Raw genomic sequence first — 56,545 nt, 5'->3', positions numbered from 1 at the left:
AGACGGCTTCCAGGCATTCCCAGGGGGCGAGCATGTCGAGGATGACGCGGTCGACGTCGGTGTCGGACAGGTTGTCCTGGAGGTCGCCGACGGTGAGCTGCCAGGCGGGGTGGGGGCCGCCGAAGTAGCGTTCCACGTTCGCCTGCGCGATCTCGGCGAAGTCCTCGCGGCGCTCGTAGGAGTGCAGCATGCCCTGGTCGCCGATGGCGCGCAGCAGGAAGCTGCTGAGCGAGCCTGAGCCGACGCCGGCTTCGACGACGCGGGCGCCGGGGAAGATGTCGGCGAAGGCGAGGATCTGCCCCGCGTCCTTGGGGTAGACGACGGCTGCCCCGCGGGGCATGGACAGGACGTAGTCGGGGAGCAGGGGGCGCAGCGCGAGGTAGGCGACGTTGCCGGTGGTGCGGACAACGCTGCCCTCGGGAGCGCCGATCAGTTCGTCGTGCGGGAAGGAACCCTTGTGGGTGTGGAAGTTCTTCCCGGCTTCGAGCGTGAACGTGTAGTGGCGACCCTTGGGGTCGGTCAGCTGTACCTGGTCCCCGACCTTGAAGGGCCCGCGCCTGCGGGCGGCACCGGTCGGTTCGGACATGTGAACAGACTACCGGTTCCGTGGCGGCGGCTCGGCCACGCGTGGTGCGGGGTGGGCGGTGGGTGCGGGCCGTGGTGTGGCCGGTGCGGTTCCCCGGGGTTCGGGGGTGCTCATACCGGCCGTGCCATCGCCTTGACGAAGGCGCGTTCGACGTCGGCCGCGGACAGGACGCCGTAGATCTCGCCGGTCTCCTCGACGACGAGGTATTCGGTGGCCGGGGTGGCCCGCAGGACGTCGAGGAGTTCTTCTCCGGCGAGTTCGGCGGAGACCCGCATGCCGTCGGTGAGGTCCTGGGCGAGGCCGCTGACGGCGACCCAGGGGCGGCGGTGTTCGGGTACGCCGACGATGGCGGCCTCGCGGACGAGTGAGAGCGGGTTGCCGTCGGCGTCGACCACGACGAGGGCGCGGGCTCCGGCGGCGTTGGCGCGGCGGAGGGCTTCGGAGAGGGGGGTGTCGTTCTCGACGGGGACGGCGCGCCGGGTGAGGGTGCGGGCGCGCAGTTCGGGGAGGTGTTCGCGCAGTCGGGCCATGCGCAGGCTGTTGCCGGCGCCGGTCCAGATGATTCCGGCGAGGATGGCGGCGAGCAGGGCGTCGGTGACGGTGTCCATGCCGCCCCTGTCCTCGCTGCCGCCGCCGAGGGCGCCGGAGGAGTTGAGCAGGGGGAGGCCGATCAGGACGGCGATGGCGAGGGCGCGGCCGACCCAGGCGGCGGCGACGGTGCCGCTCATCGGTTTGCCGGTCAGTTTCCAGACGACGGCGCGGAGCATGCGGCCGCCGTCGAGGGGGAGGCCGGGGAGGAGGTTGAAGATCGCCACGATGAGGTTGGAGACCATGAGGCCGGCGAGCAGGACTCCGGGCACGGTGCCGGGTTCGACGGGTTTCATGGCGAGGTAGAACAGGCCGGCCAGGACGAGGGAGAGCAGGGGGCCGACGAAGGCCAGGACGAATTCGCGGCCGGGGGTCTCGGCCTCTTTCTCGATCTCCGAGACGCCGCCGAAGAACTGCAGCTGGATGCGGCGGACGGGGAGCTTGAAGCGGATCGCGGCGACGGTGTGGGCCAGTTCGTGGACGAGTACGGAGGCGTAGAAGGCGACCGCGAAGAAGAGGGAGACCAGGTAGCGGGCGGCGCCCAGCTCGGGCAGCACGCGGTCGAGCTGTCCGCCGAAGACCCAGGTGATCAGGGCGGCGACGAGGAACCAGCTCGGTGCGACGTAGACGGGTACGCCGAAGGGGCGGCCCATGAGGATGCCGCCGCCGGGTTCCTTGGGCCGGGGCTCGGGCGGGCGGCCCTTGGCGATCCCGGAGTGTGCGAGGGTCCGGTGGTCGTGGGCGCTGCCGGGTGCCCGGTGGCCGGGTTCGCCGGGGCCGGGGACCGCGCCGGGGGCTTCGTGGTCCGGGTCGGCGGGGGTGGGGGGCGTGCCGGTGGCGGGGGCTGGGTCCGGGGCCGGGCGGGTCGCCGCCGGGGCCGGTCCCCCGGCCGGGCCCTCAGCCCTGCCCGCGGGCTCGTCCTCGGGCTTGTCCGTGGCCTTGTCCTCGGAGTCGGGCTCGGTTTCGTCTGCCGGCTTGTCCGCGGGCTCGTTCTCCGCTCGGGCCGTGGGAGGGGCGGGCTGTCGGGGGGCCGCGGGTTGGGGCTCGGGGCCGGAGCGGTCGGTGGGTCCGGTCGCCGGGGCCGTTGGGTCCGCGGGGTGCTCGGCCGGCTCGTCGTTGCCGGACCGCGGCTGCCCGCTCCCGCCGCTCACGTCCACGGTGTCCCCTCGTTCGAAGCGTCTTCCGCACCTGCCGGACGGAAGGGTCTCTGGTCGATGGTATGCGGCCGTGGTGGCACGTTTCGCCCCGGCACCCCTTGTGTTTGCCCCGATGACGCACGGGTGACGCGGGCGGCGACTGGGTCACTGTCAGTGGTGGGCCGTAAGGTCTGTGGACATGGACAGCAGCATCGACGAGGCGGCGGCCCTGCCGGACGGCGAAGACGGGGCGGCGGCCGGTCCGGCGAGCGGCGCCCTCGGCGGCGGCGACCCGGAGGCGGCGCCCCCGGTCCCGGGCGGCGGCCCCGTCCCGGACGCCGGCCCGGAGACTTCCGGAGCCACGGAGACGCCCGGTGCGGCGGAGACCAGTGGTGCCACGGAAACCAGTGGTGCAGAGGAGACCAGTGGTGCCGGGGTGACGAGTGGGGGCTCTGGGACAGGTGGTGCCGGCGGGGCCGCCGAGGTGCGGGGGGCGATCGCGCCGACCTCGCTGTCGCCGTCGCGGGCCAGTGACTTCATGCAGTGTCCGCTGCTGTACCGGTTCCGGGTGATCGACCGGCTGCCGGAGAAGCCGAGCGAGGCGGCGACGCGGGGCACTCTGGTGCACGCGGTGCTGGAGCGGCTGTTCGACGCGCCCGCCGGGGAGCGGACCGCGCCCCGGGCGAAGGCGCTGATCCCGGGGCAGTGGGACCGGCTGCGGGAGAGCCGTCCGGAGGTGACCGAGCTGTTCGCCGACGATCCGGACGGGGCGCGGCTGGCCGGGTGGCTCGCCGAGGCGGAGCGGCTCGTGGAGCGCTGGTTCACGCTGGAGGACCCGACGCGGCTGGAGCCGGCCGAGCGGGAGCTGTTCGTGGAGGCGGAGCTGGAGTCGGGGCTGCGGCTGCGCGGGATCATCGACCGGGTGGACGTGGCGCCGACCGGCGAGGTGCGGATCGTCGACTACAAGACGGGCAAGGCGCCGCGCCCGGAGTACGCCGAGGGCGCGCTGTTCCAGATGAAGTTCTACGCGCTGGTCGTGTGGCGGCTGAAGCGGGTGGTGCCGCGCCGGCTGCAGCTGGTGTATCTCGGCAGTGGGGATGTGCTGACGTACGACCCGGTCCTGGCCGATCTGGAGCGGGTGGAGCGCAAGCTGCACGCGCTGTGGGAGGCCATCCGGCAGGCCACGGAGAGCGGGAACTGGCGTCCCCGGCCGACCAAGCTGTGCGGCTGGTGCGACCATCAGGCGCACTGCCCGGAGTTCGGTGGTACTCCCCCGCCCTATCCGCTGCCGGTCGGTGGCCTCGGGTCCGGGACGGTGTGAAGCGTCGAACCCGCGCAGGGCAGAATGGGGCCGGACTAGCGAAGGAGTGTCACGTGGCCATCCGCGTCCTACTGGTCGACGACCAGCCCCTGCTGCGTACGGGTTTCCGGATGATCCTGGAGGCCGAGCAGGACATCGCTGTCGTGGGCGAGGCCGGTGACGGCCTGCAGGCCCTCGACCAGGTGCGAGCCCTGCAGCCGGATGTCGTGCTCATGGACATCCGGATGCCGAGGATGGACGGGGTGGAGGCCACCCGGCAGATCACCGGGCCCGGGCGGGACGGTCCGGCGAAGGTGCTGGTGCTGACCACGTTCGATCTGGACGAGTACGTGGTGGAGGCGCTGCGCGCCGGTGCCAGTGGTTTTCTGCTCAAGGACGCTCCCGCCAATGAGCTGGTGCAGGCGATCCGGGTGGTGGCGGCCGGCGAGGCGATGCTCGCGCCGAGCATCACGCGGCGGCTGCTGGACAAGTACGCCACGCATCTGCCGTCGGGTGAGGAGCCGGTGCCGGACACCCTGCACACCCTCACCGACCGTGAGGTGGAGGTGCTGAAGCTGGTGGCGCGCGGGCTGTCCAACGCGGAGATCGCGGCCGATCTGTTCGTCAGTGAGACGACGGTGAAGACGCATGTGGGGCATGTGCTCACCAAGCTGGGGCTCCGGGACCGGGTGCAGGCGGCCGTGTACGCGTACGAGAGCGGTCTGGTGCGTCCCGGCGCGCAGTAGCCGGCCGGGCGGCGCGAAGGCCGTACGACGGCGGAGGGCGCCCTTCCCTTGCGGGAAGGGCGCCCTCGTCACAGCCGGTGTCAGCTCTTGCTGAGTTCCCAGAACCGGAAGACCGTGGAGGCGTCCAGGCAGTACTCCAGGCCGTACACGCCGTCGCGGGCGACCGCGTACTGCTTGGCCTGCCACACCGGCAGGACGGGCAGCTCGTCGGCGACGATGTCCTGGAGCTTGCCGAACTCCCTGTCGGTCGCGGCGCGGTCGCTCTGCGCGGCGGTCTCGGGGATGAGGGTGCCGGTGATGGTGCGGTTGCTGTAGTTGTTGTCCAGCACGTTGCCCTTGCCGAAGAAGGGGGCCGTGAAGTTGTCGGCGTCCGGGTAGTCGGGGACCCAGCCCTTGACGTAGACGCCGTACTTGCCGGCGGCGATGTCCTTCTCGTACTGGTCGAAGGCGACGGACTTGACGTCGGCGTCGAACAGGCCGCTGGCGTTGAGCTGGCCGGCGATGGCCTTCAGTTCCTCGTCGGTGGCGGGGCCGTAGCGGGACGGCGTGGACCACAGGGTGAGCTTGACCTTGTCGGTGATGCCGTCGGCGTGGAGCGCGGCGGCGGCCTTGGCCTGGGAGGGCCGGGCGCCGTAGGTGTCGAAGAAGGCGGTGTTGTGGCCCGCGATGCCCGCCGGGATGATCGAGTACAGCGGGGTGGCGGTGCCCTCGTAGACGTCCTTCATGAGGGCGTCGCGGTCGATGAGGTACGCGATGGCCTTGCGGACGCCGAGCTTGCCGGCCACCGGGTCCTTCATGTTGAAGACCAGGTGCTGGACCTCGGCGCTGGTGCCCTCGGTGACGTCGACGCCCTTGCTGTCGTCCTGCTGGTCGAGTTGGGCGATGTCGGCGGCGGTCAGGCCTCGGTAGGCGATGTCGATGCCGCCGTCGAGGAGGGCCTGCTTCAGGGCGGTGCGGTCGCCGTGGAAGAACTTCAGGGTGACGCCGGAGTTCTTGGCCTTGACGGTGCCCGTGTAGTTGCCGTTGACGGAGAAGACCGCCTGGTCCTCGTCGAGGGAGTCCAGTTCGTAGGGGCCCGAGCCGACGGCCTGGTGGTCGGTGCGCAGGCCGTTCGCGTCGTACTGGCGGTGGTCCACGATGGAGCCGGCGCCGGAGGCGATCTTGCTGGGGAAGGTGGCGTCGGGCACCTTCAGGTGGAAGACGGCCGTCTTCGCGTCCGGGGTCTCGACCTTGTCGAGCATCGGGAACATGATCGCGGGGCCGGCGGGGTCGTCGATCTTCAGCATGCGGTCGAAGGAGAACTTCACGTCCTCGGAGGTGAGGGCGTCACCGTTGCTGAACTTCAGGCCGTCCTTCAGCCGGCACTTGTAGACCATGGCCCGGGTGTCGGTGAAGCCGCACTGCTTCGCCAGTTCGGGCTGGGGTTCGGTGGCGCCCTTGGGGAAGCTGAGCAGGGACTGGAAGACGTTGTTGAACAACAGCCAGGAGCCGGGATCGTAGCCGGATGCCGGGTCCGTGGCGAGGACGTCGTCGGACATCCCCATCACCACGGAGGAGCCGGTGCCCCCGGTGTCACCGGTCTCTGATCCGCAGCCGGTCAACAGGCCGGAGGCCAGTCCCACCACGATGGGCAGGACTGGCCACTGGTTGCGCATGTTCACTTGCAGTGCCTTGTCGTCGGTTCGTCACCCCGGGGCCGACGTTCCGGCCCCGGGATCCGGGGCAGCCGTCCCTGGCCCCCGGATGAGAGAGCCGTCAGCCGCTCACACCGCGGCCGAGCTCCCACAGCTGGAGCGTCGAGGAGGAGTTGAGGGCGTAGGCCACGCCCGTGATGTCGTCCCGTGCGGCGACGTACTGCTTGCCCTGCCACAGCGGCAGCACCGGGACGTCCTCTGCGACGGTGTCCTGGATCTCGGTCAGGCTCTTGTCCGCGCTGAGCCGGTCCGCCTCGCGGCGGGACTGCGGGATCAGCGTGTGCTGGATGGTGCCGTTGGTGTACGGCGAGCCGAGGAAGTTGTTCTTGTCGAGGAAGGGCGCGATGAAGTTGTCGGCGTCGGGGAAGTCGGGGAACCAGCCCATGCCGTAGACGTCGTACTGGCCCTTCCGCTCGGCGGGCCGGAAGGCGGACCAGGGGTGGCCCTGGATGGAGGCGTCGAACAGGCCGCTGTCGTTGAGCTGCCGCTGCAGGATCTCGAACTCCTGCTTGGTGGCCGAGCCGTAGTGGTCGGTGGTGTAGTGCAGGGTCAGCTTCACCGGGGTGGTGATGCCGGCCTTGGCGAGCAGGGACTTGGCCTTGTCGACGCTGGGGTTGCCGTACTTGTTGAAGAACGAGTTGGAGTGGCCGGTGATGGTGGCCGGGACCAGCGAGTACAGCGGCTCGGCCTGGGTGCCGTAGACCTTGGAGACCAGTTCGCCGCGGTTGATGAGCTGGGCCATGGCCTGGCGTACGGCCTTGGTCTTGACGGTGGGGGCGTCGGTGTTGAAGGCCAGGTAGCGGATTTCCAGGCCCGGCATGTCGACCAGGTCGACCTTGTCGCCGCTGCCGGCGTCCAGCTTCTGGATCTGGGCGGGCGACATGGTGCGCGTCATCACGTCGATGTCGCCCTTGTCGACCGCGTCGCCCATGGCGTCGGCGTCGGCGAAGGCGCGCAGCTCCACCTTGTCGTTGTTGATCGTCGCGCTGCCCTTGTAGGAAGGGTTCTTGGTGAAGGTGGCGCTGACGACGGCGTCGTTCTTGACCTCGGCCTTGAAGGTGTAGGGGCCGGAGCCGTCGACGTCGAAGCCGTCGCGGAGCTTGTCCTTCTGGTAGTCCTTGGGGTTGACGATGCCCGCGACCGGAGTGGACAGCTTGTACGGGAAGGTGGCGTCGGCCGTCTTGAGGTGGAAGACGATCTCGCGGTCGCCCTGCGTCTCGATGGTGTCGATGGTGTTCAGCAGGGCGGAGACACCGCTGTCCGCGTTGATGTGCAGGGCACGCTCGATGGAGTACTTGACGTCCGCGGCGGTCACCGCGTCGCCGCTGGCGAACGTGAGGCCCTCGCGCAGCTTGCAGGCGTAGCGCTCGCTGCCGCTGTCGGTGAAGGAGCAGCTCTCGGCGGCGTCCGGGACCGGGGCGCCCTCGCCCTTGGGCTGCGCCATCAGGGTCTGCACGGACTGGCGCAGGATGTTCCAGGTGCCGACGTCGTAGGCGTAGGCCGGGTCGAGGGGCGCCGGGGCGTCGCTGGTGGCCGTGAACTGGTCCGTCGTACCGACGACGATGGCGTCACCGCTCTTGCTCCCGCTGTCGGCTCCGCCGCACGCGGCGAGAACCGGGGTGAGCAGGCCGGCCACCGCCGGCAGCACCAAAGTCTTGCGGTTCATGCGGGAGTTTCTCCAGAGCTGTTCGGGTCCCTGTATCCGGCATGCATGGGTGGTGCGGCGGACCGTGGGGGTTCTCGGCGATGTTCTCGCGATGAGATTAGTCCGCGCCCGCAGGGGGTTTCACAGCCGCGTGAGTTGATCCTCCATCACGCAGGGGAACCGGTCGTGGACGCACCGAATACCCGACAGCGGCAGGATTAGTGCAGCATCCCACCAATCGGGACACAAGGTCTTACGGAGACTCCCCGATCAAGGTCGTTCAGCACACTTTGCCAACGTTGTCGAGGTCGGTCCGCGTGGGGAACGTCACACTGCCAACTGTGTGGCCGGTCAGTGGAATTCAGCCGCGCCGCTCACGTCGAATTCCACCGGGGTGTACTTCCCCGTAAATATGTCCAGGGCGGTCGGTGCACAGTGCATCCGGGCTCTTCCGGCCGGGGACACCGCCCGTGACCGGCTAGCGCATTTCCGTCATCAGGCCGCGCAGAAATGCCAGGTCGACCTCCTCCAGGGAGGAGACGACGGTGCGGCCCAGGGCGGGGCCGATGGGGGCGACGGAGGGGACGGCCACCACGCGGCAGCCCGCGGCCTCGGCGGCGGCCACCCCGGTCGCGGTGTCCTCGACGACGGCGCATCTGGCCGGATCCGCGCCGAGTCCCGCGGCGGCGAGCAGATAGGGGTCCGGGAAGGGCTTGGTGCGGGAGACCTCGTCGCCGGCGATGGACAGGGCGAAGTGGTGCGGGCCCAGCACGGTCAGGACGCGGTCGATGATGCGCCGGTGGGAGGCGGAGACCAGGGCGGTGGGGATCTCGTACTCGGACAGCTCGGCGAGGAGGCGGGCGGCGCCCGGCATCAGGGGCAGGGTGCGGCCGATGCGGTCCTCGAACCCCTCGTTGAGCAGCACGCTGAGTTCGGCGAGGGTGATGTCGGCGCCGGTCGCCTCGATGAGGAAGCCGGCGCTGCGGGTCATGGGGCCGCCGACCACGACATGGCGCCAGGTCTCGTCCAGGGTGTGTCCGAGGGAGGCGAAGACCTCCACCTCGACGTCCCACCAGAAGCCTTCGGTGTCCACCAGGGTGCCGTCCATGTCGAGGAGCACCGCCTGCAGGGCGGAGCCTTCGGCCGTGCGGGTTCCTAGCGCGGGGACCGTACTGGTCATCCGGGCGCACCTCCTCGGGGGACGACCAGGCCGGTTCCCGGGCTGGGAACCGGCCTGCAGTGGACCGACCAGTGTACGTCCTATCCGATCAGTGTGCTGGGTGAGACACGCGTCACCGTGCGTTGAAGTACTTCGCCTCGGGGTGGTGGATCACGATGGCGTCCGTGGACTGCTCGGGGTGGAGCTGGAACTCCTCGGACAGGTGGACCCCGATCCGCTCGGGCCGGAGCAGGTCGGCGATCTTGGCGCGGTCCTCCAGGTCGGGGCAGGCGCCGTAGCCGAGGGAGAAGCGGGCGCCCCGGTACTTGAGGGCGAACATGTCCTCGATGTCGGCCGGGTCCTCGCCGCCGAAGCCGAGTTCGGCGCGGACCCGGGCGTGCCAGTACTCGGCGAGTGCCTCGGCCAGCTGCACGGACAGGCCGTGCAGTTCGAGGTAGTCGCGGTAGGCGTTGGCCTCGAACAGCTTGGCGGTCTCCTCGCCGATGCGGGAGCCGACGGTGACGACCTGGAAGCCGACCACGTCCGTCTCGCCGGACTCCTCGGGCCGGAAGAAGTCGGCCAGGCACAGCCGCCGGCCGCGGCGCTGGCGCGGGAAGGTGAAGCGGGTGCGCTCGTTGCCCCGCTCGTCGAGGATGATCAGGTCGTCGTCCTTGGACACGCACGGGAAGTAGCCGTAGACCACGGCCGCCTCCAGCAGGTTCTCCGTCTGGAGCCGGTCCAGCAGGCCGCGCAGCCGGGGCCGGCCCTCGGTCTCGGCCAGCTCCTCGTAGGTCGGTCCCTCGCCGGTGCGGGCCTGCTTGAGTCCCCACTGCCCCTTGAACAGCGCGCCCTCGTCCAGCCAGCTCGCGTACTCCTTGAGCTGGATCCCCTTGATCACCCGGGTCTCCCAGAACGGCGGGGCGGGCACGGGGTTGTCGGTGGCGACGTCGGAGCGGACGTGGCCCTCCTGCGGGCGTTCGTCCGCCTCCGGGGTGGCGGTGGCGCGGACCCGGCGCTGGCGCAGTTCGGGCAGTGCGGCGCCGGGCACGCCCCGCTTGACGCCGATCAGGGCGTCCATCAGGCGCAGGCCCTCGAAGGCGTCGCGGGCGTAGCGGACCTCGCCGTCGTAGATCTCGTGCAGGTCCTGTTCGACGTAGGCGCGGGTCAGGGCGGCGCCGCCGAGGATGACGGGGAAGCGGGCGGCCAGGCCGCGCTGGTTGAGCTCCTCCAGGTTCTCCTTCATGATCACCGTGGACTTCACCAGGAGCCCGGACATGCCGATGACGTCGGCCCGGTTCTCCTCGGCGGCCTCCAGGATCGCCGAGACCGGCTGCTTGATGCCCAGGTTGACGACGTTGTAGCCGTTGTTGGACAGGATGATGTCGACCAGGTTCTTGCCGATGTCGTGCACGTCTCCGCGCACGGTGGCCAGCACGATGGTGCCCTTGCCCTCGGCGTCCGACTTCTCCATGTGGGGTTCGAGGTGGGCGACGGCGGCCTTCATCACCTCGGCGGACTGCAGCACGAACGGCAGCTGCATCTGGCCGGAACCGAACAGTTCGCCGACGACCTTCATGCCGTCGAGCAGCGTCTCGTTGACGATGTCCAGGGCCGGCCGGTCCTCCAGGGCCGTGTCCAGGTCGGCTTCCAGGCCGTTGCGCTCGCCGTCGATGATCCGCCGCTTGAGGCGCTCCTCCAGCGGCAGCGCGGCCAGTTCCTCGGCCTTGCCGGCCTTGAGCGACTTGGCGGTGGCGCCCTCGAAGAGCTGCATGAGCTTCTGCAGGGGGTCGTAGCCCTCGCTGCGCCGGTCGTGGATCAGGTCGAGGGCGGTGCGCACCTCTTCCTCGCTGAACCGGGCGATCGGCAGGATCTTGGAGGCGTGCACGATCGCCGAGTCCAGGCCCGCCTTGACGCACTCGTCGAGGAAGACGGAGTTGAGCAGGATCCGGGCGGCCGGGTTCAGGCCGAAGGAGATGTTGGACAGGCCCAGGGTGGTCTGCACGTCCGGGTGCCGCTTCTTCAGCTCACGGATCGCCTCGATGGTGGCGATGCCGTCCTTGCGGGACTCCTCCTGACCGGTGCAGATGGTGAAGGTCAGGGTGTCGATGAGGATGTCCTCCTCACGGATGCCCCAGTTCCCGCCCAGGTCGGCGATCAGCCGCTCGGCGATCTCCACCTTCTTCTCCGGGGTGCGGGCCTGGCCCTCCTCGTCGATGGTCAGCGCGATCAGCGCGGCACCGTGCTCCCGGGCCAGCCTGGTGACCTGCGCGAAGCGGGAGTCGGGGCCGTCGCCGTCCTCGTAGTTCACGGAGTTGATCACCGCACGGCCGCCGAGCTTCTCCAGGCCGGCCCTGATCACGTCGACCTCGGTGGAGTCGAGGACGATCGGCAGCGTGGAGGCGGTCGCGAACCGTCCGGCCAGCTCCTCCATGTCCGCGACGCCGTCCCGGCCGACGTAGTCGACGCACAGGTCGAGCATGTGCGCGCCCTCGCGGATCTGCTCGCGCGCCATCTCCACGCAGTCGTCCCAGCGGGCCGCCAGCATGGCCTCGCGGAACTTCTTGGAGCCGTTGGCGTTGGTGCGCTCGCCGATGGCCAGGTAGGAGGTGTCCTGCCGGAACGGCACGGACTGGTAGAGGGAGGCGGCGCCCGCCTCGGGGCGCGGGTCGCGCGGGGGCGGGGTGAGGCCCCGGACGCGTTCGACGACCTGGCGCAGGTGCTCGGGGGTGGTGCCGCAGCAGCCGCCGATGAGCGAGAGGCCGTACTCGCGGACGAAGGTCTCCTGCGCGTCGGCCAGCTCCGGCGCGGTCAGGGGGTAGTGGGCGCCGTCCTTGCCGAGGACGGGCAGGCCGGCGTTGGGCATGCAGGACAGCGGGATGCGGGCGTTGCGGGCGAGGTAGCGCAGGTGCTCGCTCATCTCGGCCGGGCCGGTGGCGCAGTTCAGGCCGATCATGTCGATGCCCAGGGGCTCCAGCGCGGTGAGCGCGGCGCCGATCTCGGAGCCGAGCAGCATGGTGCCGGTGGTCTCGACGGTCACGGACACGATGACCGGCACGTCCAGGCCGAGGGCCTCGAGGCCGCGCCGGGCGCCGAGCACGGCCGCCTTGGTCTGGAGCAGGTCCTGGGTGGTCTCCACGAGCAGGGCGTCGGCGCCGCCGGTGACCAGTCCCTCGGCGTTGCGCTGGTAGGCGTCGCGGAGGGTGGTGTAGGGGGCGTGGCCGAGGGTGGGGAGCTTGGTGCCGGGGCCGATGGAGCCGAGGACCCAGCGGGGCCGGCCGTCCTTCGCGGTGAACTCGTCGGCGACCTCGCGGGCCACCCGGGCACCCGCCTCGGACAGTTCGTGCACCCGGTCGGGGATGTCGTACTCGCCGAGGGCGGAGTGGTTGGCCCCGAAGGTGTTGGTCTCGACGCAGTCGACGCCCACGGCGAAGTACGCCTCGTGGACGGAGCGGACGATGTCGGGGCGGGTGAGGTTGAGGATCTCGTTGCAGCCCTCGAGCTGCTGGAAGTCGTCGAGGGTGGGCTCCTGGGCCTGGAGCATGGTGCCCATGGCTCCGTCGGCCACGACCACGCGGGTGGCGAGCGCGTCTCGGAGCGCGGACACACGGGTCCGGCTGTCGGCGGAAGGGGACGTTGGCAACGAGGCCATGAAGGGGCTCCCTGGGGTGCGACGGCTGTCGGCTATGCGGTTTCCCCGGCTGACGGGGTTGCCGCACGGCGCCAGAGTAGCCGGGAGTCGGCTTGGATGGGCACCGGCGTCCACGAGGCGGACGGGTGGCCGGGATGTCACGCTCCGGCCACGTGTGATGTAACAGGTGCCGACCGACCATTAGCGGGAGGTCGACATGGACCGGTAGTGTTCGACATTGCCGAACGGCAACTGCGTCGTGGGCAGTCGAAGGGGACGGAGGCAGGACGGCGATGGCACGGAACATCCAGTCGCTCGAACGGGCGGCGGCGATGCTGCGACTGCTCGCGGGCGGCGAACGGCGGCTGGGCCTCTCCGACATCGCCTCGTCATTGAGCCTCGCCAAGGGCACCGCCCACGGGATCCTGCGCACCCTGCAGCAGGAGGGGTTCGTGGAGCAGGACGACGCCTCCGGCCGCTACCAGCTGGGCGCGGAGCTGCTGCGCCTCGGCACCACCTATCTCGACGTGCACGAGCTGCGCGCGCGGGCCCTGGTGTGGGCCGACGACCTGGCGCGGTCGAGCGGGGAGAGCGTGTACCTGGGTGTCCTGCACCAGCAGGGTGTCCTGATCGTGCACCACGTCTTCCGGCCGGACGACAGCCGGCAGGTGCTGGAGATCGGGGCCATGCAGCCGCTGCACTCCACGGCCCTGGGCAAGGTGCTGTCCGCGTACGACCCGGTGGCGCACAGCGAGGTCCTGGAGGCCGACCGCAAGCCCTTCACCGACCGTACGGTGTGCGACTCCGCCGACTTCGAGCATCTCCTGGACCTCACGCGCGCCCGTGGCTACGCGGCCGACGTGGAGGAGACCTGGGAGGGCGTGGCCTCGGTCGCCGCGCCCATCCACGACCGGCGCCGGATGCCCGTGGGCGCGGTCGGCATCACCGGGGCCGTGGAGCGGCTGTGCCGGGAGGGCGAGCTGCGCCCCGAGCTGATCGCGGCGGTGCGGGACTGCGCCCGCGCGGTCTCCCGTGACCTCGGCGGCAGCCGGTTCTGAGCGGCGGCGGCCGCACAGCGCGACGAACGGAATGACCGGGACGCCAGGCGGCGTTCCGGCTGTCGATCTACCCTGAAATGGACAAAATGGGCTAGATCGTACGTCCGTACACGAAGGTCGATAACCCGCGGCGATCAATAACGATCCTGTTTTCGATAACAGAACTCTTGACGCACGCGTAACGCCGAAGCAAGACTCCCGTCCATCGGTCGGCATTGTCGAACACCTACCGGCAATACGCGCTAGAGTGTGACAACGCCAAGGGCCGGCATCGCTCTCATCCCCGAGGGCGCCAGAACCTCCGGCGGGACCGGGGTTCGGCTAACCCTGGACGAAGGACAAAGGAGTCGCGGGTGTCCAGCTCCGACATCTTCATCGGCGAGACCATCGGTACCGCCATACTCATCCTGCTCGGTGGCGGCGTCTGCGCCGCCGTCACACTCAAGGCCTCCAAGGCCCGTAACGCCGGTTGGCTCGCCATCGCCTTCGGGTGGGGCTTCGCCGTCATGACGGCCGTGTACATCTCCGGACCGCTGTCCGGTGCGCACCTCAACCCGGCCGTCACCGTCGCCCTTGCCATCAAGGACAGCGACTGGACCAACGTTCCGACCTACTTCGCCGGCCAGCTGCTCGGCGCCATGATCGGCGCGGCCCTGGTGTGGGTGGCCTACTACGGCCAGTTCCAGGCCCACCTGACCGACAAGGAGATCGTCGGCGGTCCGGGCGCGCAGGCCACCACGGCCAAGGCGGTCGAGGCCCAGGAGAAGGGCGCCGGCCCGGTCCTCGGTGTCTTCTCCACCGGTCCGGAGATCCGGAACGTGGTGCAGAACCTCGCCACGGAGATCATCGGCACCGTCGTGCTGATCCTCGCGGTCCTCACCCAGGGCCTCAACGACAAGGGCAACGGCCTCGGCATCCTCGGCGGTCTGATCACCGCGTTCGTGGTGGTGTCGATCGGCCTGTCGCTCGGCGGCCCGACGGGCTACGCGATCAACCCGGCCCGTGACCTCGGCCCGCGCATCGTGCACGCCCTGCTGCCGCTGCCCAACAAGGGCGGTTCCGACTGGAGCTACGCCTGGATCCCGGTGGTCGGTCCGCTGATCGGCGCCGCCATCGCCGCAGGCCTCTACAACGTCGCCTTCGCTTAAGAAGCACGCGCAAAGCGCCGAGTCTTCGAGCACGCGCCGTACGTACAGCCCCACCACCACGGACCTTCAGGAGCACACAGTGACCGACGCCCACACCGCAGGCCCCTTCATCGCGGCGATCGACCAGGGCACGACCTCCTCGCGCTGCATCGTCTTCGACCGTGACGGCCGCATCGTCTCCGTCGACCAGAAGGAGCACGAGCAGATCTTCCCGAAGCCGGGCTGGGTCGAGCACAACGCCAACGAGATCTGGACCAACGTCCAGGAGGTCGTCGCCGGAGCCATCGCGAAGGCCGGCATCACCCGCGACGACATCAAGGCCATCGGCATCACCAACCAGCGCGAGACCACCGTGCTGTGGGACAAGAACACCGGTGAGCCCGTCCACAACGCCATCGTCTGGCAGGACACCCGCACCGACGCCCTCTGCCGGGAGCTGGGCCGCAACGTCGGCCAGGACCGCTTCCGCCGCGAGACCGGCCTCCCGCTCGCCTCCTACTTCGCCGGGCCCAAGGCCCGCTGGCTGCTCGACAACGTCGAGGGACTGCACGAGCGCGCCGAGGCCGGCGACATCCTCTTCGGCACCATGGACACCTGGGTCATCTGGAACCTGACCGGCGGTGTCAACGGCGGCAAGCACGTCACCGACGTCACCAACGCCTCCCGCACCATGCTGATGAACCTGCACACCATGGAGTGGGACGAGAAGATCGCCGAGTCCATCGGCGTGCCGCTGCGGATCCTGCCGGAGATCCGGTCCTCCGCCGAGGTCTACGGCGAGGTCACCGGCGGCAAACTCGGCGACCTGCTCGGCGGCATCCCGGTCGCCTCCGCGCTCGGCGACCAGCAGGCGGCCCTGTTCGGCCAGACCTGCTTCTCCGAGGGCGAGACCAAGTCGACCTACGGCACCGGCACCTTCATGGTGATGAACACCGGCTCCAAGATCATCAACTCCTACGCCGGTCTGCTCACCACCGTCGGCTACAAGATCGGCGACCAGCCGACCGTGTACGCCCTGGAGGGCTCCATCGCCGTCACCGGCTCGCTGGTGCAGTGGATGCGCGACCAGATGGGCCTGATCTCCACCGCCGCCGAGATCGAGACGCTCGCGCTCTCGGTCGAGGACAACGGCGGCGCCTACTTCGTGCCGGCCTTCTCCGGCCTCTTCGCCCCGCACTGGCGCTCCGACGCCCGCGGTGTGATCGCCGGTCTGACCCGGTACGTCACCAAGGCGCACCTCGCGCGCGCCGTCCTTGAGGCCACCGCCTGGCAGACGCGGGAGATCGCCGACGCCATGGTCAAGGACTCCGGCGACGAGCTGGTGACCCTCAAGGTCGACGGCGGCATGACCGCCAACAACCTGCTGATGCAGACCCTGTCCGACGTCCTGGACGCACCGGTGGTGCGCCCGATGGTCGCCGAGACCACCTGCCTCGGCGCCGCCTACGCCGCCGGTCTCGCCGTCGGCTTCTGGTCCAGCACCGACGACCTGCGCGCCAACTGGCGCCGGGCGGCCGAGTGGACCCCCCGCATGGACGCGGAGACCCGCGACCGTGAGTACAAGAACTGGCTCAAGGCCGTCGACCGGACCATGGGCTGGCTCGAAGACGAGGACTGAGCGGTTTTCCCGGCTCGGTTCAGTTCTGACGAGGAGTAAGTACCCGACATGACCAGTCCCACCCTGCAGTCCGTGCCCGCCCTGGGTACCCACCCGGCCTCCGGCTCCAACCCGAGCCGCGCCGAGACCAGGGAGCAGCTCGCCAAGGCGTCGTACGACCTTCTTGTGATCGGCGGCGGCATCCTGGGCATCTCCACCGCCTGGCACGCCGCGCAGTCCGGGCTCAGGGTGGCGCTGGTCGACGCCGGCGACTTCGCCGGCGCCACCTCCTCCGCCTCCTCCAAGCTGCTCCACGGCGGTCTGCGCTACCTGCAGACCGGCGCGGTGAAGCTGGTGGCGGAGAACCACTTCGAGCGCCGTGCGGTCTCCCGCCAGGTGGCCCCCCACCTGGCGAACCCGCTCACCTTCTACCTCCCCGTGTACAAGGGCGGGCCGCACGGCGCGGCGAAGCTCGGCGCGGGCGTCTTCGCCTACTCCGCGCTCTCCGCGTTCGGCGACGGCGTGGGCCACCTGCTCTCCCCCGCCAAGGCGGCGCAGGACGTGCCCGAGCTGCGCACCGAGAACCTCAAGGCCGTGGCCGTCTACGGCGACGACCAGATGAACGACGCGCGCATGGCGCTGATGACGGTCCGCGCGGCCGTCGAGGCGGGCGCGGTCGTCCTGAACCACGCCGAGGTCACCGGCCTGCGCTTCACCAACGGCCGGGTGACGGGTGCCGACCTGAAGGACCGCACGTCCGGCGACGAGTTCGGCGTCAGCGCCCGTCTCGTCCTGAACGCGACCGGCCCCTGGGTCGACCACCTGCGCCGGATGGAGGACCCGGGCGCGGCGCCGTCCATCCGCCTGTCCAAGGGCGCGCACCTGGTCCTCAAGCGCACCTCCCCCTGGAAGGCCGCGCTCGCCACCCCCATCGACAAGTACCGCATCACCTTCGCCCTCCCCTGGGAGGACATGCTGCTCCTCGGCACCACCGACGAGGAGTTCGAGGGCGACCCGGCGGACGTGTCCGTCACCGAGAAGGACATAGCCCAGATCCTGGACGAGGCCGCGTTCTCCGTCCGGGACCAGCAGCTCGAGCGCGACCTGATCACCTACGCGTTCGCCGGCCTGCGGGTGCTGCCGGGCGGCCCCGGCGACACCGCCAAGGCCAAGCGCGAGACCGTGGTGACCGAGGGCAAGGGCGGCATGCTGTCCGTCGCCGGCGGCAAGTGGACGACCTTCCGCCACATCGGCCGGACGATCATGCAGAAGCTGGAGGCGCTGCCGGGTCACCCGCTCGGCGACGACTTCGAGCCGATCTCCTCGCTGCCGAAGAAGCTGCCGCTGCCCGGTGTCGCCAACCCGCGCGCGGTCGCCCACCGCCTGCTGGTCGACAACCCGGCGCCCGGCCCGCGCATGGCCGCCGACACCGCCCGGCACCTGGCCACCCACTACGGCTCCCTGGCGTTCGACATCGCCCGGCTGGCGAACGACAACCCGGAACTGGCCGAACGCGTCCACCCCGACGCCCCCGAGATCTGGGCGCAGGTCGTCTGGGCCCGGGACCAGGAGTGGGCCGAGACGCCGGACGACGTGCTGCGCCGGCGCACCACGCTGACCATCCGTGGCCTGGCCACGGACGAGGTCCGCACCAAGGTCCAGGACCTGCTCGACAAGAAGTAGGTCCCGGCCGGCCCCTTTCCCCCTGACCGGGGCCGGAACGGATGAGGGACGGCACCTCCCGCACGAGGGGCCGGCAGAACACGACGGGGGCGGCTCCACGCCGATGGAGCCGCCCCCGTCGTGCACGCGGAGACCGGGGAGCCCGGCGGGAGCGGGCCGGAAAGGGCTTCCGCGCCCGGCCCGCATGATGTGCTGGGACGTCCGATGTCCGAGTCGTTCGGTGGACGACAGGAGGCCGGCCATGGCAGTCACCGACGAGGCGATCGAGAAGATCAAGGGCATGATCGTCTCCGGTGCGCCGCGTCCGGGCGACGGCTGCCCAGGGAGAGCGAGCCGGCCGCCGGGCTGGGCCCGTCCCGCAACTCCCTGCGCGAGGCGGTACGGGCCCTGTCGCTGCTGCGGATCCTCGACGTACGGCAGGGCGACGGCACCTATGTCACCGGTCTCGACCCGCAGTTGCTGCTGGGGGCGATGAGCTTCGTCGTGGACTTCCACCGTGACGACACGGTGCTGGAGTTCCTGGCGGTCCGCCGGATGCTGGAGCCCGCCGCGACCGCGCTGGCGGCCTCGCGGATCGGCGAGGACCAACTGGACGCGCTGTCGGCCCAGTTGGACGCGCTGGGCGCGGAGCCGTCGGTGGAGCAACTGGTCGTCGCGGGCCTGGAGTTCCACCGGAGCATCGTGCGCAGCGCCGGCAACTCGGTGCCGTGCTCGCTCCTCGACGGGCTGTCGGGCCCCGCCACCCGGGCCCGGATCTGGCGGGTCCTCAGCCAGGAGGACGCGGCCGGCCGCACCCTGCGCGAGCACCGGGCGATCCTGGCCGCGCTGCGCGAGGGGGACGCGGAGGCGGCGCGGTCCTGGGCGACCGTGCACATCGCGAGCGTGGAACAGTGGCTCCGCGGCCCACGGTGACGGTCCCGGCCCGGGCGGCCGGCCCTCCCCGCTGACCGGTGGTGTTCCCGGCGCGCGTTCGGGGCAGTGATCCGATCACTCCCCCACACAAGGGGGCTGCAGGCGCCCCCGCCGGACGCCGTAAGGTTGGTGAGTCAAGCGAGGGCACGTCGGAAGGAGGCACTGGGTGATCGAGCTGGAGGGGGTTCCCGAGCTGATCGACCCAGTCATGGTGGCCGCGTTCGAGGGCTGGAACGATGCCGGTGACGCCGCCTCCACGGCGGTCGCGCATCTGGAACGCGAGTGGAAGGGCGAGGTGTTCGCGGCGCTGGACGCCGAGGACTACTACGACTTCCAGGTGAACCGCCCCACGGTGTTCATGGACGGCGGTGTGCGCAAGATCACCTGGCCGACGACCCGGCTGTCGGTGGTCCGCGTGGGCGGCGAGAAGCCGCGCGACCTGGTGCTGGTCCGCGGCATCGAACCGTCCATGCGCTGGCGCTCGTTCTGCAACGAGCTGCTCGGCTTCGCGCACGAGCTGGGTGTGGAGCTGGTGGTCGTCCTGGGCGCCCTGCTCGGCGACACCCCGCACACGCGTCCGGTCCCGGTCAGCGGGGTCACCTCGGACCCGGACCTGGCGCAGCGGATGGACCTGGAGGAGACCAAGTACGAGGGCCCGACGGGCATCGTCGGCGTCCTTCAGGAGGCGTGCACGCACGCCGGCGTCCCCGCGGTGTCGCTGTGGGCGGCCGTACCGCACTACGTCTCCCAGCCACCGAACCCGAAGGCCACCCTGGCGCTGCTCAACCGGCTGGAGGACCTGCTGGACCTGCGCATCCCGCAGGGCGAGCTGCCCGAGGACGCGCGCGCCTGGCAGGTGGGCGTGGACCAGCTGGCCGCGGAGGACAGCGAGGTCGCCGAGTACGTGCAGACGCTGGAGGAGGCCCGGGACACCGCCGAGCTGCCGGAGGCGTCCGGTGAGGCGATCGCCCGCGAGTTCGAGCGGTACCTGCGGCGCCGGGACGTCAGCCCGCCCTCTCCGGGCGGGCACGCGACGGCGGACGGCGGGGAGGGCGGTTCGTACCTGCGGGACAGCCCGAGCGGCAAGAGCCGGCCGCCGAAGCCGGACGCCTCCGGCGGTCCGAGGGGCGATGCGCCGAAGGGCGACGCCGCGCCGGGCGATGTCCCGAAGGGCGATGTCCCGAAGGACGATCCCGCGGCGGGCGACGTCTCGAAAGGCGACGCCGCGACCGGCGACGACGAGGACGGCTCGGAGGACTGAGGCCACGGAGGCCTGAGGGTACGGACCGAGTACGGACCCGGTCCGTACCGGCGAAGGGGCGGTTCCCGCATCGGGAACCGCCCCTTCACCCTATGACCGTCGCGCGGCGCTCAGAGGGCCACGCCCAGCAGGGCGTCGACCGCCCGGGACAGCAGGCCCGGTGCGCCGGTGTCCGTGCCGCCCTCCTGCTCCTGGCGGGCCACCCAGCGGTCGACGGCGGCGAGCGCCGCGGGGGCGTCCAGGTCGTCGGCCAGGGCCTCGCGGATCTCCTCCACCAGCGCGTCGGCGGACGGGCCGTCGGGCCGGGAGACCGCCGCGCGCCAGCGGCCGAGGCGGCCCAGGGCCTCCTGGAGGACCTCGTCGGTCCACTCCCAGTCGGCCCGGTAGTGGTGGGCCAGCAGGGACAGACGGATGGCGGCGGGATCGACGCCGTCCTGGCGCAGACGGGAGACGAAGACGAGGTTGCCCTTGGACTTGGACATCTTCTCGCCGTCCAGGGCGACCATGCCGGCGTGGACATAGGCCTTGGCCATGGGGAACTCGCCGGTGAGCACCTGGGCGTGCGAGGCGCCCATCTCGTGGTGCGGGAAGGCGAGGTCGGAGCCGCCGCCCTGGACGTCGAAGCCCATGCCGAGGTGGTCGAGGGCGATGGCCACGCACTCGATGTGCCAGCCGGGGCGGCCCCGGCCGAGCGAGCGGCCGTCCCAGCTGGGCTCGCCCTCGCGGGCCGCCATCCACAGCATCGGGTCGACCGGGTTCTTCTTGCCCGGCCGGTCCGGGTCGCCGCCGCGCTCGGCGGACAGCAGCCGCATGGCGGCGGCGTCCAGGTTGGACACCTTGCCGAAGTTCGGGTCGGACTCGACGGAGAAGTAGATGTCGCCTTCCAGCTCGTACGCCGCGCCGAGTTCACGCAGCCGCTCCACGAGCGGGACGATGCCGGGTATGGCCTCGACGGCGCCTATGTAGTGCTGCGGGGGGAGCAGCCGCAGGGCGGTCATGTCCTCGCGGAAGAGGGCGGTCTCCTTCTCGGCGAGGGCGACCCAGTCGACGCCGTCCCGGTCCGCGCGCTCCAGCAGCGGATCATCGACGTCGGTGACGTTCTGGACGTAGTGAACCTGCCGCTTGGTGTCGAGCCACACGCGCTGAACCAGGTCGAACGCGTTGTAGGTCGCCGCATGACCCATGTGGGTCGCGTCGTACGGCGTGATGCCGCAGACGTAGATGCGGGCGACGGGACCGGGGTCGAGGGTGACCAGGCCGCCGGTCGCGGTGTCGTGGATCCTCAGGTCGCGGCCCTGACCAGGCAGGGCGGGGACCTCGGAAGCGGGCCAGGCATGCATGTACATGAGCCTAACCCGCCGCCGAGCGGGCCATACTAACGGGATCAGGCCGGATGGCCGGTTCCGCTCTCTTGTGCGCCGGCGCCGGCCGTGCTCACACGGGTGGCCAGGGGATGGCGGGCCAGTCCCCGCCCGGCTCCGGGTGCCGGCCCGAGGTGAGCAGCGCGTCGACACGCGCGCGTGTGGCGTCGGTCTCGGCCGCCGTGATCAGTCCGGCCAGCCGGTTGCCCAGCTGCCCGTCCAGGGCGTCCCGCAGCCCCTTGAGGGCGCCGACGGCGTCCGGGGTGAGGGGCTCACCGGCCCAGCCCCACAGCAGGGTGCGCAGCTTGTTCTCGACGTTGAAGGTGACGCCGTGGTCGATGCCGTAGAGCCGCCCGTCGGCGGTGGGCAGCAGATGGCCGCCCTTGCGGTCGGCGTTGTTGATCACCGCGTCCAGGACGGCGAGCCGGCGCAGCCGTTCGTCGTCGGCGTGCACCAGCAGCGCGGTGCGGCCCTCGCCGACCTCGGCGAACCCGATGCCCTTCCAGCCCGGCTCCGGCTCCTCGGCGTCGACCAGGGCGAGCAGCTCCGCCTCGGCGTGGACGTCGATCCACAGCTGGCACATGCCCTCGCCGTACGGGCCGTCGCGCAGCACGGTCGGCGGCACGAGACCCCAGCCGGTGGCCTCGGAGACCTCGTAGGCGGCCACCTCGCGGCCCGCGAGGGTGCCGTCGGGGAAATCCCACAGGGGGCGCTCCCCGGCCACCGGCTTGTACACGCAGGAGGCTTTCCGTCCGTCGAGGGAGACCGTGCAGAACAGCGCCGCGTTGGACGCCTCACGGATCCGGCCGCGTACGGTCAGCTCACCCCGCGCGAGCAGTTCGGCGGGGTTCGGATCGTCCGTCACGCTCCGCGGCGGTATCCGTTCTGGCGCGGACATACATGTCCTTCCGGATCGAGCGGGAGGCTGCACAGCGGGCACGGTGGCCGCCCGGCGTTGACGACGTCGAGGGCGCGCTTGGCGAAGGCCCGGGCCTGCGCGCCGGTCAGCCGGACCCGCAGCATCGGGGGTCCGTTCTCCTCGTCCTGGAGCAGTCGCTCCTCGGCCTCGGCGAGGTCCTCCTCGGTGTCGGCGTCCAGCTCGACCAGGGCCTGCGCCTCGACGATCATGCGCTGGTCCTCGCCGTCCCAGGCCAGGGCCATGGTGCCGACGCGGAACTCCTCCTCGATGGGGGTGTCGAGCGGGGCGCTGTCGGAGATCTCGTTGGGCGCCATCGCGGGCACGGCGGCGCTGCCGCCACTGCGCCGTACGACCTCGTCCAGCAGTTCGTCCATGCGCTCGGCGAGCGCGGCGACCTGGGTCTTCTCCAGAACCACGCTGGTCACGCGGGGGCCTGCGGTGGCCTGGAGAAAGAACGTACGGCGTCCGGGCAGTCCGACCGTGCCGGCCACGAAGCGGTCCGGCTGGTCGTAGAGGAACACCTGACGGGACACGTCCTGTCTCCATTGATCGTGATGGCGAGGGTTTCGAGGGTACGGGCCGTGCGGAAGAGCGACTGGGTGGGTCGCTTCACCCTACTGCGGCCGACGATCACGGTGCTCCCGCACCACCCCCCACCGGTGCGTCGCCCTCACCGGGTTCCTCACGCGGGGCGAGCGAAGCGAAATCCCCGGTGTCGCCGAGACGAACGAGAAACGGCCTGAGGCGGGTGTAGCGGATCGCGGTGATGGAACACGGCTCCACGGAGATCCGCTGGAAGAGGTCGAGATGCAGTCCGAGGGCGTCGGCGACGAGGGACTTGATGATGTCGCCGTGGGAGCACATGAGATACGTGGCGTCGGCGCCGTGGTCGCGCTCCACGCGCGCGTTCCACTCACGTACGGCTTCGGCGGCGCGGGTCTGCATGGCCCGCATGGACTCGCCGCCGGGGAAGGCCGCGGCGGACGGATGGGCCTGCACGACCTCCATCAGCGGCTCGTCCGTGAGCTCGGCGAGCTTGCGGCCGGACCAGTCGCCGTAGTCGCACTCGCTGATCCGCTCCTCGGTGTGGGAGCGCAGGTGGGGCCGGGCCTCCAGCAGCGGCCGTACGGTCTCCTGACAGCGCTGGAGCGGGCTGGTGACGACCTCGCAGACCGGCAGGCCGGCGAGCCTTCCGGGCAGCGCGGCGGCCTGCGCGGCGCCCCGCTCGTCCAGGGCGACGCCGGGCGTCCGCCCGGCGAGCAGGCCCGAGGTGTTGGCGGTGGAACGTCCGTGCCTTACGAGGATCAGCGTGGGCATGCGGCAAGGGTAGGCGTACACCACCGCGCGGCGGTGGGCGGGCGAAGGGAGAATGCGCAGCGTGATCGTGGACTGCGCCATATACCGGCACGGACGGCGTGCCGAGGGACCGGAGGACCTGTCCGACGCGCTCGCCGAGGCGCGGGCGGCGGGCGGCTTCGTGTGGATCGGGCTGCACGAGCCGTCCGAGCGGGAGTTCGACCTGGTGACGGAGGAGTTCGGGCTGCACCCGCTGGCCGTGGAGGACGCGCTCAAGGCGCACCAGCGGCCCAAGCTGGAGGTGTACGACGACTCGCTGTTCCTGGTGCTGAAGCCGGTCGCGTACGAGCCGGAGAGCGACACCGTCTCGGCCGGCGAGGTGATGGTCTTCGTCGGTGAGAGTTTCGTGGTCACCGTGCGTCACGGCGAGGGTTCGCCGCTGGCCGCGGTGCGGCACCGGCTGGAGGAGGAGCCGGAGATGCTCGACAAGGGCCCCACCTCGGTGCTGTACGCCATCGCCGACGCCACCGTCGACCACTATCTGGAGGTGGCGACGGAGCTGCAGACCGACCTGGACGAGCTGGAGGCGGAGGTGTTCCAGCCCGAGCTCGGCGCTTCGCGCAACACCGCGTCCCGGATCTACACCTTCAAGCGGCAGGTCCTGGAGTTCCGCCGGGCCACCGGGCCGCTGACGCTGCCGCTGACCCGCCTGGCCGGCAGCGGTCCGCTCGGCACCGCGGTGCCCTTCGTGCACGACAAGGCGCGGCCCTTCTTCCGGGACGTGAGCGACCACCTCGCGCGCGTGAACGAGTCGGTGGAGGCGCTGGACCGGCTGGTGTCGGACATCCTGTCGGCCCACCTGGCGCAGATGAGCGTGCGGCAGAACGACGACATGCGGAAGATCTCCGCGTGGGCGGCGATGGCCGCGGTCCCCACGATGATCGCGGGCATCTACGGCATGAACTTCGACCACATGCCCGAGCTGCACTGGCTGTGGTCGTATCCCGTGGTGATCCTGGTGATGGCCGGGCTGGAGGTCGTGCTGCACCGGCTGTTCAAGCGGCGCGGCTGGCTGTGAGAGCGGGTCAGGCGTACTCGGGGGCGGGCGCGGCCGGGGCGCCGAGGGCGTCGCGGTGTGCGGGCATGGCGAGGCCGACCATGTGGTGCCGGCCGGCGAGGCGTTCGTAGGCGTACGCGGCGTGGATGCCGGCCGCGAGGAGCGCCGACCGGGACCGGCCCCAGCCGAGGACGCGGCCCATGCGGGCCATCACGGCGAGGCTGACGTCCCGGTGGACGCGGATCTCGGCGAGCGCGCACGCGCGCAGGGTGCGCTGGATGAGCCGGCCGTGCCCGGCGGCGGCGAAGCGCAGCAGTTCCTCGTGGGTGTAGGCGAGGTGCCTGTCCTCGTCCTCGGAGATCATGCGGACCGCCCTGCCGACGTCGGGGTGGTCGCCGAAGTGCCTGCGGAGCATGGCCATCTGGTCGGCGGCCCGCTGTTCGGTGACCCGGCTGTGCGCGAGGTAGACGATGAGGTCCGGGACGGTGAGCGGCTCGTCCCGGCGCAGCCGGTCGTGGGCGAGACCGATGCCGCGCTTTTCCAGGAGCATCGTGTAGTCGGTCTCCGGCGGAACGGGGACGGGGGTGAGTCCGCGTCTCCTCAGCAGGGCCGTGAAGATGCGTCCGTGCTTGTCCTCGTCGGCGCCGTGCCGGGCGATCCTGGGCGCGAGCGCGCTTTCGCTCCGCGGCACGAGCGCGGCGATCCGTCCGTTCTCCCAGCCACCCTGGGCCTCTCCGCCGGCGGCGATGGAGCAGAAGAGCCGGAAGGACTCGTCGTTGTCGAGGATCTCCTGGAACAGACTCTTCGCCGACAGCATGGCAGTCACCTCTCCGCAGCTCCTCGGGATCCCGCAGAGAACGAGTCAAATGGGGACGGAACGGAGCCGCAACAGGGGTGTGGGCCGACTCGGCCGAACGAAGGACCGCGGCGGCGCGAAAGAAGGGCCGCGGGGGTCGTAACCGCACGGCGCCGGGCGCGTTGTTCCCCGTGACGGCCGTGGCGGGGAAGACCCCCGAGCCCCCACCACGGCCGTGGAAACCTCCCTTACGCGAGCCCGGCCCGCTCCAGCGCCTCACTGCCGGCGCGCAGCGAGGCGAGCCGCTCGTCCAGCGTGAAGCCGGCCGGGGCCAGGTTGAGGGTGGTGACCCCGGCGGCGGCGTAGTCCTTCATCCGGTCGGCGATCCGGTCGACGGAGCCCAGCAGGGCGGTCTTGTCGATCAGGTCCTGCGGGACCGCGGCGGCGGCTCCCTGCTTGTCCCCGGACAGATACATCCGCTGGATCTCGGCGGCCTCCTTCTCGTATCCCATGCGCTGGGCGAGCTGGTTGTAGAAGTTCTGCTTGGCGCTGCCCATGCCGCCGACGTACAGCGCGGTGTACGGACGGAAGGTGTCGGCGAGCCGGGCCACGTCCTTGTCGTCGCCGAGGGCGAGCGGCAGGGTCGGGCAGACGTCGAACCCGTCGAGCGTCAGGCCCGCCTTCTCCCGGCCCGCGCGCAGGTACTTGACCGTGGTCTCCTCCAGGTGCTCGGCGGAGGGGAAGATGAGCAGCGCGCCGTCGGCGATCTCGCCGGTCTGCTCCAGGTTCTTCGGGCCGATCGCGGCGATGTACAGCGGGATGTGCTCACGCTGCGGGTGCACGGTCAGCTTGATCGGCTTGCCGGGGCCGCCGGGCAGCGGCAGCGTCCAGTGCTCGCCCTCGTAGGTCAGCCGTTCCCGGGTCATCGCCCGGCGGACGATCTCCACGTACTCGCGGGTGCGGGCCAGCGGCTTGTCGAACTTGACGCCGTACCAGCCCTCGGAGACCTGGGGGCCCGAGACGCCGAGGCCGAGCCGGAACCGGCCGCCGGAGAGCGAGTCGAGGGTGGCCGCGGTCATCGCCGTCATGGCGGGCTGCCGGGCCGGGATCTGGAAGATGGCCGAGCCGACCTCGATGCGCTCGGTCTGCGCGGCGACCCAGCTGAGCACGGTGGCCGCGTCGGAGCCGTAGGCCTCGGCGGCCCAGCACACCGCGTAGCCCAGCCGGTCGGCCTCCTGCGCCACGGCCAGGTTGTCGCCGTCCATTCCGGCACCCCAGTAGCCGAGGTTGATCCCGAGCTGCATGGCCGATTCCCCTTACCCATGAGTAACGTCCTTGTCGGGGTGACCTTAGCGTGAGGGGGGTGCCGGGGGCAGGGGCCGCGGGGGCGCGGGTCGACCGCCGGGCGCGGGTTTCGGGGGCCGGACACGGGGCGGTTCCCGGGTGCGGGGCCGGGGGTCGGGGGCCGGGTGCGGGAGGGCGCGGGGTGGTTCCCGGGTGCGGGGCGTTCGGGGCTGGTCGCGCGGTTTCCCGTGCCCCTTCGGGGCGCTGTCCCACGCCGGATCGGTGCCGGGTGCGTGGTGATCGGTCCGGTTGTCCACAGGCAACCCACCGCACCGGTTCTGGCCAGTAATCTCGCCCGCATGGAGCAGAGGCATCTCGGCCGTACCGGCCTGCGTGTGTCCCGGATCGGGCTCGGCACCCTCACCTGGGGCCGGGACACGGACGAGCACGACGCCGCGGACATGCTGAAGGCGTTCTGGGAAGCCGGCGGCACCCTCGTCGACACCGCCGACGTGTACGGCGACGGGGAGGCGGAGTACCTGCTCGGCCGGCTCATGGACGGCCTCGTGCCGCGCCGGGACCTGGTCATCTCCACCAAGGCCGGCAGCGTGCCCGACCCCGACCGCCGCTTCGACGGCTCACGCGGCCATCTGCTCGCCGCCCTCGACGCCTCCCTGACCCGCCTCGGCACGGAGTACGTCGACCTGTGGCACGTCCACGCCTACGACCCCGGCACCCCGCTGGAGGAGACCCTCCAGGCCCTCGACATCGCGGTGAGCAGCGGCCGCGCCCGGTACGCCGGCGTCTCCAACTTCTGCGGCTGGCAGCTGGCGAAGGCGGCCACCTGGCAGCTCGCCGCGCCGGGCGCCCGCACCCGGCTGGCCAGTACGCAGCTGGAGTACTCGCTGCTGCAGCGGGGCGTGGAGCGCGAGGTGCTCCCCGCCGCGCTCGACCTCGGTGTGGGCCTGCTGCCGTCCTCGCCGCTCGGCAGAGGCGTGCTCACCGGCAAGTACCGGCACACCACTCCCCCGGACTCGCGCGGCGCCTCCGAGCACCTCGCGCCGTTCGTCGAGCCGTACCTGGACGACACGGCGACCCGCATCGTGGACGCGGTGACGACCGCGGCCGACGGGCTCGCGGTCACCCCCCTCCAGGTGGCCCTCGCCTGGGTCCGGGACCGGCCCGGGGTGGCCGCGCCGATCGTCGGCTCGCGCAACGCGCAGCAGCTCACGGCGGCATTGTCAGTGGAGGCCCTTAGTCTTCCTGACGAGATCTGCAGGGCGCTGGACGATGTGTCGGCGCCCGTGCACCGCTATCCCGATCACGACTGGAGCACGCTGTGAGCACGGAGCCGGAGACCACGGAGGAAGCCGGGCCGGGGACGCCGGACACACCCCGGACCGCGGATCGGGAGACGGCGCCCGGGGGAGGGCGTGCGCAGGACCGGGCGGGCGGCGGTGGCACGGCGGAGGGCTCCGCGGCGGCCGGGACGGGCGAGCCGGCCGAGGAGCCGGCGAAGACGGTGGAGACGGTGGCGGCAGAGGCCTCCCGGGGCGCCGACGGCGAGCGTGACACGGACGACGCCGATCACGCCGATCGCGCCGACGGCGAAGGAACTTCCGGCGGAGATGCCGGCGGCGAGCGGGACGCCGAGGGCGCGCCGGACACGGACGGTGTCGAGGGGGCGGAGAGCGGCACGGCCGAGGCGTCGGAGGGTGCGCAGGGAGCCGAGGGGGCCGGGCGGTCCGAGGCGGAGGCCGAGCTGGCCGCGCAGCGGATCGAGCGGGAGCGGATCGAGCGCCGCAAGGCCGAGCGCAAGGGCCCGATCGCCAGCGGCACCAAGCTCAGCGGCACGGCCGCCGACCTGCTCGCGGCGGTCCGGGCCGTGGAGAGCGGCGAGCAGCCGGTGGCCACGGTGTTCGCCGAGCCCGCGCCGGCACCGCGCCGCCCCGCCCCGGAGCCGGTCCGCAGGCCCCAGCCCGCCCCCGCCGCCACCCCGGTGCCCGGCGGTCCCGCGCCGGAGACGGTGGAGGCCGTGCGCCGCGTGCTGGCCGAAGGCGGCGCGCCCGACACCCTGGCCCCGCAGGCCGCGGCGGTCCTCGGGGAGGGCGCCGGCACCGCGCTCCGCGAGGACCCCTGGCGGCTGCTCCGGGTCGCCGGAGTCCGGCCGGAGCAGGCCGACGGCTTCGCGCGGGCGCTGCTCGGCGCCGCCTGCGGCCCGGACGACGAGCGGCGGGGCCGCGCGATGACCGGCTGGCTGCTGGAGCAGGCGGCCGTGGCCGGGCACACCGCCCTGGAACTGCCCGCGCTCCTCGCGGCGCTGGGCCGGCAGGGCGTCCCGGACCCGGACGCGGCGGTGCAGGACACGCTCGCCGAGGGGGAGGCGCTGGTGTTCCAGGACGCCCTGGAGGAGCCCGGCGCCCCCGCACCGCGGGACGAGGACGAGGAGGAGGACGAGGAGCGGGAGCGGCCGGTCCGGGTCCTCGTCGGCCTGGAGCGGTACGCGCTGGCCGAGGAGAGCCTCGCGGACGGCCTGGCCCGGCTGGTCAACTCCCCCTCGGAGGAGGCGGGGCAGGCGTGGGAGGCGGCGGCCGCCGGGGTGTCCGGCGGTGCGGCCGAACTGGCCCGTGCGGTTGCCGGGCACGGCCTGGTGCTGCACACCGGCGGGGAGGCGGCCCGCGCCGAACCGGCCGCGCTGCTCGGTGCCGCCCGCGGCGCGGGGCTCCGGGCCTTCGCCGCCTGCCACACACCGGACGGGTGCCGGCGGCTGGCCGCCCAGCTGGGCGGAGACCTGGCGGAGACGGGTGTGGGCACGGTCGCCGGGCTGCTGTCCGGCGCCGAGGGTCCGGGCCGGGACGCGGACGGCGCGCTGGAGCTGGACCTGCTGGTCGTGCTGGACGCGCCCCAGCTGGACGTGGAGAGCGCCGCGATGCTCGTGGAGTCGCTGCCCGACGGGGCGCGGCTGGTGCTCAGCGGCGACCCCGGGGTGCTGTGGTCGGCCGGTCCGGGCCGGGTCTTCGCCGACCTGCTCGCGGCCCGGGTCTGCCCGCAGGCCGTCTCCCGCGTCCCGGACCCCGGTCCCCTCGGCGAGCTGGTCTCGGGCATCGGCGCCGGCGAGCTGAACCAGGTCGCCGCGCCCGGCAAGGAGATCGTCATCGTGCCGGTGCGCGACGCGGGCGAGGCCGTGCACCGGACCGTGCAGCTGGTCGCGGACTCGGTGCCGCGGGCGATCGGCGTCCCGGCCGAGCAGACCGTGGTGATCACCCCGGGCCATGGCGGCGCCGCGGGCACCCGCGCGCTCAACTCCGCCCTGAAGGAACGCCTCAACCCCGGCCCGGGCCGGTTCGGCGGCTTCGACCCCGGTGACCGGATCGCCTACTCCCCCGCGCCGGGGCGCACGGTGCCGGGCGTGGTGGTGAACGCCGACGCCGACGGGCTGCACCTGTCCTGCGCCGGCGTCCCGGTCGTCGTACCGAGGGAGCGGGTGGAGGGCAGTGTCCGGCACGGCTGGGCGGTCACCGCGCACCAGGCGGTGGGCGCCCGCTGGCCGGCGACGGTCGTGGTCCTGCCCGGCGACGCCGCGCAGGCGCTCAGCCGCCCCTGGGTGTACACGGCGTTCGGCCGGGGGGAACGGCACCTGTCCGTGGTCCACGGAGTGGAGCAGGCCCTGGCGAAGGCGGTCGCGGAGATCGCCCCCAAGCCGCGTACGACCCGCCTGCGGACCCTGCTGCGCCCCCAGGCGACCTGACCGCCCCTCCCGTCCTCCGGCGGCGGTCCGTCACGACGGCGGAGCCCGGCGGTGCCGTACCGGCCTCGGACCCCTCGGCAGCGCCGGGCACGCCTCACTTCTCGGCGTCGAGCGCTTCCAGCTCCTCGTCGTCCTCGCCGGCGAAGTCGAGCTCGTCCTCGCCGTCGGACTCCTCGTCGTCGAAGACCGCGCTCACGTCGAACCGGCACACCACCGTCTGCGGGTCGACGTGCTCGAACGGTGCCTCCAGCCACTCCCCGGCCTCGAACGGCTCCTCCGCCGCCGTGACCCAGAGCGTGGAGTCGCCCTCCTCCAGGCCGAACTCCTTGTGCCGGGAGGCGATCTCGTCCGGCTCGAACTCGCCGAAGAGGACGCCCAGCGCCCCGGGGACGGTCCCGGCGGCGTCGTCGGCGTCCGCGCCGCCCTCGTACTCCGCCGCCTCGACCCGCTGGGCCTGCGCCAGCAGCCGCTGGGGTTCGGCCACGAGGTAGTCGCGGCGGATCAGCACACTGATCGCGTTCGGTTCCTCGGGGCCCGCGTACGGCGGCAGCGCGTCCTCCGCACCGGGGATCTCGAAGGGCGTGACCTCGTCGAAGCGGTCGTAGAGCAGCTCGTCGTACGCCTCCGCGGCAGCGGCCAGCTGGTTGAACGCCTCGGAGACGGCCGGATCGTCCTCTCCCGACCTGCGTTCGATCGCAGCCAGATGACGGTCGAGCGCGGTCTTGACCGCCTCGGCGGCGGCGCGTACCTCGGCAGCGGTGGGCTGCGCAGCATCAGACATAGTGCAGACGCTATCCGTACCGGGCACCAGCCCGCACAATAGATGCGATGCCGGAATACGAATTTGTCGACGTGTACGTGCCTCGCGGGGTCTCCCGCAAGGAGGCGACGCGTCTGCTGACGGACCATGCCGAGTACGGACACTGGGAGTTGGACCGACTGAGCCTGCTGCGCGACGGCAGCCGCAGGGTGCGGCTGCGCCGGCGGATCATCCGCCAGGTACGCGCCACATGGTGAGTACGGACATGTGAACGGAGCGGGCCCCGCCCGAAGGCGGGACCCGCTCCGTCCGCCGGCTTCACGGCCCGGTCACCGGGCCGCCGGCCGACGTCCTGTCGGCGCTGTCGCTCAGGCCGCGGCCCGGGCCTTGCGGTAGAGGACCGCGCCCGCGAGCAGCGCGCCCGCGCCGGCCGGGAGCGCGAGGCCCAGCGGAACCTCGCTGCCCGTGTGGGCGAGTTCGGCGGTGCCCAGGGGCTGGGTGGAGCGGCCCGTCTGTGCCTCGACCCGGGACGTGCCGTGGGCGGCGTCCTGGCCGCTCGTGCCGGAGTGGGTGCCCGTGCCGTGGTGGCCCTGCCCGCCCGGCTGGTGCGGGGTGCCGGGGTTGCCTGGAGTGCCGGGGTGGCCCGGAGTCCCGGGGTGGCCCGGAGTGCCCGGGTGGCCAGGCTCGCCCGGCTTCCCCGGGTGGCCCGGCTCGCCCGGCTTCCCCGGGTGGCCCGGGTGTCCGGGGTGGCCCGGGTGTCCGGGGTGGCCCGGCTTGCCCGGCTTGCCCGGCGGGGTGCCGTACCCGCCGTCGTTGGCGCAGTCGTTGCCCGCGGTGGCGTTGCCGACGCCGATGACGTCGACGCTGTTGCCGCACACGTTCACCGGGACGTCGACCGGCACCTGCACGGTGTTGCCGGACCCGACGCCCGGCGAGCCGCCGGTGTGGCCGTCGGCGCGCGAGCCGCCGGAGCCGCCGTGGTGACCCCCCGAACCGCCGCCGTGGTTGGCGCACGAGTTGCCCACCGACGGGTTGAGGAGCCCGACGACGTTGACGGTGTTGCCGCAGACGTTCAACGGTACGTGCACCGGTGCCTGCACCGTGTTGCCGGACAGTACGCCGGGTGAGCCCCCGGCGGCGCCCGCCGCGTTCGCGTCGGCGTGTGCGTAGCCGCTCGCGGCGGCGATCACGCCGGTCGCCGCGGCCATGGTCATCAGGCCCTTGCGCGTGCCCTGTCGCATGCTGAATTCCCCCCTGCCTTCCCTGCTTCGGTTCTCGGAAGACCGGTCGGCCCCGGAGCGCATGGCGCGCGCTCCGGGGCCGACGGCTCGTATAAGGACGCCCCTCAGGGAGCCGGCGTCACTTGTTGACGCAGGCGTTGCCGAAGGCGGGGTTCAGGAGCCCGATCACGTTGATCGTGTTGCCGCACACGTTCACCGGGATGTGCACGGGTACCTGGACGACGTTGCCGGACACGACGCCCGGGGAGTGCACGGCGGCACCCTGGGCGCCGGAGTCGGCGACGGCGAGGCCCGCGCCCGCGAGAACCAGACCACCGGTGGCAGCCGCAGCAGCGACGACCTTCTTGATCATTACTTCCTCCTAGTTGGCAATGCGACCCCAAGGCGCGGGATCACATCAGCTGCAACGAGGAGGGAGTAATCAAGCTACGAACTTATCGTCGCATTCACCCTTCTCAGTCGGCCTCGTACGGCTGCCCGATTAGCGCGGCGCCCCGGTGGGGGACGGCCTCACGAGGCGTCGATGAAGCGGTCGAGCACCCGCACACCGAACCGCAGCCCGTCCACCGGCACCCGCTCGTCCACTCCGTGGAACATGCCCGCGAAGTCCAGCTCCGGCGGCAGCTTGAGGGGTACGAAGCCGAAGCCGCGGATGCCCAGGTCGTCGAAGGACTTGGCGTCGGTGCCGGCGGAGAGCATGAACGGGATCGCCTTCGCCGCCGGGTCCTCGGCGAGCAGCGCGGACTGCATGGCCTCGACGATCGCCCCGTCGAAGGTGGTCTCCACGGCCTTGTCGGCGTGCACGTCCTCGCGCCGCACGTGCGGGCCCAGGAGCCGGTCGAGGTCGGCGAGGAACTCCTCCTCGTGGCCGGGCAGGAACCGGCCGTCGATGTGGGCGGTGGCCTCGCCCGGGATGACGTTGACCTTGTAGCCGGCGTTCAGCTGCGTGGGATTGGCCGTGTTGCGCAGGCTCGCGCCGATCAGCTTGGCGATGCCCCCGAGCTTGGCGATGGTGGACTCCATGTCCTCGGGGTCCAGCTCGGTGCCGAGGGCGTCGCCGAGCTCGTCGAGGAAGGCCCGGGTGGTCTTGGTGACCCGGACCGGGAACGTGTGCCGGCCGACCCGGGCGACGGCCTCCGACAGCTCGGTGATGGCGTTGTCACGGTGGATCATCGACCCGTGCCCGGCGGTGCCGGCCACGGTCAGCTTCATCCAGTGCATGCCCTTCTCGGCGGTCTGGATCAGGTACAGCCGGCGCTCCTCGCTGACGGTGTACGAGAAGCCGCCGACCTCGCTGATCGCCTCGGTGACGCCCTCGAACAGCTCGGGGTGGTGGTCGACCAGGTGGCGGGCGCCGTACGTGCCGCCCGCCTCCTCGTCGGCGAGGAAGGCGACCACGATGTCCCGCGGGGGCCGCCGCCCGCTGCGCAGCCGGTCGCGGACGACCGCGAGGGTCATCGCGTCCATGTCCTTCATGTCGACGGCCCCGCGCCCCCACACGCACCCGTCGGCGACCTCGCCGGAGAACGGGTCGTGGGTCCAGTCGGCGGCGTTGGCCGGGACGACGTCCAGGTGGCCGTGGATCAGCAGCGCGGGCCGGGAGGGGTCCTCGCCCTCGATGCGGGCCACCGTGGAGGCGCGGCCGGGGTGCGACTCGTAGATCTTCGGCTCCAGTCCGACCTCGGCGAGCTTCTCGGCGACCCACTCGGCGGCCTTGCGCTCGCCCGGCCCTGAGTGGTCGCCGTAGTTGCTGGTGTCGAACCGGATCAGCTCGCGGCAGAGGTCCACGACCTCGTCCTCGCCGGTGACGCCCCTGGCCGTGTCCGTCTCGCTCACGGTGCTTCCTCCCGCTGTCACTGCTGGTGGTCTCCTCATCCTCTCTCCGGCGCCGTCCGGACCCAAGACCGGACCCGGCCCGTCACACACCGTTCACGCGCGGCCGAGCCCGGGAGCGGGGGTGATCAGGCACCCTCGAAAGCCTGGTAATGTTTCCTTCGTCGCCGCGAGGGAAACCCCGCCGAAAGGGAAAACTCGCACGACAGACACCTTGTCCGGGTGGCGGAATGGCAGACGCGCTAGCTTGAGGTGCTAGTGCCCTTTATCGGGCGTGGGGGTTCAAGTCCCCCCTCGGACACCAGTGAAGGCCCCTGCTCAGCAGGGGCCTTTCGCGTGGGTGGGCGCGGCTTCCTAGACTTGAGGGGTGGCCCGGCCCAACGACGAGGTCGAGGCGCTCCTGCGGGAGTACGCCGATCTCCTCGCGATCACCGGAGGCGACGCTTTCAAGGCACGCGCCTACGAGAAGGCGGCGCGGGCGATCGGCGGCCATCCGGCCGACATCTCCGCCCTGGACGCGGACGGGCTGCGGGAGATCCCGAACGTGGGCCGGTCGATCGCCGAGAAGGTGACCGAGTATCTGCGCACGGGACGCATCGGCCTGGTCGAGGAGCGCCGGGCGAGGATCCCCGCCGGGGTGCGCGAGCTGATCACGATCCCGACGCTGGGGCCGAAGAAGGCGCTGCGGCTCTACGAGGACCTGCACATCTCCTCGGTGAGCGAGCTGGCCGCTGCCGTCGAGGCGGACGCGCTGGCCGATCTGAAGGGCTTCGGCGAGAAGACCCAGGACAACATCCGGCACGGCATCGAGCTGCTCCGGCGGGCGGGTGCGCGGGTGCCGCTGGCGCGGGCGACGGACACCGCCGAGGGGATCGTCGCCGGGCTGTCGGGGGTGACGGGCTGCCGGCGCTGCGCGTACGCCGGTTCGCTGCGCCGGATGCGGGAGACCGTCGGGGACCTGGACGTGCTGGTCGCGGCGAAGCGGTCGGCGCCGTTCATGGACGCGTTGTGCGAGCTGCCGGTCACGGCCGAGGTCGTCGTGCGGGGCTCGAAGAAGACGTCGGTGCGCACGGCCGAGGGGCTCCAGGTCGACCTGCGGGTGGTGCCGCCGGAGTCGTGGGGCGCCGCGATGCAGTACTTCACCGGTTCCAGGGCGCACAACATCCGTACCCGGACCATCGCCGTGCACCAGGGTCTGAAGCTCTCCGAGTACGGCCTGTTCGACACCGGGAGCGGGGAGCCGGTCGCCTCCCGTACCGAGGAGGACGTGTACGCGCGGCTGGGCCTGCCGTGGATCCCGCCGACGCTGCGCGAGGACCGCGGGGAGATCGAGGCGGGGCTGCGCGGGGAACTGCCCGAGGTGGTGACCGAGCGGGACATCCGCGGTGACCTGCACACGCACACCGATCTCACCGACGGTCTGGCCTCGCTGGAGACGATGGTGGAGGCCGCCGCCGAGCGGGGCTACGCGTACTACGCGGTCACCGACCACGCGCCCGGCCTGTCCATGCAGCGGATGACGGACGAGAAGGTCCTCGCCCAGCGGGAGCGGCTGCGGGAGCTGGACGGCACCCGGCGCCGGATGCGGCTGCTGCACGGCACCGAGCTGAACATCGGTCCGGAGGGCGAGGTGGACTGGCCGGAGGAGTTCCTCGCCGGTTTCGATCTGTGCGTGGCCTCGCTGCACTCCCACTTCGGCCTGGCGCGCGGGGCGATGACGCGCCGGCTGGTGCGGGCCTGCGAGAACCCGTACGTCAATGTGGTCGGGCATCCGACGACCCGGCTGATCGGCAGGCGGCCGGGCGTGGACGCCGACTGGGACGAGGTGTTCGCCGCCTGCGCGCGCACCGGCACCGCGCTGGAGGTCAACGCCCAGCCGGACCGGCTGGACCTGTGCGACGCGGACATCCTGCGGGCCCGGGAGCACGGGGTGAAGTTCGCCGTGAACTCCGACGCGCACTCCGTGCCGCACCTCGGGCAACTGCGTTACGGCGTCGGTACCGCGCAGCGCGGCTGGCTGACCTGCGACGACGTGATCAACACCTGGCCGCTGACCCGGCTGCGCCGGTTCCTGCGCAAGGGCGGGAGGCACTGAGCGGCGGGCCTCACCGCGGTGCGCCCGCGTGCAGGGCCCGTGCCGTGAGCGTGCCGTCGGCGGCGTGCTCGACCCGGGTGCCGTGGGGGCGGGCATGGCCGTCGAGCACGGTGCGCAGCCAGTCGGTGTCGTCGGCCGAGGCGTGTTCCAGGCGCAGCCGGCGGGCCCGGAGCGGCACCATCCGCAGTGCGGTGAGCCGGCCGGTGCCGGTCTCCACCGAGGCGAGGTACAGCAGCCGCAGGTCGTCGCGGTAGCGCTCGTAGCCGCCGATGCCCTCGTAGTCGTCGACGAGGTCGCCGCAGCCGTACAGGACGAGCCGGTCCCGGTACACCTCCGGCGGGCGCGGGTGGTGCGAGGAGTGCCCGTGGACGACGTCGGCGCCGGCGTCGACGAGCGCGTGGGCGAAGCGGACCTCGTCGCGGGGAACGGTGTAGCCCCAGTTGGGGCCCCAGTGGACGGATGCGACGACGATGTCGCCGGGGCGTTCGAGCTGTCGCAGGCGGTCGGCGAAGTCCGTCGCGGCGGCCGGGGTCGGCGCGGTGACGAAGGCCACGCCGGGCCGTTCGGCGGTGGCGGCCCAGCTGTGCGGGATCCCGCTGGAGGGCATCCCGAAGGCGAGGACCAGGACGCGTCCGCCGGCCCGCAGCGGTACGGCCGCGGGCCGCCACGCGGTGACCTCGTTCCGGCCCGCTCCGGCGGTGCGCAGCCCGGCCGCGGCGAGGGAGTCCAGCGTCTCCGCGAGGCCGGCCGGCCCGAAGTCGAGCACGTGGTTGTTGGCGAGGACGCAGACGTCGGGGCGGGCGGCGGCGAGGCAGGGCAGGTTGGCGGGGTGCATCCGGTAGTGGACGCCCTTGCCCGGCGCGAAGTCGCCGTTCCCGGTGACGGCGGTCTCCAGGTTGATCACCCGTACGTCCGGGGCGGCGCGCTCCAGCACGGGCAGTGCCTCGCCCCACGGCCAGGCGGGGTCGACGGGCCGGGGCACGGGTCCGTTCGCGGCCTCCGCCAGGGCGACGTAGTCCCGGGCGTCGTGCACGTAGTCCTCCCGGAGCAGCGGGTCGCCGGGGTGCGGGAGGATCTGGTCGACGCCCCGGCCGAGCATGACGTCTCCGGCGAGGAACAGGGTGACGGTCCGCCCGGGCATGGTCCGCGCCTACACGTGCGCGGGTGCCATGTGGTCCGTGAACCAGTCGCGTGCCAGTTCGGTCACCCTCTCCAGCGTGCCGGGCTCCTCGAAGAGGTGGGTGGCGCCCGGGACCACCTCCAGCCGGTTCTCGCACCGCAGTTGTGCCTGTGCGTCCCGGTTGAGCTCGATGACCGGCGCGTCCGCGCCGCCGACGACGAGCAGGGTGGGTGCCGTGACCGCGGGCAGCCGGGGTCCGGCGAGGTCGGGCCGGCCGCCGCGGGAGACGACCGCGGCGGGCCGTGCGGCGGGGTCGGCGGCGGCCCACAGGGCGGCGGCGGCTCCGGTGCTGGCGCCGAAGTAGCCGACGGCGAGTCCCTCGGCATCGGGTTCCTCGCGCAGCCAGCGGGTGGCGTCCAGCAGCCGGCCGCCCAGGAGTGCGATGTCGAAGACGTTGGCCCGGTCGGCTTCCTCCTCGTCGGTGAGCAGGTCGAACAGCAGGGTGCCGAGTCCGGCCCGGTGCAGTCCCCCGGCGACGAACCGGTTGCGCGGGCTGTGCCGGCTGCTGCCGCTGCCGTGGGCGAAGACCACGACGCCGGTGGCGTCGTCGGGCAGGGTGAGGCGTCCGCCCAGCCGTACGGCGCCTGCCGTCACCGTCACCTCGCGGTCGGTGGATCCGGCGCCTGCCCGGTGCCGGTGGCGGCTCGCGGCCCGGTGCAGACAGGCGGTGACCTCGTCGTCGGCGACCTGGGTGAAGTCGGCGTAGAACTGGCCGACCGCGGCGAAGTCCCACGGGGTGTCCAGGCAGACCAGTTCGTCGGCGTCCCCGCCCAGTCGCCGGGCGAAGTCCCTGGGGGCCACGGGGACCGCCAGCACGATGCGGGCCGCGCCCCGGGCCCGGGCGATGCGGCAGGCGACACGGGCGGTGGAGCCGGTGGCCACTCCGTCGTCCACGACCAGGGCGGTCCGGCCGGCGACGGACAGGGGGGTCGCGTCGCCGCGGTAGCGCGCGGCGCGTTCCAGCAGGACGTGGCGCTCGCGTTCCTCGACCCGGGCGAGGTCGACGTCGCCCACGCCGGTGCCGCGCAGCACCTCCTGGTTGATCACGCGTACGCCGTCCTCGCCGATGGCTCCCATGCCGAGTTCGGGCTGGTAGGGCACGCCGAGTTTGCGCACCAGGCAGACGTCGAGGGGCGCGTCGAGTGCCTCGGCGACCTCGGCGGCGACCGGCACGCCTCCCCTCGGCAGCCCGAGCACCACCACGTCCTGGCCCCTGAGGTACTCGAGGCGGGCGCCGAGCCGCCGGCCCGCTTCGAGGCGGTTCCTGAAGTGCACGGTGGTGCTCCTTCACTCGCGCGGCAGCCAGAGCGGCGCCGGGCCGTCGGTGTCGGCCGCCCCGGTGGCCTTCATGTCGCCGTCGGCGGCGCGCAGCAGCAGCCGGCCCATGGCGATGAGCGCGCGGCCCGCGGCGAGTTCGTCGCCGATCTCCGGCAGCGCGCGGTCGTAGGGATTCCTGCGGGCCTCCGCGTGGCTCTCCAGGACGTTGTCGCCGGTGTCGAGGACGATCCGGGCCGTGGTGTCCGGATCGTGCTCGGACAGGTACAGGTTGAGCCGCCATTCCTTGATGGCCGGAGGACGGCTGCACACGGGTCGGGTCATCGTCCCTCTCGCCTCCCGTCGTCGCGCACCCGGCGGGACACACCCGTTCGGGCCCTTCCACTGTGCACCCGTGCCGTGTCGGACGCCTCCCCTGGTAGAGGCAGAATGTGGGCCATGACCTCGCGTACCTGCCCCTGTGGACTCCCCCGGCCCTACGACGCCTGCTGCGGCCGTTTCCACGCGGGGTCCGCGAGCGCGCCGACCGCCGAGCTGCTGATGCGCTCGCGGTACAGCGCGTTCGTCAGGGGGGACGCGGCGTACCTGCTGCGCACCTGGCATCCGCGGACCCGGCCCGGGCGGCTGGACCTCGACCCCCGGACGAAGTGGACGGGCCTGGAGATCCTGGACACGGCGGAGGGGTCCGCCTTCCACCCGACGGGCACGGTCACCTTCCGCGCCTCCTACCGCGGCGGTTCGCTGCACGAGCGGAGCCGGTTCGAGCGGGTGGACGGGGCGTGGGTGTACGTGGACGGGGAGTTCCCGGACGAGTAGCCGGGCTTGAGGACCGCTCCGGCGGGCGGGCTCAGGGGGCCAGGATGTCCAGTTCCTCGAGGGCGCCCATGGTGATCCGGCGGGTCAGTTCCTCGGCGCGGACCGCGTCGCGGGCGCGGACCGCCTCGGCCACCTGTACGTGCAGGGTCACGGCCGCCGGGTCGGGGTCCTCGAACATGACCTCGTGCTGGGTGCGGCCGGTCAGGACCTCCGCGACGACGTCGCCGAGGCGGGCGAACATCTCGTTGCCGGAGGCGCCGAGGACGACCCGGTGGAAGGCGACGTCGTGGACCAGGTACTCCCCGAGCCTGTGGCCGCGTGAGTTGGCGACCATGCCGAGGGCGCACTCGGTGAGTTCGGCGCACTGTTCGGCCGTGGCGTGCTGCGCGGCCAGGCCCGCCGCCACGGGTTCGATCGCGGAGCGCAGCACGGTGAGCGAGCGCAGCTGGTGCGGGCGGTCGGCGCCGGCCAGCCGCCAGCGGATGACCTGCGGGTCGTAGACGTTCCACTCGGCCTTGGGGCGGACCGTGACGCCGACCCGGCGGCGGGACTCGACCAGGTGCATGGATTCGAGAACGCGTACCGCCTCGCGCATCACGGAGCGTGACACCTCGAAGTGCTGTGCGAGTTCGTCCGTGCGCAGAACGCTGCCGGGCGGGTACTCGCCGGCTGTGATCGCGGGGCCGAGGGTGTCCAGAACATGGCCGTGCAGACCCCGGCCCCGTGTGCTCATGCACTCAGCGTACGACCTGCATCACAGCCCTAAAAAGTCAGACTTATATGTCACAGACTCTTGAATTAGTCGTACCTAATGGGTTTCAGTGTGGCGACGCCGCAGTGGCGTCGGGTGTCGAGGAAGACAGCGAGGCAGTGATGCGAACCCCCCAGGTCGTCGTCGTGATGGGCGTCGCGGGGACGGGCAAGACGACGATCGGTCCCTTGCTCGCCGCGCGGCTGGGCGTCCCGTACGCCGAGGGCGACGACTTCCACCCGCAGGCCAACATCGACAAGATGACGGCCGGGATCCCGCTCGACGACGCCGACCGGTGGCCGTGGCTGGAGGCCATCGGGCACTGGGCGCACGACCGGGCCGGGCTGGGCGGGGTGGTCAGCAGCTCGGCGCTGAAGCGGGCGTACCGCGACCGCCTGCGGGCCGTGGCCCCCGGGATCGTGTTCCTGCACCTCTCCGGCGACCGGCAGCTGATCGAGGAGCGGATGTCCCGGCGGCAGGGTCACTTCATGCCGACCGCGCTGCTGGACTCCCAGTTCGCCACCCTCCAGCCGCTCCAGCCGGACGAGGCGGGAGTCGCCGTGGACGTCGGCGGCGGCCCCCAGGAGATCACCGAGCGTGCCGTCCGGGCCCTCGCAGCGCTTCCCGACACCGCGGGCAGCTCCCAGTAGCGCCTGTCAGAGAATCCCCCGTAACCGCAAGGAACCCCCGTGACCAGACTCAGCGTCGAGATGCTGGCAGCGGACGCGCCTCCGCCGATCACCTCCGCCGGACACGCCCAGCTGGGCATCGCCGTCCTGGTGGGCATCGCCGTGATCGTCCTGCTCATCACCAAGTACAAGCTCCATGCCTTCCTGGCACTGACCATCGGGTCACTGGTGCTCGGAGCGGTCGCCGGAGCGCCGCTCGACAAGGCCATCGTCAGTTTCACCACCGGGCTCGGCACCACCGTGGCCGGCGTCGGCGTCCTGATCGCGCTCGGGGCGATCCTGGGCAAGCTGCTCGCCGACTCCGGTGGCGCCGACCAGATCGTCGACACGATCCTCGCCAGGGCGGGCGGACGCGCCATGCCGTGGGCGATGGTGCTGATCGCCTCCGTGATCGGCCTGCCGCTGTTCTTCGAGGTCGGGATCGTGCTGCTGATCCCGGTCGTGCTGATGGTCGCCAAGCGCGGCAACTACTCCGTCATGCGCATCGGCATCCCCGCCCTCGCGGGCCTGTCCGTGATGCACGGCCTGATCCCGCCGCACCCCGGACCGCTGGTCGCGATCGACGCGGTCAAGGCCAACCTGGGGGTGACGCTGGCGCTCGGCCTCCTCGTCGCCGTCCCGACGGTGATCATCGCCGGTCCGCTGTTCTCGAAGGTCGCGGCCCGCTGGGTGGACGTCCCGGCGCCCGACCGGATGCTGCCCCAGCGCGCCTCGGACGAGCTGGAGCGCCGTCCGGGCTTCGGCGCGACACTGTTCACCATGCTGCTGCCGGTGGCGCTGATGCTGGCCAAGGCGCTGGTGGACATCGTCATCGACGACCCCGCGAACTCCACGCAGCGGGTCTTCGACGTCATCGGCTCCCCGCTGATCGCCCTGCTCGCCGCCGTGCTCGTCGGCTTCTTCACGCTGGGGCGGCCCGCCGGCTTCACCAGGGACCGGCTCCAGCAGACCGTCGAGAAGGGCCTGATGCCCATCGCCGGCATCCTGCTGATCGTCGGCGCCGGCGGCGGCTTCAAACAGACGCTGATCGACTCCGGCGTGGGCCAGATGATCCTGGACATCTCCCAGGACTGGTCGATCCCGGCGCTGCTGCTGGCCTGGCTGATCGCGGTGGCGATCCGGCTGGCGACCGGTTCGGCGACGGTGGCGACCGTCTCGGCGGCCGGCCTGGTCGCGCCGCTCGCGGCCGACATGTCGACCACCCACACCGCCCTCCTGGTCCTCGCCATCGGCGCGGGCTCGCTCTTCTTCAGCCATGTCAACGACGCCGGTTTCTGGCTGGTGAAGGAGTACTTCGGGCTGACCGTCGGGCAGACCGTCAAGACCTGGTCGGTGATGGAGACCATCATCTCGGTGGTCGCCGGCGGCCTGGTCCTGCTGCTGTCCCTCGTGATCTAGCCGGGCAGGGAGGGCCACGGCGATGACGGCTCGCCCCCTCTTCGACATCGGCGGCCGCACGGCCCTGGTCACCGGGTCCAGCCGGGGCATCGGCCTCGCGCCGGCCCGGGGCCTTGGCCGAGGCCGGCTGCACGGTGGTCCTCAACGGGCGTTCTGAACGCCGCTCGGTGACTTCGTGCTTCCGAGGGCGGGTCCCGGTGGGTCCGGCGCCGCCGGGTGCCGCCGTCGTGGCCGGGGGCCGTCGCGGCGGAGAAGAGAAGCCCGACGGGTGGGGGGAGCCGGTGTCAGGGGCGCCACAGGGGGTGTTCTCGGTGGGCCCACTCCTCGGTCACCGTGCCCGTGCGCAGGCCCTGTCTCGCCTCCGGGTCGCCCAGGGCCATGCCGATGTGGCCGGCCAGGACCACGCCGATCGTCAGGGACAGCCAGTCGTGGACGAAGGTCGCCGAGGTGCGCCACACCAGCGGGGTGAGGTGGGTGAACCACATCAACAGGCCCGTGCCGAGCATGACCAGGCTCGCCCCGGCGATCCAGGCGGCGTAGATCTTCTGTCCGGCGTTGAACTTGCCGGCCGGCCGCGAGGCGTGCCGCTTGTCGCGGCGCAGGGCGGCGCGCAGCCAGACCCTGTCGTGCGGGCCGAAGCGGTTGAGGAAGCGCAGGTCGCCGCGGAAGGCGCGGGAGGCCAGCCCCAGCAGCACCGGCACCGGCAGGGCGACGCCCGCCCACTCGTGGATTCGGACGACCAGTTCCCGGCGGCCCACCATGACCGCCAGCTGCGGGATGTAGAGGAAGGCCGCGGTCACCACGCACACCCCCATCAGCGCGGCCGTGCCCCGGTGCACCCACCGTTCGGCCCGGGTGAAGCGGTGGACGCGGGTGCCCGGCGGTGCCGGGGTCTCAGCTCGTAGGCTCATCGCTCCGTCCGTTCGAGCGGCCGACCCAGGCGTCCACGTCATAGCCGCGGTCCTCCCAGTAGCCGGGCTTCACCCGGTCGGTGACCGTGATGCCGGAGAGCCACTTGGCCGACTTGTAGAAGTACATGGGGGCGACGTAGAGGCGGACCGGGCCGCCGTGGTCGTGGCCGATGTCCTTGTCCTGGAGGCGCAGGGCGACCAGGACGTCCGGCCGGCGGGCCTGTTCGAGGGTGAGGCTCTCCGTGTAGGTGCCGTCGAAGCAGGTGAAGCGGACGGCCTCGGCGGAGGAGCGGACGCCCGCCGCGTCGAGCAGCTCGGACAGGCGTACGCCCTCGAAGGGCGTGCCCGGGACCCGCCAGCCGGTGACGCACTGGACGTCCCTGACCAGCCGGGTCTGCGGGAGGGAGCGCAGCTCGGCGAGGCTGTAGCCGCGCGGGTGGTCGACCAGTCCGTCGACGGTGAGGCGGTAGTCCGCGGCCGTCCGGTGCGGGACGGACGCGGCGACGGAGTAGTAGCGGAAGCCGCCGCCGTTGGGCAGCAGACCGGTCAGGCCGGTGGGGTCCTTTCCGGCGACGCCGCCGAGGAAGCCTTCGAGGCCCCGCTGCAGCGTCGGCGCGGCGAGCACGCCGAGCACGCCGAGGCCGAGGGTGCCGAGGAAGACGCGGCGGCCGACGGGCCGGCCGTCCCGCTCCTCGGGTTGTTCGGAGTTCACGTGGTCATTCGAGCATTCGGGGCCGCACAGGGCCAGGGATTCGGCTCGCCGGTCAGACTTCCGTAATCCTTTCTCGCGCACGCCATCGTCTCCGCCCGCCTTCCGTGGGTCTCCGCGCGTGTCTTCACCCGCGTACGTCCGCCCCCCTGGGTACGTCGTGGGGGCCGCCGTTTCTCACCGTCCGAGCGCGCGGGTGCGGGCCGTGCGGAAGGCCGCCAGGGGGTCGCGGTGCGTGTACGCCCAGGGGGCCGGGGTGGCGTGGTCGCCGATGCGCCGGAACAGGGCCGCCGCCTCGGCCGGCCGGCCGGCGCAGGACAGGGCGAACGCCAGGTGGTTGAGGTCGATGTGGCGGCGGGGGTGTTCGTCGTGCTCCCACTCCAGCCACCAGTCGAAGGAGGCGCGCAGGATGCGCCGGGCCCGCGGGCCGGACCAGTGCCGGGAGGCCGCCGGGTCCGCGGGGGCCAGGCCGGTGGCGGCGAGGACCCGGTACCGCTCGGCGTAGGCGACGACCGGCAGGACGGCCAGCGGCGAGTCGGCGGGCGCCTCGGCGGCGGCCAGCTCGGCGGCGTCGTACGCCTCGTGGTCCTCGGCCCGGCCGCTCCCCGGGCGCTCGGCGAGGCCCTCGATCAGCAGGTGGTGGGCGTGGTGGTGCTCGGGGTGGCGGCGGATCAGCTCGGCGAAGGTGCCGAGCATCACGCTCTCCGGACCGAAGGCACGGGCGAGCAGGAGCAGGCCGAGCCAGGGGGTGGGGTCGGCCGGGGCGAGCGCGGCGGCCGTGGCGCAGGCGTCCCGGGCCCGGCCGGGTTCCTCCGCGCCGCGCAGGGCTCGGTGGACCAGGGCCAGGGCGAGCAGCGTCGCGGCGTCGGCGGAGCCGGGCTCGGCGGCCAGCCAGTCGTCGGCCCGGGCGGTGGCGCAGGGGGTCTGGGCGAGCACGGTGAGGCGGTGGCCGCGGCGGTCCCAGTCGTCGCCGGTGTGGACGAGCAGGGAGCGGGCGGCCTGCCGCCGGCCCTGGGCCAGCGCGGCCCGGGCGGTGCGCAGCTCCGCGTCGTCCAGGGCGGCGTCGAAGGCTTCGGAGCCGTCCTGGGCGGTCTCGCCGGACGGGTCCGTCGGGGCCCGGCGGGCGCCGAGCAGAGGCGGGAGAGGGGGCACCGCGGGGCTTCCTGATTCTCGGGCTGCCATCGGCCGATCACGCACAGCAAACCCCCAGCCACGGACCGCGTCAAGCGGAACGCCGGTGATCCCGGCCTCAACCACCTTCGCGGCGAGAGCACTTGGGCCTCCCGGTGCAGGTGGGCCGCGTTCCGGGCGGCGCGCGCCGGGACGTTCCTGTGGCGTATGCCATGGCGTCCTGGGCCGGACGCCCCGGCTCTCTGTGGCGTACGCCATGGCGTCCCGCGCGCCGGTTGCGGAGCATGGCGAGTCAACCGCCCGGCTCCGGGTACTTCCGGCGCACTGCCGTATCCGGAGCGCTACAGTCGGCCACTACGCGTCCGTGGTCCGGCCGGATGATCGAGGTACACAGCGTGTCCGTTCTGGTTCTCCTTCTCGCCGTGAGCGCGGCCTGCTGCCTGGGCTTCGGATTCGTGCTCCAGCAGAACGCGGCGCAGAAGGCACCGCTCAGCGACTTCCTCTCCTTCCGGCTGCTGCTCGACCTGATGCGGGTGCCGCGCTGGCTGGGCGGCCTCGGCCTGATGGTGGCCGGCATGGTGCTGGGCGCCGTCGCCCTCGGCAAGGGCGAGATCTCCCTGGTCGAACCGCTGCTGGCGACCAACCTGCTGTTCGCCCTCGCCCTCTCCCGGCACCAGACCAGACAGCCCCTGGGCCGTCAGGGCTGGGCCGGCCTGCTGCTGCTCGCGGGCGGGGTGAGCGCGTTCATCATGGCGGGCGAGCCGCGCGGCGGCACGGCCGTCAGCGATCCGCTGCGGCACTGGCTGATCATCGGGACCGTGGTGGGCGCCGCGCTGTTCCTGACGACGTACGCCAAACGCTCCCGGCTGAGCTGGGGCCCGGTCCTGCTGGCCCTCGCGGCCGGGCTGCTGTACGGCATCCAGGACGCGCTGACCCGGGTGAGCGGCACCCGCTTCTCCGACGGCGGCTTCTCCGAACTGTTCACCGGCTGGCAGCCGTACGGCGTGGTGGCCTGCGGGGTCACCGGGCTGGTCCTGGTGCAGAGCGCGTTCGAGACGGCCCCGCTGCGGATGTCGCTGCCCGCGCTCACCGCGGCCGAGCCGCTCGCCGGGATCCTGTGCGGGGTGGGCTTCCTCGGTGACCGGCTGCGCACCGACACGGGCGCGCTGGCCTGGGAGGCGGCCGGGCTCGCGGCCGTGGTGGGGGGCATCGTGCTGCTCGGGCTGCATCCGGCGATGCCGTGCGGCACGGGCGAGACGGAGCGGTCGGCACGGGGCCTGCAGCGGCGCTGACCGCCCGGCGGCGGCTTTGCTTGGATGAGGGTCATGAACCCTGCTGACGAGATCCTCGACATCGTCGACGAGCACGACCGGGTCGTCGACCGGCGCCCGCGCGGCGAGGCCTACGCCCGCGGGCTGCGCCACCGCTGTGTGTTCATCCAGGCCCGGGACGCGGCCGGCCGGCTCTTCGTGCACCGGCGCACGGCGACCAAGCTGGTGTTCCCCGCCCTGTACGACATGTTCGTCGGCGGCGTCGTCGGCGCGGGCGAGTCCTACGACGAGGCGGCGCTGCGGGAGGCCGAGGAGGAGCTGGGCGTGAGCGCGCTGCCCCGGCCGGCGTACCTCTTCAAGTTCCTGTACGACGACGGCGCCGGGAACAGCTGGTGGTCGGCGGTGTACGAGGTGCGCTGCGCGCTGCCGGTACGGCCGCAGGAGGAGGAGGTCCAGTGGCACGCCTTCCTGCCCGACGAGGAGGTCGAACGGCGGCTCGGCGAGTGGGAGTGGGTGCCGGACGGGCTGGCGGCGTACGAGCGGCTGCGGGCGTTCCGGGCGGGCCGGTGACCGGCCGGTAGGGTCGGCCGCGTGAGCGAATTCGTACGGAACATCCGGCTGTGGTTCGCGCCGGAGCAGGTGCGGGACGAGGGCGGCACGCCCGACTACCGGTTCTCGCTGGCCAACGAGCGGACCTTCCTCGCCTGGCTGCGCACCGCGCTCGCGCTGATCGGCGGCGGATTCGCGGTGGACCAGTTCCTGCCGGGGCTGCGCTGGGCGTGGCGGGTCGGTCTCGCGCTCGCCCTGCTCGGGGCCGGTGTGCTGTGTTCGCTGCGCGCGGTGAACCACTGGGTGCGCTGCGAGCGGGCGATACGGCGCGGTGAGGACCTGCCCACGTCCCGGTTCCCGGTGCTGCTGAGTCTGGTCGTGGCGGTGGTGGCCGTCGCGATGGTCGTGGTGGTGCTGGTCGGGTGGGAGGGGTGACGGCCGGGCCGGACCCGGCGGTCCGGGATCCCGGCCTGCAGCCCGAGCGCACCCGGCTGGCCTGGCGCCGTACGACGCTGTCGGCCGCCGTGGTCGCCGTCCTGGCCGTGAAGGCGGCGCTGCACGAGGGTCCGTCGGCCACCGGGATCATCGCCTGCGCGCTGTGCTGCGGCCTGTGGCTGGGCTTCCTCCGGGTGGCCCACCACCGCATCCGCGCCCTGGCCGCCGGCCCCCCGCCGCCCGTGCTCGCCCCCCGCCACGCGACGGCGGCGGTGCTGTGCGCGGTGGCGCTGGCGGTGTGCGCGACCGTGCTCGTGGTCTAGGGGGTTTCGTTTGGATCAGCCCGGGTCCGCGACGCCCGGCACGGCACTCCCCCAGCCTTCGGCCAGGGGTACCCCCACGCCGCGTTGTCGGACCACCCGAGTACGCCCAGTACGCGGATGATCCTCCGCCTTGCGATGCACCGCACCGGACGCCGCGGCCTGATCCGACCTGATCCAAACGAAACCCCCTAGCGGCGGGGCGCGGCCGATCTTGAAGCCGGCCGTACTCGTGGCCTAGAAGGTCCCCTCCTGGCTGGTCGTGTAGAGGGCCCCCTCGTCGTTGCCGGCCCAGACGTCGCCCTCCTCGTCCTCCCGGGCCGGTGTCACGACGAGTTTCCCGCGGGTGTGGCCCTCCTGGCTCAGCCGCTGGGCGTCCGCCGCCCGCTCCAGCGGGAACGTCTCCTGGACGTGCACGGTCACGACGCCCCGCTCGGCCAGCTGCGACAGGTGCCGCAGGTCCTCGGCGTCCGGGCGGACGAAGGCGTACCGGCCGCCGTGGCCCAGCACCTCCGGGTCCGCGATCGACGCCAGCCGGCCCTCCGGGGCGAGCAGGTTGGCCGAGACCTTCAGGGTGTCCCCGCCGACGGTGTCGAAGACCGCGTCCACCCCGTCGGGGGCGAGCCCGCGCACCCGTTCCGCCAGGCCCTCGCCGTAGGCCACCGGCTCACCGCCCAGGGCGCGGACGTAGTCGTGGTTGGACGTGCCCGCGGTGCCGATGACCCGGGCGCCGAGATGGGCGGCGATCTGGACGGCGAGCGAGCCGACCCCGCCGGCCGCCGCGTGCACCAGGACGGTCTCGCCCCGCTGCACGTCCAGCGCCTTGACCAGCACCTGGTAGGCGGTGAGCCCGGCCAGCGGCAGTCCCGCCGCCTCCTCGAAGGACAGGTTGCGCGGCTTGCGGGCCAGGGTGCGCACGGGCGCGGCCACGTACTCGGCGAAGGTGCCCCGGGAGAGAAAGTCCTCGCGGACGTAGCCGATGACCTCGTCGCCGGCCCCGAACTCGGTGACCGAGACACCGGGCCGCACGACCACCCCGCTGACGTCCCAGCCGGGGATCACCGGGAAGACCGCATCCAGCAGCGCGTCCAGGTGGCCTTCGCGGCACTTCCAGTCGACGGGGTTGACGGCCGCCGCGCGCACCTTCACCAGGACCTGGTCGGGTCCGACCTTGGGGTCGCGCAGTTCGCCGTACTCCAGCACCTCGGGTCCGCCGTAGCGGCTGTAGCTGATGCCCTTCATGTCCTCGACCATCCGGGGTGCTCGTGCGCCACGCAACCGGTATGCCGGGTTATGCGGCTTTCGCGTGGCAGCCTGTCCGTCGTCGATCTCCCGTACCCCCCGAAGGCGAGCGCCATGACCACCGCCCACCAGGAACACACCGCACACGGGACACACAGCCACGGACCGGACTGCGGGCACAGCGCCGTGCCGCACGGCGACCACGTGGACTACGCCCACGACGGCCATCTGCACCGCGAGCACGAGGGCCACTGGGACGAGTGCGAGCCGGCCGGGCACTCCGTCCACGAGGGCCACGAGCACGTGCACCACGACGAGTGCGGACACGCGCAGGTGCCGCACGGCGACCACGTCGACTATCTGCACGACGGACACCGGCACGCCGAGCACGGAGACCACTGGGACGACCACTGACCCTGCCGGGAGGCAGGGGCCGACGGCTCCCCGGACAGCGCGCCGGGGGGCCGTCGGCCTATCGTGGCTCCGGTCACGTTCGGTCCGATCTTCGCGCCATCCACTGGACGGCATACCGACCGGTCGGCATCATTGGTCGGGTCGTGTCCCCCCGTCCCTAGGAGTGATGTATGAGCGCCGACCACCCGCCCGGGCTCGACCTGGACCGGCTGCGCGCCGAGCTCGACCGCGAGCGCCCCGGTCTGGTGAGCGGCCCCCTGACCGGACGGCTGATCGAGGGCGGACGGTCGAACCTCACCTACGCGCTCTCCGACGGCACCTCCCGGTGGGTCGTCCGCCGGCCCCCGCTCGGCCATGTGCTGGCCACCGCGCACGACATGAAGCGCGAGCACCGGGTCATCAGCGCCCTGCACCCGACCCGGGTGCCGGTCCCCCGTCCGGTGCTGCTGTGCGAGGACGAGGAGGTGCTCGGTGCGCCGTTCTACGTGATGGAGTTCGTCGAGGGCACCCCGTACCGCACGGCCCAGCAGCTCGCCCCGCTGGGTGCCGAGCGCACCCGGAACGCGGTGCTGTCCCTGGTGGACACGCTGGTCGAGCTGCACGCGGTGGACCCCGCCGAGGTGGGCCTCGCCGGCTTCGGCCGCCCCGAGGGCTTCCTGGACCGGCAGCTGCGCCGCTGGGGCAAGCAGCTGGACGCCTCCCGCAACCGCGAGCTGGCGGGCATCGACGAGCTGCACGCGGCGCTCGGCCGCTCCCTGCCCACCTCCCCCGCCCCGACGGTCGTGCACGGCGACTACCGGCTGGACAACGTCCTGATCGGCGACGACGACAGGATCAAGGCGATCCTCGACTGGGAGATGTCCACGCTCGGCGACCCGCTGACCGACCTCGGTCTGCTGGTGATGTACAGCCGGCCGCTGGGCATGGCCCACTCGCCCGTCTCCACCACCGCCGAGGCCCCGGGGCACCCCGACCCGCAGGAGCTGATCGAGCGGTACGCGGCCCGCTCCGGCCGGGACGTCTCGGCCGTGTCCTGGTACACCGCCTTCGCCTGGTTCAAGCTCGCCGTGATCCTCGAGGGCATCCACTACCGGTACACGCTCGGCCAGACGGTCGGCCGCGGCTTCGACCGCATCGGCGACCTCGTACCCGTCTTCATCGACCACGGACTGACGACCCTCCAGGAAGGCTGACCCGCATGGACTTCGCGTTCGACGCGCGCACCGAGGAACTCCGGGCCGAACTGCTGGCCTTCATGGACGACTACGTCTACCCGGCCGAGGCGGTCGCCGAGGAACAGCGGGCGCGGCTGGCCTCCCCGTGGGACACCCCGGCCGTGGTCGAGGAGCTGAAGGCGCAGGCCCGCAGGCGGGGCCTGTGGAACCTCTTCCTGCCCGACACCGAGTACGGCGCCGGGCTGACCAATCTGCAGTACGCGCCGCTCGCCGAGATCACCGGCCGCTCCCCGCACCTCGCGCCCACCGCGACCAACTGCGCGGCACCGGACACCGGGAACATGGAGGTGCTGGCGCAGTTCGGCAGCGAGCAGCAGCGCAAGCAGTGGCTGGAGCCGCTGCTGGCCGGTGAGATCCGCTCGGCGTTCGCGATGACCGAGCCGGAGGTGGCCTCCTCGGACGCCACCAACATCACCACGCTCATCGAGCGGGACGGCGACGAGTACGTCATCACCGGCCGCAAGTGGTACATCTCCGGCGCGATGAACCCGGACTGCAAGATCTTCATCGTGATGGGCAAGACGGACCCGGACGGCGCGGACATCCGCCGCCAGCAGTCCATGGTCCTGGTCCCGCGCGACACCCCGGGCGTCACGGTCAGCCGGGCGATGCAGGTCTTCGGCTACGAGGACCACTCGCACGGCGGCCACGCCGAGGTCGTCTTCGACCACGCGCGCGTGCCGGTGGCGAACCTCGTCGGCGAGGAGGGCGGCGGTTTCGCCATCGCCCAGGCCCGGCTCGGGCCCGGCCGGATCCACCACTGCATGCGGCTGATCGGCATGGCCGAGCGGGCGATCGAGCTGATGTGCCGGCGGGCCGTCTCGCGCACCGCGTTCGGCAAGGCCCTGGCCCAGCAGGGCGTGGTCCAGAACTGGATCGCCGACGCCCGGGTCACCGTCGAGCAGCTGCGGCTGCTGGTGCTGAAGACGGCCTGGCTGATGGACACCGTCGGCAACAAGGGCGCGCACACGGAGATCCAGGCCATCAAGATCGCCACTCCGCGCGCGGTGGTCGGCATCCTGGACCGCGCGATCCAGCTGCACGGCGCGGGCGGGGTGAGCCAGGACTTCCCGCTGGCCGAGCTGTACGCGAGCGCCCGCACCCTGATGCTCGCCGACGGCCCGGACGAGGTGCACCAGCGGTCCCTGGCACGCCGGGAGCTGAAGCGGTACCTGTGAGCCCGACACCGGCACGGACGCACGGGCGGGGCGGTTCGCGCCAACGGCCGCCGGTGCGGCGGTGGTTGAAGCACCGTACGTGATCCGGGAACCGGTACGGACGCACGGGCGGGCTCGCCGTCGCCGACGTCCGCCCGAGCGCCGTCGGTTGTCGTCCCACCGGTGAGCCCGGCCCCCCGCGCGGGGCCGGGCCCGCTCCTGTCAACGGCTCTCGGTGCGAGCGGAGTCGGAGTCCTGGCCGCACTCCCGGCACCGGTGCGGGCGCAGGGCCGAGCCGTCGTGGGGCGTGCCGCTGTGCCGGCCCTCCGCCGTCCCCGCGCCGGCCCTGGCCGCCCACGGCGCCCTACGGCCGTTTCCCGCCGTCGAGGTCCGCACCCGGTCTGTGGTGCCGTACCTCTTCCGGAAGCGGCCGGAGCACGGCCGGCGGCGCGGTGAGCGGGGAAGCGTGACCGAGCTCCGTATCCACGCGGAGTGGGGCACGGCGGCGGAACCGAGGGTGGCCCTGGAGCGGTTGCAAGGAGATCACCGACTAGTAGTACTCCGTTAGGTCTTCTTGGCCCTGTTTGGGGGCATGTTGGGTGATGTGGATGCACATGAAGTGAACCGTGCTCGGGCGAAGTTGGCGTTATTCGTCGCTGATGTGTTCGCGTCGGTGCCGCGCAAGGATCAGCGGGCGAAGGGTGACTGCTATCTGCGGGGGCTGATGCTGGATGGCCGGCGTAAGTCGATCCAGCCGATGGCGGAGCGGCTGCCGGATGGCAACGAGCAGAACCTGCAGCAGTTCGTGAACCAGTCGACCTGGGATCCGGTGCCGGTGCGGCGGCGGATCGCGGAGCGGATGGTGCCGCTGATCGGCCCGGATGCCTGGGCGGTCGATGACGTGTCGTTCCCCAAGGACGGCCGGATGTCGGTGGCGGTCGCGCACCAGTACTGCGGAGCGCTGGGCAAGCAGGCCAACTGCCAGGTCGCGGTGAGCGTGCACGCGGTCTCCGACACGGCCTCCTGTCCACTGCAGTGGCGGTTGTTCGTGCCCGAGGAGTGGGCGCACGATGCCGGACGGCGGCACAAGACCGGGATATCGCAGGAGATCGGGCACCGGGAGAAGTGGCGCCTGGCACTGGACGCCTTCGACGAGCTGGCCCGGTGGGGAATGGTGCCGCCGGCGGTGGTGGCCGATGCCGGCTATGGGCAGAACGCCGACTTCCGCGACGGCCTGGACAGCCGGGACATCGGCTATGTCGTCGCCGTCCGCTCGGATATGACCGTCCACCGGCACGACGCGCAGCCCGCCGCCCCGGCGTGGTCGGGCAACGGGCGTAAGCCGCAGCCCCGCTACCGGGAGAAGCCGTCCCCGTTGGCCACGCTGGCGGCCGGCCATGGGCGGTCGGCCTTCACCGAGGTGACTTGGCGTGAAGGCTCCCGCGGACCGATGCGCTCGCACTTCCTGGCGCTGCGGGTACGGCCGGCCGGGGTCCGAGCCCGCCGCCTGGCCCAGAACGCCGCCACCTCGCGTTACGGCTGCTGGGACGGTGTCCTGCCCGAGGTCACCCTGCTGGCCGAATGGCCCGCCGGGGCCGAAGCACCCACCGACTACTGGCTGTCCAACCTGCCCGCCGACACCCAGATCGCCGAACTGGTCCACCTGGCCAAGATTCGCTGGCGCATCGAGCACGACTACCGCGAACTCAAGCACGGCCTCGGCCTGGACCACTTCGAGGGACGTTCCTGGGCCGGCTGGCATCACCACGTCACCCTGGTCACCGCCGCCCACGCCTTCCTCACCGAACAGCGCCTGGCCCCAAAAGCCGATACACCGGACTCACCCTCTACCAGATCCTTGACGCCATCCAAGACCTGCTGAACTGCTGGACCGGCACCTGCACCACCTGCCGCCGCCCCCTGCCCAGAACATCCACCACCAGCCAGAACCCAAGAGCCAGAGCAACCTAACGGAGTCCTACTAGGGCCTTTTCGTAAAGGCCCCGGGGGCGGCGGGCGCGGGTGCTACGGCCGCAGTGCCCGCAGCAGCAGGTCGGCGAGGTGGTCGGCGACCTGCTGGGGGGTGAGCGGGCCGTCGGGCCGGTACCACGTCGACAGGTGGTGGACGGAGCCGAAGTGGTAGTCCACGACCAGGTCGGCCGGGGTCGCCGTGGAGAAGACGCCCTCCCGCTGGCCTTCCTCGATGAGCGCGCGGAACTGTTCGTGGTAGCGCCGGCGCTCGGCGCGGACCTGCTTGTTCTTCTCCGGGCTCAGGTGGTGCATGGAGCGGAAGAAGATCATCGCGTCGTCGAGGTTCTCGATCGTCGTGACGACGACGTCCGCCGCCGCGTCCCTGAGCCGCTTGTCCACGGGCTCGTCGGCGTTCGCGAACGTGTCCAGCCGGTCCTGCTGAAGGCGCAGCACGCGCGCGTACACCTCGTGCAGCAGGTCGTCCTTGGAGCCGAAGTAGTGGTACAGCGCCCCCTTGGTGACGCCGGCCGCCTCCACGATCTCCTGCACGGAGGTGCGGTCGTATCCCTGCTCGGCGAAGAGCCGGGTGGCGGCGGCCAGCAGCCGCTGCGGGACGGGAGTCCCTTCTCCGTCCGTCGTCCTGGGCACTGCCGCCACCTGCCTTTCCGTTCTGCTGCTAGTCGTTCTCGGTGCGGGAACGCAGTTCCCGACGGAGGATCTTCCCACTCGCCGTCTTGGGCAGGTCGGGCAGGATCTCCACCTGACGCGGGTACTTGTAGGCGGCCAGTCTCTCCTTGCAGTACCCCGCGAGTTCATCCGGGGCCGCCTCCGCGCCCGGACGGAGGCTGATATAGGCCTTGACGGTCTCGCCACGGTACCCGTCGGGCACCCCGACGACGGCCGCCTCGCGCACCGCCGGGTGGGTGTAGAGCACGTCCTCGACCTCGCGCGGCCACACCTTGAAGCCGGACGCGTTGATCATGTCCTTCTTGCGGTCCACGACGTACAGCCAGCCCCGCTCGTCCATGAACCCGATGTCGCCGGTGCGCAGCTCGCCGTCCGGGAAGGTCTCGGCGGTGGCGTCCGGGCGCCGCCAGTAGCCGGGCACCACCTGCGGTCCGCGTACGACGATCTCGCCCTGTTCGCCGAAGGGCACCTCCGCTCCCCGGTCGTCCAGGACGCGCACGACCGTGTCGGCGCCGGGCACGCCGACGGACAGCGTCCCGGAGACCGGGTCCACGGGTGCCTCCAGGCCGGGCGGGACGGAGGCGCAGGGGGCGGTGCACTCGGTGAGGCCGTAGCCGACGCGGATGTACGGCCCGAAGCGTTCCCGGAACCTCTCCACCAGCGCCGGCGGCACGGGAGCGCCGCCCGACGACAGGTTCAGGAAGGAGGCGAAGTGCTCGCGGGTGACGTCCGGGTGGGCGGCGAGCGCCATGTAGGCGGTGGCGGGGCCGACGGTGTAGTGCGGGCGGTGCTCCGCGAAGGCCTCCAGGACGACGCCGGGTTCGAAGCGGTAGCCGAGCACCAGGGTGCCCGCGCTCGCCAGACAGGCCCCGAACTGGCACACCATGCCGGTGATGTGGAACAGGGGCGCGAGGGCGTAGTAGACGGGCGCCTCGGGCAGGCCGAGCCCGGTGGCCTGCCGTTCCGCGTTGTGCATGATGTTGGCGTGGGTGTTGGTGGCGCCCTTGGGCGTGCCGCTGGTGCCCGAGGTGTAGCTGATCAGCGCGATGTCGTCCGGGCGCGGCGCGCGGCCCTCGGGGGCCCGGCCCCCCTGCCGGGCGACCGCCACCAGGTCGTCGGCGTCGGGAGCCTCGGGCAGCCGTTCGAAGCCGAGCACGCGCGCGTCGTCGCGGGTCTGGAAGTCCCGTTCGCAGGCGGTGAGCACGATCCGTACCGGCGAGCCGGCGGCCGTCTCGCGCAGGTACGTCTCCCAGGCCCGGTCGCCGCAGACCAGCGCGGCCACCTCGCCGTCCCGCAGGACGTGCGCCACCTCGGCCGACTTGTACATGGGGTTGACCGGGACGACGGTCGCGCCCGCCTTCCAGGCGCCGAGCACGGCCAGCACGAAGTGCGGGGAGTTCTGCAGCAGGACGGCCACCCGGTCGCCGCGCTCCAGGCCGCGCGCGGCGAGGTGGGCGGCGACGGAGTCGCTCAGCCCGTCGACCTCGCGGTAGCTCAGGCGGGCGTCGAAGTAGGCGAGGAACGGACGGTCGGGGGCCTCGGCGACGGCCTCACGCAGGGCGTGCACGAGGGAGTCGGCGGGGTCGACCGGGGCGCGCTGGGCCTCGTCGAGCAGCGCGAGCCAGGGCCGGGCGGCGTAGGGGGAGGTGGTCAACGGCCGGCCTGCCACTTCTGCTGGATGTGGTTCATGGTGGCGAGCCAGCGCTCGGGCTCGCCGGCCCGCGCCTGGTAGAAGCCCGCGACCTCGGGGTGCGGCAGGATCAGGAAGCGGTCCTCCTCGATGCCCTTCAGCAGCGCGTCGGCCACGGCGTCCGGCTCGATCGCGGTCGGCTGGAGCACCAGGTCGCCCGCGCTGCCGGTGGCGGCCAGCATG

The 56,545-nt window shown here is 72.2% G+C and carries 50 protein-coding genes, 1 tRNA gene and 2 pseudogenes (2 of these 53 running past the window's edge); 26 read left to right on the top strand and 27 right to left on the bottom strand.

What is annotated here, in order from left to right:
* Together FHS34_RS29630 and FHS34_RS29625 are read right to left on the bottom strand one after the other, a co-directional pair.
* Positions 1–586, bottom strand: the 5' portion of a protein-coding gene (locus FHS34_RS29630) for a tRNA (adenine-N1)-methyltransferase (protein WP_184971000.1). 317 nt of this gene lie to the left of the window's left edge; 586 of the gene's 903 nt are visible here — the first part of the coding sequence; its start codon is at positions 584–586; its stop codon lies beyond the left edge, outside the window.
* Between the two features lie 110 nt (positions 587–696).
* Positions 697–2,331, bottom strand: a complete 1,635-nt coding sequence (locus FHS34_RS29625; RefSeq protein WP_184970999.1) for a site-2 protease family protein — start codon at positions 2,329–2,331, stop codon at positions 697–699.
* A gap of 178 nt (positions 2,332–2,509) precedes the next feature.
* On the opposite strand from FHS34_RS29625, the gene FHS34_RS29620 reads away from it, so the two are divergent.
* Both FHS34_RS29620 and FHS34_RS29615 read left to right on the top strand, forming a co-directional pair.
* Positions 2,510–3,631, top strand: a complete 1,122-nt coding sequence (locus tag FHS34_RS29620; protein ID WP_225817669.1) for a RecB family exonuclease — start codon at positions 2,510–2,512, stop codon at positions 3,629–3,631.
* Positions 3,632–3,684: 53 nt separating this feature from the next.
* The gene (locus FHS34_RS29615) at positions 3,685–4,356 is read left to right on the top strand and encodes a response regulator (protein WP_014671700.1); all 672 of its coding nucleotides are present in this window, start codon (positions 3,685–3,687) and stop codon (positions 4,354–4,356) included.
* Positions 4,357–4,436: 80 nt separating this feature from the next.
* Here FHS34_RS29615 and FHS34_RS29610 read toward each other — a convergent pair whose 3' ends face one another.
* The 4 genes from FHS34_RS29610 to metH all read right to left on the bottom strand — a co-directional run bounded on the left by FHS34_RS29610 (position 4,437) and on the right by metH (position 12,503).
* Positions 4,437–6,017: an ABC transporter substrate-binding protein gene (locus FHS34_RS29610; RefSeq protein WP_184970997.1), complete on the bottom strand. Its 1,581-nt coding sequence runs from the start codon at positions 6,015–6,017 to the stop codon at positions 4,437–4,439.
* Positions 6,018–6,111: 94 nt separating this feature from the next.
* The gene (locus FHS34_RS29605; RefSeq protein WP_184970995.1) at positions 6,112–7,716 is read right to left on the bottom strand and encodes an ABC transporter substrate-binding protein; all 1,605 of its coding nucleotides are present in this window, start codon (positions 7,714–7,716) and stop codon (positions 6,112–6,114) included.
* A 457-nt stretch (positions 7,717–8,173) separates the two neighbouring features.
* Entirely contained in the window at positions 8,174–8,875 is a 702-nt protein-coding gene (locus FHS34_RS29600; RefSeq protein WP_184970993.1) for an HAD family hydrolase, read from the bottom strand.
* Positions 8,876–8,987: 112 nt separating this feature from the next.
* A complete protein-coding gene (gene metH, locus FHS34_RS29595; protein ID WP_184970991.1) occupies positions 8,988–12,503 on the bottom strand; it encodes a methionine synthase in 3,516 nt (1,171 codons plus the stop codon).
* Between the two features lie 272 nt (positions 12,504–12,775).
* Between metH and FHS34_RS29590 the strand changes: the two genes are divergently transcribed.
* From FHS34_RS29590 to FHS34_RS29565, 6 genes and pseudogenes are all read left to right on the top strand, one after another.
* Positions 12,776–13,540 carry an IclR family transcriptional regulator gene (locus tag FHS34_RS29590; RefSeq protein WP_184970989.1) on the top strand — a complete coding sequence of 255 codons (765 nt, stop codon included), beginning with the start codon at positions 12,776–12,778 and terminating at the stop codon, positions 13,538–13,540.
* 353 nt (positions 13,541–13,893) lie between these two features.
* Entirely contained in the window at positions 13,894–14,688 is a 795-nt protein-coding gene (locus tag FHS34_RS29585) for an MIP/aquaporin family protein (protein WP_184970987.1), read from the top strand.
* 79 nt (positions 14,689–14,767) lie between these two features.
* Positions 14,768–16,306 (top strand): glycerol kinase GlpK, encoded by a 1,539-nt coding sequence (gene glpK / locus FHS34_RS29580; protein WP_184970985.1) that lies wholly within the window; start codon positions 14,768–14,770, stop codon positions 16,304–16,306.
* Positions 16,307–16,354: 48 nt separating this feature from the next.
* On the top strand, positions 16,355–17,968 hold the full coding sequence (locus tag FHS34_RS29575) for a glycerol-3-phosphate dehydrogenase/oxidase (RefSeq protein ID WP_184970983.1): 1,614 nt from the start codon (positions 16,355–16,357) through the stop codon (positions 17,966–17,968).
* A gap of 241 nt (positions 17,969–18,209) precedes the next feature.
* Positions 18,210–18,880: pseudogene (locus FHS34_RS29570) on the top strand (FadR/GntR family transcriptional regulator).
* Positions 18,881–19,046: 166 nt separating this feature from the next.
* A complete protein-coding gene (locus FHS34_RS29565) occupies positions 19,047–20,141 on the top strand; it encodes a PAC2 family protein (protein WP_184970980.1) in 1,095 nt (364 codons plus the stop codon).
* A gap of 110 nt (positions 20,142–20,251) precedes the next feature.
* Here the strand turns inward: FHS34_RS29565 and mshC are convergent, their stop codons facing one another.
* From mshC to FHS34_RS29545, 4 genes are all read right to left on the bottom strand, one after another.
* The gene (gene mshC, locus FHS34_RS29560; RefSeq protein WP_184970969.1) at positions 20,252–21,481 is read right to left on the bottom strand and encodes a cysteine--1-D-myo-inosityl 2-amino-2-deoxy-alpha-D-glucopyranoside ligase; all 1,230 of its coding nucleotides are present in this window, start codon (positions 21,479–21,481) and stop codon (positions 20,252–20,254) included.
* Between the two features lie 94 nt (positions 21,482–21,575).
* A complete protein-coding gene (locus tag FHS34_RS29555) occupies positions 21,576–22,400 on the bottom strand; it encodes an Rv2133c family protein (RefSeq protein ID WP_184970967.1) in 825 nt (274 codons plus the stop codon).
* On the bottom strand, positions 22,364–22,954 hold the full coding sequence (locus tag FHS34_RS29550; RefSeq protein ID WP_184970965.1) for an Rv2134c family protein: 591 nt from the start codon (positions 22,952–22,954) through the stop codon (positions 22,364–22,366). Before FHS34_RS29550 ends, FHS34_RS29555 begins: the two co-directional genes overlap by 37 nt.
* Before the next feature lie 97 nt (positions 22,955–23,051).
* Positions 23,052–23,738, bottom strand: a complete 687-nt coding sequence (locus FHS34_RS29545) for a histidine phosphatase family protein (protein ID WP_184970963.1) — start codon at positions 23,736–23,738, stop codon at positions 23,052–23,054.
* A gap of 61 nt (positions 23,739–23,799) precedes the next feature.
* Here FHS34_RS29545 and corA point away from each other — a divergent pair, with 61 nt between their 5' ends.
* Complete coding sequence (corA, locus tag FHS34_RS29540) at positions 23,800–24,795, top strand: magnesium/cobalt transporter CorA (RefSeq protein WP_184970961.1); 996 nt, start codon at positions 23,800–23,802, stop codon at positions 24,793–24,795.
* A gap of 7 nt (positions 24,796–24,802) precedes the next feature.
* Here the strand turns inward: corA and FHS34_RS29535 are convergent, their stop codons facing one another.
* Together FHS34_RS29535 and FHS34_RS29530 are read right to left on the bottom strand one after the other, a co-directional pair.
* Positions 24,803–25,591: a ferritin-like domain-containing protein gene (locus FHS34_RS29535; protein ID WP_184971282.1), complete on the bottom strand. Its 789-nt coding sequence runs from the start codon at positions 25,589–25,591 to the stop codon at positions 24,803–24,805.
* 227 nt (positions 25,592–25,818) lie between these two features.
* Positions 25,819–26,874, bottom strand: a complete 1,056-nt coding sequence (locus tag FHS34_RS29530; protein WP_184970959.1) for an LLM class F420-dependent oxidoreductase — start codon at positions 26,872–26,874, stop codon at positions 25,819–25,821.
* A gap of 339 nt (positions 26,875–27,213) precedes the next feature.
* Here FHS34_RS29530 and FHS34_RS29525 point away from each other — a divergent pair, with 339 nt between their 5' ends.
* Entirely contained in the window at positions 27,214–28,197 is a 984-nt protein-coding gene (locus FHS34_RS29525) for an aldo/keto reductase (RefSeq protein ID WP_184970957.1), read from the top strand.
* Positions 28,194–30,602: a helix-hairpin-helix domain-containing protein gene (locus FHS34_RS29520; protein WP_184970955.1), complete on the top strand. Its 2,409-nt coding sequence runs from the start codon at positions 28,194–28,196 to the stop codon at positions 30,600–30,602. Before FHS34_RS29525 ends, FHS34_RS29520 begins: the two co-directional genes overlap by 4 nt.
* 94 nt (positions 30,603–30,696) lie before the next feature.
* Here the strand turns inward: FHS34_RS29520 and FHS34_RS29515 are convergent, their stop codons facing one another.
* Positions 30,697–31,383 (bottom strand): hypothetical protein, encoded by a 687-nt coding sequence (locus tag FHS34_RS29515; RefSeq protein ID WP_184970953.1) that lies wholly within the window; start codon positions 31,381–31,383, stop codon positions 30,697–30,699.
* Positions 31,384–31,430: 47 nt separating this feature from the next.
* On the opposite strand from FHS34_RS29515, the gene FHS34_RS29510 reads away from it, so the two are divergent.
* Positions 31,431–31,619, top strand: a complete 189-nt coding sequence (locus FHS34_RS29510) for a DUF5703 family protein (RefSeq protein WP_014671721.1) — start codon at positions 31,431–31,433, stop codon at positions 31,617–31,619.
* Positions 31,620–31,730: 111 nt separating this feature from the next.
* Here FHS34_RS29510 and FHS34_RS29505 read toward each other — a convergent pair whose 3' ends face one another.
* The 3 genes from FHS34_RS29505 to FHS34_RS29495 all read right to left on the bottom strand — a co-directional run bounded on the left by FHS34_RS29505 (position 31,731) and on the right by FHS34_RS29495 (position 34,439).
* Positions 31,731–32,603 (bottom strand): chaplin family protein, encoded by an 873-nt coding sequence (locus FHS34_RS29505; RefSeq protein ID WP_184970951.1) that lies wholly within the window; start codon positions 32,601–32,603, stop codon positions 31,731–31,733.
* Between the two features lie 118 nt (positions 32,604–32,721).
* Positions 32,722–32,955 carry a chaplin ChpH gene (chpH, locus tag FHS34_RS29500; RefSeq protein WP_161289575.1) on the bottom strand — a complete coding sequence of 78 codons (234 nt, stop codon included), beginning with the start codon at positions 32,953–32,955 and terminating at the stop codon, positions 32,722–32,724.
* A 158-nt stretch (positions 32,956–33,113) separates the two neighbouring features.
* The gene (locus tag FHS34_RS29495) at positions 33,114–34,439 is read right to left on the bottom strand and encodes a M20/M25/M40 family metallo-hydrolase (protein ID WP_184970949.1); all 1,326 of its coding nucleotides are present in this window, start codon (positions 34,437–34,439) and stop codon (positions 33,114–33,116) included.
* Positions 34,440–34,652: 213 nt separating this feature from the next.
* On the opposite strand from FHS34_RS29495, the gene FHS34_RS29490 reads away from it, so the two are divergent.
* Positions 34,653–34,740 (top strand) — tRNA-Leu (locus FHS34_RS29490).
* 63 nt (positions 34,741–34,803) lie between these two features.
* A complete protein-coding gene (gene polX, locus FHS34_RS29485; protein WP_184970948.1) occupies positions 34,804–36,531 on the top strand; it encodes a DNA polymerase/3'-5' exonuclease PolX in 1,728 nt (575 codons plus the stop codon).
* 10 nt (positions 36,532–36,541) lie between these two features.
* Here the strand turns inward: polX and FHS34_RS29480 are convergent, their stop codons facing one another.
* From FHS34_RS29480 to FHS34_RS29470, 3 genes are read right to left on the bottom strand one after another with little or no spacing between them, the layout of a single operon-like run.
* Positions 36,542–37,672: a CapA family protein gene (locus FHS34_RS29480; protein WP_184970946.1), complete on the bottom strand. Its 1,131-nt coding sequence runs from the start codon at positions 37,670–37,672 to the stop codon at positions 36,542–36,544.
* A gap of 9 nt (positions 37,673–37,681) precedes the next feature.
* A complete protein-coding gene (locus tag FHS34_RS29475; protein WP_184970944.1) occupies positions 37,682–38,986 on the bottom strand; it encodes a phosphoribosyltransferase in 1,305 nt (434 codons plus the stop codon).
* A 12-nt stretch (positions 38,987–38,998) separates the two neighbouring features.
* Complete coding sequence (locus FHS34_RS29470) at positions 38,999–39,310, bottom strand: dsRBD fold-containing protein (protein WP_184970942.1); 312 nt, start codon at positions 39,308–39,310, stop codon at positions 38,999–39,001.
* 114 nt (positions 39,311–39,424) lie between these two features.
* Here FHS34_RS29470 and FHS34_RS29465 point away from each other — a divergent pair, with 114 nt between their 5' ends.
* On the top strand, positions 39,425–39,802 hold the full coding sequence (locus tag FHS34_RS29465; protein WP_184970940.1) for a YchJ family protein: 378 nt from the start codon (positions 39,425–39,427) through the stop codon (positions 39,800–39,802).
* Positions 39,803–39,833: 31 nt separating this feature from the next.
* Here the strand turns inward: FHS34_RS29465 and FHS34_RS29460 are convergent, their stop codons facing one another.
* Positions 39,834–40,535: a FadR/GntR family transcriptional regulator gene (locus FHS34_RS29460; protein ID WP_184970938.1), complete on the bottom strand. Its 702-nt coding sequence runs from the start codon at positions 40,533–40,535 to the stop codon at positions 39,834–39,836.
* Between the two features lie 140 nt (positions 40,536–40,675).
* Here FHS34_RS29460 and FHS34_RS29455 point away from each other — a divergent pair, with 140 nt between their 5' ends.
* The 3 genes and pseudogenes from FHS34_RS29455 to FHS34_RS29445 all read left to right on the top strand — a co-directional run.
* Complete coding sequence (locus tag FHS34_RS29455; RefSeq protein WP_184970936.1) at positions 40,676–41,203, top strand: gluconokinase; 528 nt, start codon at positions 40,676–40,678, stop codon at positions 41,201–41,203.
* A gap of 39 nt (positions 41,204–41,242) precedes the next feature.
* On the top strand, positions 41,243–42,640 hold the full coding sequence (locus FHS34_RS29450) for a GntP family permease (RefSeq protein WP_184970934.1): 1,398 nt from the start codon (positions 41,243–41,245) through the stop codon (positions 42,638–42,640).
* Positions 42,641–42,662: 22 nt separating this feature from the next.
* Positions 42,663–42,804, top strand: a pseudogene (locus tag FHS34_RS29445) (SDR family NAD(P)-dependent oxidoreductase); the annotation flags it as partial.
* Positions 42,805–42,924: 120 nt separating this feature from the next.
* Here FHS34_RS29445 and FHS34_RS29440 read toward each other — a convergent pair.
* The 3 genes from FHS34_RS29440 to FHS34_RS29430 all read right to left on the bottom strand — a co-directional run bounded on the left by FHS34_RS29440 (position 42,925) and on the right by FHS34_RS29430 (position 45,412).
* A complete protein-coding gene (locus FHS34_RS29440; RefSeq protein ID WP_184970932.1) occupies positions 42,925–43,551 on the bottom strand; it encodes a cytochrome b/b6 domain-containing protein in 627 nt (208 codons plus the stop codon).
* Entirely contained in the window at positions 43,535–44,263 is a 729-nt protein-coding gene (locus FHS34_RS29435) for a molybdopterin-dependent oxidoreductase (RefSeq protein WP_184970930.1), read from the bottom strand. The genes FHS34_RS29440 and FHS34_RS29435 overlap by 17 nt, the downstream gene beginning before the upstream one ends.
* 174 nt (positions 44,264–44,437) lie before the next feature.
* The gene (locus FHS34_RS29430; RefSeq protein WP_184970927.1) at positions 44,438–45,412 is read right to left on the bottom strand and encodes an amino acid adenylation domain-containing protein; all 975 of its coding nucleotides are present in this window, start codon (positions 45,410–45,412) and stop codon (positions 44,438–44,440) included.
* 374 nt (positions 45,413–45,786) lie between these two features.
* On the opposite strand from FHS34_RS29430, the gene FHS34_RS29425 reads away from it, so the two are divergent.
* From FHS34_RS29425 to FHS34_RS29410, 4 genes are read left to right on the top strand one after another with little or no spacing between them, the layout of a single operon-like run.
* Positions 45,787–46,683 carry a DMT family transporter gene (locus tag FHS34_RS29425; RefSeq protein WP_184970925.1) on the top strand — a complete coding sequence of 299 codons (897 nt, stop codon included), beginning with the start codon at positions 45,787–45,789 and terminating at the stop codon, positions 46,681–46,683.
* A 33-nt stretch (positions 46,684–46,716) separates the two neighbouring features.
* Complete coding sequence (locus FHS34_RS29420) at positions 46,717–47,232, top strand: NUDIX domain-containing protein (protein WP_184970923.1); 516 nt, start codon at positions 46,717–46,719, stop codon at positions 47,230–47,232.
* 21 nt (positions 47,233–47,253) lie between these two features.
* Positions 47,254–47,646, top strand: coding sequence for a YidH family protein (locus FHS34_RS29415; protein WP_184970921.1), 393 nt, complete (start codon positions 47,254–47,256; stop codon positions 47,644–47,646).
* Positions 47,634–47,969 carry a DUF202 domain-containing protein gene (locus FHS34_RS29410; RefSeq protein WP_372478605.1) on the top strand — a complete coding sequence of 112 codons (336 nt, stop codon included), beginning with the start codon at positions 47,634–47,636 and terminating at the stop codon, positions 47,967–47,969. Before FHS34_RS29415 ends, FHS34_RS29410 begins: the two co-directional genes overlap by 13 nt.
* A gap of 234 nt (positions 47,970–48,203) precedes the next feature.
* Here the strand turns inward: FHS34_RS29410 and FHS34_RS29405 are convergent, their stop codons facing one another.
* On the bottom strand, positions 48,204–49,208 hold the full coding sequence (locus FHS34_RS29405; protein WP_184970917.1) for an NADP-dependent oxidoreductase: 1,005 nt from the start codon (positions 49,206–49,208) through the stop codon (positions 48,204–48,206).
* 114 nt (positions 49,209–49,322) lie between these two features.
* Between FHS34_RS29405 and FHS34_RS29400 the strand changes: the two genes are divergently transcribed.
* The 4 genes from FHS34_RS29400 to FHS34_RS29385 all read left to right on the top strand — a co-directional run bounded on the left by FHS34_RS29400 (position 49,323) and on the right by FHS34_RS29385 (position 53,896).
* Positions 49,323–49,622 carry a hypothetical protein gene (locus FHS34_RS29400; protein WP_184970915.1) on the top strand — a complete coding sequence of 100 codons (300 nt, stop codon included), beginning with the start codon at positions 49,323–49,325 and terminating at the stop codon, positions 49,620–49,622.
* 170 nt (positions 49,623–49,792) lie between these two features.
* Positions 49,793–50,815 (top strand): phosphotransferase family protein, encoded by a 1,023-nt coding sequence (locus tag FHS34_RS29395; protein ID WP_184970914.1) that lies wholly within the window; start codon positions 49,793–49,795, stop codon positions 50,813–50,815.
* 5 nt (positions 50,816–50,820) lie between these two features.
* Positions 50,821–52,035: an acyl-CoA dehydrogenase family protein gene (locus FHS34_RS29390; protein ID WP_184970912.1), complete on the top strand. Its 1,215-nt coding sequence runs from the start codon at positions 50,821–50,823 to the stop codon at positions 52,033–52,035.
* A 583-nt stretch (positions 52,036–52,618) separates the two neighbouring features.
* Positions 52,619–53,896, top strand: coding sequence for an IS701 family transposase (locus FHS34_RS29385; RefSeq protein ID WP_184971280.1), 1,278 nt, complete (start codon positions 52,619–52,621; stop codon positions 53,894–53,896).
* 143 nt (positions 53,897–54,039) lie between these two features.
* On the opposite strand, the gene FHS34_RS29380 is transcribed toward FHS34_RS29385, so the two are convergent.
* The 3 genes in view from FHS34_RS29380 to FHS34_RS29370 are tightly spaced (at most 28 nt apart) and all read right to left on the bottom strand, a layout consistent with a single transcriptional unit that may run on beyond the window.
* The gene (locus FHS34_RS29380) at positions 54,040–54,633 is read right to left on the bottom strand and encodes a TetR/AcrR family transcriptional regulator (RefSeq protein ID WP_184970911.1); all 594 of its coding nucleotides are present in this window, start codon (positions 54,631–54,633) and stop codon (positions 54,040–54,042) included.
* A gap of 28 nt (positions 54,634–54,661) precedes the next feature.
* On the bottom strand, positions 54,662–56,326 hold the full coding sequence (locus FHS34_RS29375; protein ID WP_184970909.1) for a class I adenylate-forming enzyme family protein: 1,665 nt from the start codon (positions 56,324–56,326) through the stop codon (positions 54,662–54,664).
* Positions 56,323–56,545: the 3' portion of an SDR family oxidoreductase gene (locus FHS34_RS29370; RefSeq protein WP_184970906.1), read on the bottom strand. It continues 551 nt past the right edge of the window; only the last 223 of its 774 coding nucleotides appear in the window; the start codon falls outside the window, past its right edge; it ends in the stop codon at positions 56,323–56,325. The genes FHS34_RS29375 and FHS34_RS29370 overlap by 4 nt, the downstream gene beginning before the upstream one ends.

The sequence above is a fragment of the Streptomyces echinatus genome (genome assembly GCF_014203595.1).
Classification (GTDB): Bacteria; Actinomycetota; Actinomycetes; order Streptomycetales; family Streptomycetaceae; genus Streptomyces; species Streptomyces echinatus.
This window is presented reverse-complemented; position numbering and strand designations above follow the sequence as displayed.

Excerpts from the sequence above, each read along its gene's own strand:
- FHS34_RS29400 (WP_184970915.1), top strand. The coding sequence starts at position 49,323 with ATGACCACCGCCCACCAGGAACACACCGCACACGGGACACACAGCCAC.
- FHS34_RS29515 (WP_184970953.1), bottom strand. The coding sequence starts at position 31,383 with ATGTCTGATGCTGCGCAGCCCACCGCTGCCGAGGTACGCGCCGCCGCC.
- FHS34_RS29460 (WP_184970938.1), bottom strand. The coding sequence starts at position 40,535 with ATGAGCACACGGGGCCGGGGTCTGCACGGCCATGTTCTGGACACCCTC.
- FHS34_RS29440 (WP_184970932.1), bottom strand. The coding sequence starts at position 43,551 with ATGAGCCTACGAGCTGAGACCCCGGCACCGCCGGGCACCCGCGTCCAC.
- FHS34_RS29525 (WP_184970957.1), top strand. The coding sequence starts at position 27,214 with ATGGAGCAGAGGCATCTCGGCCGTACCGGCCTGCGTGTGTCCCGGATC.
- mshC (WP_184970969.1), bottom strand. The coding sequence starts at position 21,481 with ATGCATGCCTGGCCCGCTTCCGAGGTCCCCGCCCTGCCTGGTCAGGGC.
- FHS34_RS29590 (WP_184970989.1), top strand. The coding sequence starts at position 12,776 with ATGGCACGGAACATCCAGTCGCTCGAACGGGCGGCGGCGATGCTGCGA.
- FHS34_RS29420 (WP_184970923.1), top strand. The coding sequence starts at position 46,717 with ATGAACCCTGCTGACGAGATCCTCGACATCGTCGACGAGCACGACCGG.
- FHS34_RS29480 (WP_184970946.1), bottom strand. The coding sequence starts at position 37,672 with ATGCCCGGGCGGACCGTCACCCTGTTCCTCGCCGGAGACGTCATGCTC.
- FHS34_RS29405 (WP_184970917.1), bottom strand. The coding sequence starts at position 49,208 with ATGAAGGGCATCAGCTACAGCCGCTACGGCGGACCCGAGGTGCTGGAG.
- FHS34_RS29545 (WP_184970963.1), bottom strand. The coding sequence starts at position 23,738 with ATGCCCACGCTGATCCTCGTAAGGCACGGACGTTCCACCGCCAACACC.
- FHS34_RS29465 (WP_184970940.1), top strand. The coding sequence starts at position 39,425 with ATGACCTCGCGTACCTGCCCCTGTGGACTCCCCCGGCCCTACGACGCC.
- FHS34_RS29575 (WP_184970983.1), top strand. The coding sequence starts at position 16,355 with ATGACCAGTCCCACCCTGCAGTCCGTGCCCGCCCTGGGTACCCACCCG.
- FHS34_RS29455 (WP_184970936.1), top strand. The coding sequence starts at position 40,676 with ATGCGAACCCCCCAGGTCGTCGTCGTGATGGGCGTCGCGGGGACGGGC.
- FHS34_RS29470 (WP_184970942.1), bottom strand. The coding sequence starts at position 39,310 with ATGACCCGACCCGTGTGCAGCCGTCCTCCGGCCATCAAGGAATGGCGG.
- FHS34_RS29505 (WP_184970951.1), bottom strand. The coding sequence starts at position 32,603 with ATGCGACAGGGCACGCGCAAGGGCCTGATGACCATGGCCGCGGCGACC.
- FHS34_RS29390 (WP_184970912.1), top strand. The coding sequence starts at position 50,821 with ATGGACTTCGCGTTCGACGCGCGCACCGAGGAACTCCGGGCCGAACTG.
- FHS34_RS29535 (WP_184971282.1), bottom strand. The coding sequence starts at position 25,591 with ATGCTGTCGGCGAAGAGTCTGTTCCAGGAGATCCTCGACAACGACGAG.
- FHS34_RS29555 (WP_184970967.1), bottom strand. The coding sequence starts at position 22,400 with ATGTCCGCGCCAGAACGGATACCGCCGCGGAGCGTGACGGACGATCCG.
- FHS34_RS29395 (WP_184970914.1), top strand. The coding sequence starts at position 49,793 with ATGAGCGCCGACCACCCGCCCGGGCTCGACCTGGACCGGCTGCGCGCC.
- FHS34_RS29530 (WP_184970959.1), bottom strand. The coding sequence starts at position 26,874 with ATGCAGCTCGGGATCAACCTCGGCTACTGGGGTGCCGGAATGGACGGC.
- FHS34_RS29620 (WP_225817669.1), top strand. The coding sequence starts at position 2,510 with ATGGACAGCAGCATCGACGAGGCGGCGGCCCTGCCGGACGGCGAAGAC.
- FHS34_RS29605 (WP_184970995.1), bottom strand. The coding sequence starts at position 7,716 with ATGAACCGCAAGACTTTGGTGCTGCCGGCGGTGGCCGGCCTGCTCACC.
- metH (WP_184970991.1), bottom strand. The coding sequence starts at position 12,503 with ATGGCCTCGTTGCCAACGTCCCCTTCCGCCGACAGCCGGACCCGTGTG.
- chpH (WP_161289575.1), bottom strand. The coding sequence starts at position 32,955 with ATGATCAAGAAGGTCGTCGCTGCTGCGGCTGCCACCGGTGGTCTGGTT.
- FHS34_RS29510 (WP_014671721.1), top strand. The coding sequence starts at position 31,431 with ATGCCGGAATACGAATTTGTCGACGTGTACGTGCCTCGCGGGGTCTCC.
- FHS34_RS29600 (WP_184970993.1), bottom strand. The coding sequence starts at position 8,875 with ATGACCAGTACGGTCCCCGCGCTAGGAACCCGCACGGCCGAAGGCTCC.